The 57,671-nt window shown below is 73.4% G+C and carries 48 protein-coding genes and 1 pseudogene (2 of these 49 only partly in view); 22 read left to right on the top strand and 27 right to left on the bottom strand.

What is annotated here, in order from left to right; genetic code table 11:
• Both ACZ6W9_RS01770 and ahcY read right to left on the bottom strand, forming a co-directional pair.
• On the bottom strand, positions 1–654 hold the 5' portion of the coding sequence (locus ACZ6W9_RS01770; RefSeq protein WP_389958762.1) for an adenosylhomocysteinase. The gene continues 633 nt to the left of window position 1, outside the view; the window shows 654 of its 1,287 coding nt (coding positions 1–654); the start codon lies at positions 652–654; its stop codon lies beyond the left edge, outside the window.
• 181 nt (positions 655–835) lie between these two features.
• A complete protein-coding gene (gene ahcY, locus ACZ6W9_RS01765) occupies positions 836–2,263 on the bottom strand; it encodes an adenosylhomocysteinase (protein WP_389958759.1) in 1,428 nt (475 codons plus the stop codon).
• Between the two features lie 192 nt (positions 2,264–2,455).
• Between ahcY and ACZ6W9_RS01760 the strand changes: the two are divergent.
• Together ACZ6W9_RS01760 and ACZ6W9_RS01755 are read left to right on the top strand one after the other, a co-directional pair.
• A pseudogene (locus tag ACZ6W9_RS01760) lies at positions 2,456–2,785 on the top strand (MerR family DNA-binding transcriptional regulator); the annotation flags it as partial.
• 207 nt (positions 2,786–2,992) lie between these two features.
• Positions 2,993–4,468 carry a Fic family protein gene (locus ACZ6W9_RS01755; RefSeq protein ID WP_389958757.1) on the top strand — a complete coding sequence of 492 codons (1,476 nt, stop codon included), beginning with the start codon at positions 2,993–2,995 and terminating at the stop codon, positions 4,466–4,468.
• A gap of 214 nt (positions 4,469–4,682) precedes the next feature.
• Here ACZ6W9_RS01755 and ACZ6W9_RS01750 read toward each other — a convergent pair whose 3' ends face one another.
• The 5 genes from ACZ6W9_RS01750 to ACZ6W9_RS01730 are packed head-to-tail and all read right to left on the bottom strand — an operon-like array spanning position 4,683 to position 8,788.
• Entirely contained in the window at positions 4,683–5,687 is a 1,005-nt protein-coding gene (locus ACZ6W9_RS01750) for a cation diffusion facilitator family transporter (RefSeq protein WP_389958754.1), read from the bottom strand.
• 49 nt (positions 5,688–5,736) lie between these two features.
• A complete protein-coding gene (locus ACZ6W9_RS01745; RefSeq protein ID WP_470116552.1) occupies positions 5,737–6,843 on the bottom strand; it encodes an SIS domain-containing protein in 1,107 nt (368 codons plus the stop codon).
• A complete protein-coding gene (locus ACZ6W9_RS01740) occupies positions 6,840–7,013 on the bottom strand; it encodes a Trm112 family protein (protein WP_362929114.1) in 174 nt (57 codons plus the stop codon). The genes ACZ6W9_RS01745 and ACZ6W9_RS01740 overlap by 4 nt, the downstream gene beginning before the upstream one ends.
• 4 nt (positions 7,014–7,017) lie before the next feature.
• The gene (locus tag ACZ6W9_RS01735; protein WP_389958748.1) at positions 7,018–8,370 is read right to left on the bottom strand and encodes a phosphomannomutase/phosphoglucomutase; all 1,353 of its coding nucleotides are present in this window, start codon (positions 8,368–8,370) and stop codon (positions 7,018–7,020) included.
• 49 nt (positions 8,371–8,419) lie between these two features.
• The gene (locus ACZ6W9_RS01730; protein ID WP_179819439.1) at positions 8,420–8,788 is read right to left on the bottom strand and encodes a DUF3499 domain-containing protein; all 369 of its coding nucleotides are present in this window, start codon (positions 8,786–8,788) and stop codon (positions 8,420–8,422) included.
• Between the two features lie 402 nt (positions 8,789–9,190).
• On the opposite strand from ACZ6W9_RS01730, the gene ACZ6W9_RS01725 reads away from it, so the two are divergent.
• Entirely contained in the window at positions 9,191–9,586 is a 396-nt protein-coding gene (locus ACZ6W9_RS01725) for a metallopeptidase family protein (protein ID WP_389958745.1), read from the top strand.
• Positions 9,587–9,684: 98 nt separating this feature from the next.
• On the opposite strand, the gene ACZ6W9_RS01720 is transcribed toward ACZ6W9_RS01725, so the two are convergent.
• The 4 genes from ACZ6W9_RS01720 to ACZ6W9_RS01705 form a co-directional block, all read right to left on the bottom strand.
• Positions 9,685–11,109 (bottom strand): DUF5719 family protein, encoded by a 1,425-nt coding sequence (locus ACZ6W9_RS01720; protein WP_389958743.1) that lies wholly within the window; start codon positions 11,107–11,109, stop codon positions 9,685–9,687.
• The gene (locus ACZ6W9_RS01715) at positions 11,106–14,216 is read right to left on the bottom strand and encodes a glycosyltransferase (RefSeq protein WP_389958740.1); all 3,111 of its coding nucleotides are present in this window, start codon (positions 14,214–14,216) and stop codon (positions 11,106–11,108) included. The genes ACZ6W9_RS01720 and ACZ6W9_RS01715 overlap by 4 nt, the downstream gene beginning before the upstream one ends.
• Positions 14,217–14,624: 408 nt before the next feature.
• On the bottom strand, positions 14,625–14,885 hold the full coding sequence (locus ACZ6W9_RS01710) for a WhiB family transcriptional regulator (RefSeq protein ID WP_179819442.1): 261 nt from the start codon (positions 14,883–14,885) through the stop codon (positions 14,625–14,627).
• 229 nt (positions 14,886–15,114) lie between these two features.
• Positions 15,115–17,382 (bottom strand): hypothetical protein, encoded by a 2,268-nt coding sequence (locus tag ACZ6W9_RS01705; RefSeq protein ID WP_389958737.1) that lies wholly within the window; start codon positions 17,380–17,382, stop codon positions 15,115–15,117.
• 237 nt (positions 17,383–17,619) lie between these two features.
• Here ACZ6W9_RS01705 and cofD point away from each other — a divergent pair, with 237 nt between their 5' ends.
• The 5 genes from cofD to ACZ6W9_RS01680 all read left to right on the top strand — a co-directional run bounded on the left by cofD (position 17,620) and on the right by ACZ6W9_RS01680 (position 22,598).
• Entirely contained in the window at positions 17,620–18,678 is a 1,059-nt protein-coding gene (gene cofD, locus ACZ6W9_RS01700; RefSeq protein WP_389958734.1) for a 2-phospho-L-lactate transferase, read from the top strand.
• Entirely contained in the window at positions 18,675–19,997 is a 1,323-nt protein-coding gene (locus ACZ6W9_RS01695) for a coenzyme F420-0:L-glutamate ligase (RefSeq protein ID WP_389958731.1), read from the top strand. Before cofD ends, ACZ6W9_RS01695 begins: the two co-directional genes overlap by 4 nt.
• Positions 19,998–20,177: 180 nt before the next feature.
• Positions 20,178–21,008 (top strand): formate/nitrite transporter family protein, encoded by an 831-nt coding sequence (locus tag ACZ6W9_RS01690; protein ID WP_470116551.1) that lies wholly within the window; start codon positions 20,178–20,180, stop codon positions 21,006–21,008.
• 202 nt (positions 21,009–21,210) lie between these two features.
• Complete coding sequence (locus ACZ6W9_RS01685) at positions 21,211–21,840, top strand: ArsR/SmtB family transcription factor (protein WP_362929096.1); 630 nt, start codon at positions 21,211–21,213, stop codon at positions 21,838–21,840.
• Positions 21,840–22,598 (top strand): SRPBCC family protein, encoded by a 759-nt coding sequence (locus tag ACZ6W9_RS01680; RefSeq protein WP_470116550.1) that lies wholly within the window; start codon positions 21,840–21,842, stop codon positions 22,596–22,598. The genes ACZ6W9_RS01685 and ACZ6W9_RS01680 overlap by 1 nt, the downstream gene beginning before the upstream one ends.
• Positions 22,599–22,719: 121 nt before the next feature.
• On the opposite strand, the gene ACZ6W9_RS01675 is transcribed toward ACZ6W9_RS01680, so the two are convergent.
• Both ACZ6W9_RS01675 and ACZ6W9_RS01670 read right to left on the bottom strand, forming a co-directional pair.
• The gene (locus ACZ6W9_RS01675; protein ID WP_470116549.1) at positions 22,720–23,436 is read right to left on the bottom strand and encodes an RloB family protein; all 717 of its coding nucleotides are present in this window, start codon (positions 23,434–23,436) and stop codon (positions 22,720–22,722) included.
• 130 nt (positions 23,437–23,566) lie between these two features.
• Complete coding sequence (locus tag ACZ6W9_RS01670; RefSeq protein ID WP_470116548.1) at positions 23,567–24,841, bottom strand: AAA family ATPase; 1,275 nt, start codon at positions 24,839–24,841, stop codon at positions 23,567–23,569.
• Between the two features lie 152 nt (positions 24,842–24,993).
• On the opposite strand from ACZ6W9_RS01670, the gene ACZ6W9_RS01665 reads away from it, so the two are divergent.
• The 3 genes from ACZ6W9_RS01665 to ACZ6W9_RS01655 all read left to right on the top strand — a co-directional run bounded on the left by ACZ6W9_RS01665 (position 24,994) and on the right by ACZ6W9_RS01655 (position 26,641).
• Positions 24,994–25,137, top strand: coding sequence for a hypothetical protein (locus ACZ6W9_RS01665; RefSeq protein ID WP_470116547.1), 144 nt, complete (start codon positions 24,994–24,996; stop codon positions 25,135–25,137).
• Positions 25,138–25,232: 95 nt separating this feature from the next.
• Positions 25,233–25,775 (top strand): RNA polymerase sigma factor, encoded by a 543-nt coding sequence (locus ACZ6W9_RS01660; protein WP_470116546.1) that lies wholly within the window; start codon positions 25,233–25,235, stop codon positions 25,773–25,775.
• On the top strand, positions 25,772–26,641 hold the full coding sequence (locus ACZ6W9_RS01655) for a hypothetical protein (RefSeq protein WP_470116545.1): 870 nt from the start codon (positions 25,772–25,774) through the stop codon (positions 26,639–26,641). Before ACZ6W9_RS01660 ends, ACZ6W9_RS01655 begins: the two co-directional genes overlap by 4 nt.
• Before the next feature lie 89 nt (positions 26,642–26,730).
• Here the strand turns inward: ACZ6W9_RS01655 and ACZ6W9_RS01650 are convergent, their stop codons facing one another.
• The 6 genes from ACZ6W9_RS01650 to ACZ6W9_RS01625 form a co-directional block, all read right to left on the bottom strand.
• The gene (locus ACZ6W9_RS01650; protein ID WP_470116609.1) at positions 26,731–29,322 is read right to left on the bottom strand and encodes a bifunctional FO biosynthesis protein CofGH; all 2,592 of its coding nucleotides are present in this window, start codon (positions 29,320–29,322) and stop codon (positions 26,731–26,733) included.
• A 323-nt stretch (positions 29,323–29,645) separates the two neighbouring features.
• Positions 29,646–30,722 (bottom strand): DNA-3-methyladenine glycosylase family protein, encoded by a 1,077-nt coding sequence (locus tag ACZ6W9_RS01645; RefSeq protein ID WP_389958708.1) that lies wholly within the window; start codon positions 30,720–30,722, stop codon positions 29,646–29,648.
• Positions 30,723–30,752: 30 nt separating this feature from the next.
• Positions 30,753–31,847: a mannose-1-phosphate guanylyltransferase gene (gene manB / locus ACZ6W9_RS01640; protein WP_389958706.1), complete on the bottom strand. Its 1,095-nt coding sequence runs from the start codon at positions 31,845–31,847 to the stop codon at positions 30,753–30,755.
• A gap of 17 nt (positions 31,848–31,864) precedes the next feature.
• Positions 31,865–32,995 carry a glycosyltransferase family 4 protein gene (locus ACZ6W9_RS01635; protein ID WP_389958703.1) on the bottom strand — a complete coding sequence of 377 codons (1,131 nt, stop codon included), beginning with the start codon at positions 32,993–32,995 and terminating at the stop codon, positions 31,865–31,867.
• Between the two features lie 213 nt (positions 32,996–33,208).
• Positions 33,209–34,204, bottom strand: a complete 996-nt coding sequence (locus tag ACZ6W9_RS01630; protein ID WP_389958701.1) for a lysylphosphatidylglycerol synthase transmembrane domain-containing protein — start codon at positions 34,202–34,204, stop codon at positions 33,209–33,211.
• Between the two features lie 79 nt (positions 34,205–34,283).
• On the bottom strand, positions 34,284–35,171 hold the full coding sequence (locus tag ACZ6W9_RS01625; protein ID WP_470116544.1) for a class I SAM-dependent methyltransferase: 888 nt from the start codon (positions 35,169–35,171) through the stop codon (positions 34,284–34,286).
• 233 nt (positions 35,172–35,404) lie between these two features.
• On the opposite strand from ACZ6W9_RS01625, the gene ACZ6W9_RS01620 reads away from it, so the two are divergent.
• Positions 35,405–36,388, top strand: a complete 984-nt coding sequence (locus tag ACZ6W9_RS01620; protein WP_389958695.1) for a lysylphosphatidylglycerol synthase domain-containing protein — start codon at positions 35,405–35,407, stop codon at positions 36,386–36,388.
• Here the strand turns inward: ACZ6W9_RS01620 and ACZ6W9_RS01615 are convergent.
• The 5 genes from ACZ6W9_RS01615 to ACZ6W9_RS01595 all read right to left on the bottom strand — a co-directional run bounded on the left by ACZ6W9_RS01615 (position 36,343) and on the right by ACZ6W9_RS01595 (position 41,899).
• The gene (locus ACZ6W9_RS01615; protein WP_389958692.1) at positions 36,343–37,416 is read right to left on the bottom strand and encodes a glycosyltransferase family 4 protein; all 1,074 of its coding nucleotides are present in this window, start codon (positions 37,414–37,416) and stop codon (positions 36,343–36,345) included. The genes ACZ6W9_RS01620 and ACZ6W9_RS01615 overlap by 46 nt on opposite strands.
• Entirely contained in the window at positions 37,417–38,310 is an 894-nt protein-coding gene (locus ACZ6W9_RS01610; protein WP_389958689.1) for a glycosyltransferase family 2 protein, read from the bottom strand.
• A 202-nt stretch (positions 38,311–38,512) separates the two neighbouring features.
• Complete coding sequence (locus ACZ6W9_RS01605) at positions 38,513–38,749, bottom strand: type II toxin-antitoxin system Phd/YefM family antitoxin (protein WP_389958686.1); 237 nt, start codon at positions 38,747–38,749, stop codon at positions 38,513–38,515.
• Positions 38,750–38,801: 52 nt separating this feature from the next.
• Positions 38,802–39,635: a permease-like cell division protein FtsX gene (locus ACZ6W9_RS01600; protein WP_389958683.1), complete on the bottom strand. Its 834-nt coding sequence runs from the start codon at positions 39,633–39,635 to the stop codon at positions 38,802–38,804.
• Between the two features lie 68 nt (positions 39,636–39,703).
• Positions 39,704–41,899 carry a hypothetical protein gene (locus ACZ6W9_RS01595; RefSeq protein WP_470116543.1) on the bottom strand — a complete coding sequence of 732 codons (2,196 nt, stop codon included), beginning with the start codon at positions 41,897–41,899 and terminating at the stop codon, positions 39,704–39,706.
• Positions 41,900–42,235: 336 nt separating this feature from the next.
• Here ACZ6W9_RS01595 and ACZ6W9_RS01590 point away from each other — a divergent pair, with 336 nt between their 5' ends.
• From ACZ6W9_RS01590 to ACZ6W9_RS01570, 5 genes are all read left to right on the top strand, one after another.
• Positions 42,236–43,825, top strand: a complete 1,590-nt coding sequence (locus ACZ6W9_RS01590; protein ID WP_470116542.1) for a hypothetical protein — start codon at positions 42,236–42,238, stop codon at positions 43,823–43,825.
• A gap of 155 nt (positions 43,826–43,980) precedes the next feature.
• Positions 43,981–45,558, top strand: a complete 1,578-nt coding sequence (locus tag ACZ6W9_RS01585; protein ID WP_389958674.1) for an LCP family protein — start codon at positions 43,981–43,983, stop codon at positions 45,556–45,558.
• A gap of 420 nt (positions 45,559–45,978) precedes the next feature.
• The gene (locus tag ACZ6W9_RS01580) at positions 45,979–48,183 is read left to right on the top strand and encodes an acyltransferase family protein (RefSeq protein WP_470116541.1); all 2,205 of its coding nucleotides are present in this window, start codon (positions 45,979–45,981) and stop codon (positions 48,181–48,183) included.
• 49 nt (positions 48,184–48,232) lie between these two features.
• Complete coding sequence (locus tag ACZ6W9_RS01575; RefSeq protein ID WP_470116540.1) at positions 48,233–49,339, top strand: glycosyltransferase; 1,107 nt, start codon at positions 48,233–48,235, stop codon at positions 49,337–49,339.
• 261 nt (positions 49,340–49,600) lie between these two features.
• Positions 49,601–50,365, top strand: a complete 765-nt coding sequence (locus tag ACZ6W9_RS01570) for an acetoacetate decarboxylase family protein (protein WP_389958666.1) — start codon at positions 49,601–49,603, stop codon at positions 50,363–50,365.
• Here the strand turns inward: ACZ6W9_RS01570 and ACZ6W9_RS01565 are convergent.
• Positions 50,362–51,792, bottom strand: coding sequence for a hypothetical protein (locus ACZ6W9_RS01565; protein WP_389958664.1), 1,431 nt, complete (start codon positions 51,790–51,792; stop codon positions 50,362–50,364). The genes ACZ6W9_RS01570 and ACZ6W9_RS01565 overlap by 4 nt on opposite strands.
• Before the next feature lie 172 nt (positions 51,793–51,964).
• Between ACZ6W9_RS01565 and ACZ6W9_RS01560 the strand changes: the two genes are divergently transcribed.
• From ACZ6W9_RS01560 to ACZ6W9_RS01550, 3 genes are all read left to right on the top strand, one after another.
• The gene (locus tag ACZ6W9_RS01560; protein WP_362929395.1) at positions 51,965–52,621 is read left to right on the top strand and encodes a response regulator transcription factor; all 657 of its coding nucleotides are present in this window, start codon (positions 51,965–51,967) and stop codon (positions 52,619–52,621) included.
• 37 nt (positions 52,622–52,658) lie between these two features.
• Entirely contained in the window at positions 52,659–53,813 is a 1,155-nt protein-coding gene (locus tag ACZ6W9_RS01555) for a sensor histidine kinase (protein WP_389958661.1), read from the top strand.
• Between the two features lie 157 nt (positions 53,814–53,970).
• Positions 53,971–54,363 carry an RpnC/YadD family protein gene (locus ACZ6W9_RS01550; protein WP_470116539.1) on the top strand — a complete coding sequence of 131 codons (393 nt, stop codon included), beginning with the start codon at positions 53,971–53,973 and terminating at the stop codon, positions 54,361–54,363.
• 60 nt (positions 54,364–54,423) lie between these two features.
• On the opposite strand, the gene ACZ6W9_RS01545 is transcribed toward ACZ6W9_RS01550, so the two are convergent.
• Positions 54,424–55,299: a sugar kinase gene (locus ACZ6W9_RS01545; RefSeq protein ID WP_470116538.1), complete on the bottom strand. Its 876-nt coding sequence runs from the start codon at positions 55,297–55,299 to the stop codon at positions 54,424–54,426.
• A gap of 89 nt (positions 55,300–55,388) precedes the next feature.
• A complete protein-coding gene (locus ACZ6W9_RS01540; RefSeq protein ID WP_389958653.1) occupies positions 55,389–55,790 on the bottom strand; it encodes a VOC family protein in 402 nt (133 codons plus the stop codon).
• A gap of 113 nt (positions 55,791–55,903) precedes the next feature.
• Between ACZ6W9_RS01540 and ACZ6W9_RS01535 the strand changes: the two genes are divergently transcribed.
• Both ACZ6W9_RS01535 and ACZ6W9_RS01530 read left to right on the top strand, forming a co-directional pair.
• Positions 55,904–56,656 carry an SDR family NAD(P)-dependent oxidoreductase gene (locus tag ACZ6W9_RS01535; RefSeq protein ID WP_389958650.1) on the top strand — a complete coding sequence of 251 codons (753 nt, stop codon included), beginning with the start codon at positions 55,904–55,906 and terminating at the stop codon, positions 56,654–56,656.
• Between the two features lie 154 nt (positions 56,657–56,810).
• Positions 56,811–57,671 carry the 5' portion of a carboxylesterase/lipase family protein gene (locus tag ACZ6W9_RS01530; RefSeq protein WP_389958647.1) on the top strand. 690 nt of this gene lie beyond the right edge of the window, so 861 of the gene's 1,551 nt are visible here — the first part of the coding sequence; it begins with the start codon at positions 56,811–56,813; its stop codon lies off the right edge, out of view.

The following is a 57,671-nucleotide window of genomic DNA, read 5'->3' as shown; positions in this document are numbered from 1 at the left end:
GGTCTTGCCTGCCAGCAGGGTGTTGGTGGCGCGCATGATGCCGTCGATCGTGGACTGGCCGGTGCCGTAGCGGTTGTCGAACATCCGCTTGGTCCGGGTGTCGTTGACCGCGACGACGGGGAACCGCAGGGCCCCCTCGGCCGCCATCTGCCGCAGCCGGATGATCCCGGTGGTGGTCTCCTCGCAGCCCGCGGTGACCCCGTCGAGCAGTTCCGTCCGCTCGGTGTGCAGGATGTTGACCAGATCGCAGCCGTCGTCGAGGACGATGTCCGGGCCGATGTCGAGCGCCCGGTGGATGTGCCGGTAGTACGCCGCGCGGTCCACCCCGGCCAGCGCGTGCACGGCCACGTCGTATCCGGCCAGGGCGGCGGCGACGTCGTCCTGGGTGGACAGCGGGTTGGAGGCGGCCAGCGCGACCTCGGCCCCGCCCGCCCGCAGCGCGCCCATGAGCACCGCGGTCTCGGCGGTCACGTGCAGGCACGCGGCGATCCGCAGGCCGTCGAGGGGCCGCTCGGCGGCGAACCGCTCTCCGAGGGCGGTGAGCACCGGCATCGCCCGCGCCGCCCAGCCGATCCGCCGTTCTCCGGCGGCCACGAGCTCGCTGTCCACGTCTCTCCCCACCTGCCCGAAACCCCGTGCGTCCCGGAACCCCATGCGCCCTGGAGCCCCGTGTGCCTCGAAGCCCCACGCGCGCAGAGCCCTGTACGTCCGGATCCCCGTACGCCCGGAGCCCCATGTGCCCGAAGGCCCCCGCGGTTCGCCGCGGGGGCCGGAGGACCTGTCACCGGATCATCTCCGCCCGGCCCCGGGGGCCGGGGAGGGAGTCCCGGAAGTCCTAGTAGCGGTAGTGGTCGGGCTTGTAGGGGCCCTCGACGTTCACGCCGATGTAGTCGGCCTGGGACTTGGTGAGCGTGGTCAGCTTGACGCCGAGCGCGTCGAGGTGGAGGCGGGCGACCTTCTCGTCGAGGTGCTTGGGCAGCACGTAGACGCCGATCGGGTACTGCTCGGTCTTCGTGAACAGCTCGATCTGGGCGATCACCTGGTTGGTGAAGGAGTTCGACATCACGAACGAGGGGTGGCCGGTGGCGCAGCCGAGGTTCATCAGGCGGCCCTCGGCGAGCACGATGATGGCGTGGCCGTCGGGGAAGGTCCAGGTGTGGACCTGCGGCTTGACCTCGGTCTTGACGATGCCGGGGGTCTTCGCCAGCCCGGCCATGTCGATCTCGTTGTCGAAGTGGCCGATGTTGGACACGATCGCGTTGTGCTTCATCTTCGCCATGTGGGCGGCGGTGATGATGTTGAAGTTGCCCGTCGTGGTGACGAAGATGTCGGCGATCCCGACGACGTCGTCCAGCGTGGTGACCTGGAATCCGTCCATGGCCGCCTGCAGGGCGCAGATCGGGTCGATCTCGGTGACGATGACGCGGGCGCCCTGGCCGCGGAGGGCGTCGGCGCAGCCCTTGCCGACGTCGCCGTAGCCGCACACGACCGCGACCTTGCCGCCGATGAGGACGTCGGTGGCGCGGTTGAGGCCGTCGATGACGGAGTGGCGGCAGCCGTACTTGTTGTCGAACTTCGACTTGGTGACCGAGTCGTTGACGTTGATCGCCGGGAAGAGCAGCGTGCCGGCCTTGAACATCTCGTACAGGCGGTGGACGCCGGTCGTGGTCTCCTCGGTGACACCCTTGATCTGCGAGGCGATCTTCGTCCACCGCTTCTCGCCGGAGACGGTACGGCGGAGCAGGTCGAGGATGACCTGCCACTCCTCCGGGTCGTCCTCGGCGGCGCTGGGAACGGCGCCGGCCTTCTCGTACTCGGCGCCCTTGTGGACGAGCAGGGTGGCGTCGCCGCCGTCGTCGAGGATCATGTTGGGGCCGTCACCGCCGGGCCAGGCCAGCGCCTGCTCGGTGCACCACCAGTACTCCTCCAGGGTCTCGCCCTTCCAGGCGAAGACCGGGACGCCCTTGGGGTCGTCGACGGTGCCCTCGGGGCCCACGACGACGGCCGCGGCGGCGTGGTCCTGGGTGGAGAAGATGTTGCAGCTGACCCAGCGGACCTCGGCGCCGAGCGCGACCAGGGTCTCGATGAGCACGGCGGTCTGGATCGTCATGTGCAGCGAGCCCATGATCTTCGCACCCGCCAGGGGCTGGGCCTCGGCGTACTCCTTGCGGATCGCCATCAGGCCCGGCATCTCGTGCTCGGCGAGCTGGATCTCCCTGCGCCCGAAGGCGGCAAGGGAAAGGTCGGCGACCTTGAAGTCCATGTGTTACCCCTTTGATCAGTGGTCGCGTTCGTCCCGGGCCCCGCCGCGCCCGGCGGCCCCGCTTCGCTCGGGGGCCCGGCTCGCCACTCGGTCGGAAAGCCGTCGGTCCGAGTTTAGGCGGCCGATCCGGCCGGGCGCATCTTCCAAACGGGTAACCTGACAGAAGAATGTAAGAATCGGTGGGAGGCCGGGATGCGGATCACGGAAGCGGCCCGGCGGCTCGGGATGTCCCCCCGGATGCTCCGCTACCGCGAGGCCCTCGGGTTGCTGCCCCCGGTCAGGAGCCGCGGCTCGCACCGGCGGTTCGGCCCCGAGGAGCTCTCGGCGGTGGCCCAGGGGGTGGAGCTGGAGAGGCGGTTCGACGTCTCCCCCGCCGAACTGGCCTTCGGGCTGCGGGTGCTGAGCGACCCGGCGGTGGCGCAGGCCGTACGCGACCTCGGCCTGCGGATCGGCAGGCTGCAGGCCCCGCGCCGGGCACTGGACTTCGAGAAGGAGAAGGCACTGCGCCTGCTGCAGGGCCGCCCCCCTGGCGCGACGGAAGCCCCGCCCCGGAGCCGCCCCCCGGGTACGGCGGAAGCCCCGCCGACCTCCTCAGCGGCGCGGCGCGGCACGCGGGTCCCACCGGCGCGCCCACGCGGTTGACCAGGCCGCGCGGCGAAGCATCGGTCTGCCTTCCCCCGATGGGCCGAACCTCCGGTGAGGCATCATCCCGGGTCTTATCCTTGCCTCATGCGCTGGCAAGACGTCGAACCGCTCCCTGATCTCAATGGTGGGATCTCGGCGATCCTCGCCTCGGCCGACGCGCTGAAGGGTGCCTGGGAGGACTGGCTCGAACACATCGACGAGCAGGAGTTCCGCCGGACACGCCGGCGCAGCCTGCGCAGGCACGCCATCGAGACCGGCATCATCGAGCGTCTCTACGACGTCGACTGGGGCGTGACGCTCGCGTTGGTCGCCGAAGGCCTCACCCAGGAAGCGGCCGCCCGCGAGGGAGGCATCAGCGATGACACCCTGGCGGTGATCCGCTCACAGTACGACGCCCTGGAGTTCCTGGCCGACGCGGCCAGAGGAGGCAGGGACCTGAGCGTGCACTTCGTGCGTGAACTCCACCAGGCGATCACCCGACGCCAGCTCACCTACGGCGCCACCGACACCCTGGGACGCGTCTTCGAAGCCCCGATGCGGCACGGCGAGTGGAAGAGGCATCCCAACCACGTCGTCCGTCCGGACGGCACACTCTTGGAGTACACCCCGCCCGAGCACGTGCAGGCTCAGATGGACCAGCTGATCGCGATCTACCAGAAAACGGAGGCGGCGCATCCGATCACGCGAGCGGCGTGGCTGCACCACCGTTTCATCCGCATCCATCCCTTTGAGGATGGCAACGGCAGGGTGGCGCGCGCGTTGACGCTGCTGGTTCTCCTTCGTGACAACTACGCCCCGCTGGTCGTGGACCGCTCGCAACGGGCCCGGTACATCGACGCGCTCGACCAGGCGAATGCCGGTGACCTGGCCCCTCTGATCCGACTCTTCGCCCGCCTGGAGATCAGTGCGTTGCGGTTCGAGCTGGAAGCCCCCTCCGTCCTTCGGGAGACCGCCGGTGGAGCGGCCGAGGTGGCTCGTGCGCACGCCGACCGGCTACGCCTGAACCTCGTGGCGAAGGACTCCGCAGGTCGTTCGGGTCCCGCCGTCCGGCTGGCGGGCTCGCTGCAGACCAAGATCACCCACTACCTGCGCAAGCAGGGAGACGCTCTGCGCGACGCCTTCGCGACCATCGCCCCGGAGACGGTCGTCCACGTTCACCACGCCGAACCGCCGAGCCAGCGGTCCCTGCTTCACAGGGACCGCTTCCGGGCCATGGCCAACAGCGCCGGATTCCGTCCCAACCTGAACGAGGGCGTCTGGTGGGCCACTCTCTACATGGAGATCGTGGGATACGCGCTTCACTTCCACACGGCCATCATCAAGGCGGGTCCGCCGAACACAGGCGCACTCGTCTTCACCGTCTCGGCCGCCGTGTCACCACCGGGAGAGATCGAAAGCAACGACCTCCCGGTCCCTGTCTGGGCCTGTGATCCGACTCCGGACGACAGCGTGACGCTTGTCTTCAGCGACGCCCCTGACGCGCGCTGGCCCGAGATCACCGAGGTGATCGACCAGGTGCTGACCGCTGCCGTCGATCAGCTGGGCCAGCAACTCGGCTGATCACATCCGCCCGAGAGCAAGGAACCCGCGAGCAAGGAACAGGGTGTTCCCACGGCACAGGGAACCGGTGAGGGGCGACCCGGCGGCGTGACCTCCAGGACCTCGCGCTTCCTACGGTGGGACGAGCGGCTGGATCCGCCGGAAAGAGCACCCGGAGACGCCGAAGGGGCCCGGCGTGACGGCCGGGCCCCTTCCGGGACGAGCGCTGCGGACGTTACGGGCGGCTCAGCGACGGGTCGTCGGCCGGAGCAGGCGAGTCACCGGCCGGAGCCGACGAGCCGTCAGCCGGGGCCGGCGAGCCACCTGCCGCCGCCCGGTCGAGGTCCGGCTCCAGGTAGATGACGCGGGCCGTCGGCACGGCGGCGCGGATGCGCTGCTCGGCCTCGTCGATGCCGCGCGCCACCATCGCGGCCGTGTCGTCGTGGTCCACCGCGATCTTGGCGGCGACGAGGATCTCCTCGGGCCCCAGGTGCAGAGTCCGCATGTGGATGACCCGGGCGACCTCCGGCGTGCCCTCCAGGGCCGCGCAGATCTTCCGCTCGACCTCCGGACCGGCGCTCTCACCGATCAGCAGCGACTTGGTCTCGACCGCGAGGATCGCCGCGATGACGGCGAGCAGCACGCCGATCGCCATCGTGCCGACGCCGTCCCACACGCCGTTGCCGGTGATCACGGCCATCGTCACGCCGGCCAGCGCCAGCACCAGTCCGACCAGCGCGCCGAAGTCCTCCAGCACGATGACCGGCAGCTCCGGCGACTTGGAGCGGCGGATGAACTGCAGCCAGGACTGCTTGCCCCGGATCGGGTTCGACTCCTTGATGGCGGTGCGGAAGGAGAAGCCCTCCGCGATGATGGCGAAGATCAGCACGCCGAACGCCACGACCGGCGTCTCCACCGGGTGCGGGTCGGAGATCTTGTGCCAGCCCTCGTAGAGGGAGAACAGCGCGCCGATCGTGAACAGCACCACCGCCACGACGAAGGCGTAGAAGTAACGCTCGCGTCCGTAGCCGAACGGGTGCTCACGGGTGCGCTTGCGCTCGGCCTTCTTTCCGCCCACCAGCAGCAGCACCTGGTTGCCCGAGTCGGCCACGGAGTGGATGGACTCCGCGAGCATCGACGACGACGTCGTGATCAGGAAGGCCACGAACTTCGCCACCGCGATCGACAGGTTGGCGGCCAGCGCCGCGATGATCGCCTTGTTACCGCCGCCCGCGCTCACGCCGGCCTCCCTGCTGCTTCCACAATCGATCCCATTCGGTCCGTCCCGCCTACTGCGGGATCCTCGCCTTCAGCTCCGTGATCGCCCCCACCGGGGACGGGTCGATCCCGTACCCGAGAGCGAGGTACGTACTCGCGTAGTCTCCCAGCCCGATCAGAGAGGCGAGCCGCTCCAGGGGGTGCGTCCCCTCGGCGGAGACCTGCGTGACGGGCACCCCGCGGTCCTCCGCCAGCCGTACCGAGACCTCGCGGCGGCGCGCCGCCTGGGGGTGCTCCTCGGTGTCGCGCAGCACGACCAGCCGCAGCGACCGCGACTGCTCGTCGGCGAAGATGTCACGGGTGGCCAGCGGACCGTCGAGCGCCATCACCTGGTTGTGGCCGGCCTCGGGGATCTCACCCCAGACCGCCGGATACTTGGCGTTCTCGTTGAGCTGGCAGGCCCAGCGGTAGGCGGCGACCGCGGCGAGCGGCGACGACCCCCAGACCATCGGCACCGTCTCGGCCAGCTCCATGGCCAGCGACTTGCCGGGGTTGATGAACGACTCGCTGGCCGGACGGCACCGGTGGGCGATGTCCTCCAGCCGTGCGGCCACACCCTCGAACAGCTCGTCCGGCGCCTCGACCAGCCGCATCCGGGCGGCGGCGACGACGAGCGGCACCGACAGCGCCCAGACGGCGGCGCGCGGCTGTCCGCCGACGGTGACGGGCACGAACGGCGCGCCCGCCTGCCGGGCGACCGACGCGAGCGGCGAGTCGGGCGCGCCCACGGCGAGCAGGCGGCATCCGCGGCGGACGGCCTCCATCGCCGTCGCGAGCGTCTCCTCGGTACGGCCCGAGCAGGACACCGCGATCACCAGATCGGTCGCGCCGACCCAGCCGGGCAGCCGCAGGGACCGTACGGTCACGATGGGAAGCGGGACGCCGGGGCCGCACACCGCGCCCAGGATGTCACCGGCGATGCCGGATCCGCCCATGCCCACGACCACGACGGCCCGGGGCCTGCCGTCGTCGGCGAGCGACGACAGGTCGGCCTCGGCGGCGGCCCGGTGGTAGGTCCGGACCTGCGCGGCGGAGGAGGCCACCGCGGGCAGCATCCCCGAGGGGTCGCCCGCGGTCAGCCACTCCTGGTCGTCGAGCCGGTCCGGCTCCCAGCTCACGACTTCCGGGCCTCGTCGACGAGCAGCACCGGGATGTCGTCGCGGACCGGGTACACCAGGCCGCAGGACGGCGAGGTGCAGGAGAGCTCGTCGGCCTCCGGCTTGGCGCGCAGCGGTGACTTGCAGTTGGGGCAGGCCAGGATCTCAAGCAGCCAGTCGTCGATCTTCACTCGCTCAGCTCCTCACGACAGCGAGGACTTCGTCCCTGATCGCTGCCATCTGAATGTCGTCGGCCGCCTCGGCGTTCAGCCTGAGCAGCGGCTCGGTGTTGGACGGACGGAGGTTGAACCACCATCCGGGGCCGGACACGGTCAGGCCGTCCAGCTCGTCGAAGGTGACGCCGTCACGGGCGGCGAACCGCTCGCGGACCCGCTCGACGGCCGCTCCCTGGTCGGCGACCGTGCTGTTGATCTCGCCGGAGGCGGCGTAACGGGTGTAGGCGGCGAGCAGGTCCGACAGCGGACGGTCCTGCTCGCCCAGCGCGGCCAGCACGTGCAGCGCGGCGAGCATCCCGGTGTCGGCGGACCAGAAGTCCCCGAAGTAGTAGTGCGCGGAGTGCTCGCCGCCGAAGACCGCGCCGGTCCTGGCCATCTCGGCCTTGATGAACGAGTGGCCCACCCGGGTGCGGACCGGCTCGCCGCCGTGCTCGGCGACGATCTCCGGCACGCTCAGCGAGGTGATCAGGTTGTGGATGATCCGGGCGCCGGGCCGCTTGGCCAGCTCGCGCACCGCGACCAGCGCGGTGATCGCCGAGGGGGAGACCGACTCGCCGCGCTCGTCGACCACCCAGCAGCGGTCGGCGTCGCCGTCGAAGGCCAGGCCGATGTCGGCGCCGACGTCGAGGACGGCCTTCTGCAGGTCGCGGAGGTTCTCCGGCTCCAGGGGATTGGCCTCGTGGTTGGGGAAGGCGCCGTCCAGCTCGAAGTAGAGGGCGGTCAGCTCCAGCGGCAGCCCGTCGAACACCGTGGGGACGGTGTGGCCGCCCATGCCGTTGCCGGCGTCCACCACGACCCGCAGCGGCCGGATGCCGGACAGGTCGACCAGCGTGCGCAGATGGTCGGCGTACCCCCGCAGCAGGTCGCGCCGGGACACGCTCCCGCCGCCGGGCCCGCCGACCCCTCCGGCCAGCAGCTCGGCCGCCCGGTCGCGGATCACGGTGAGCCCGGTGTCGCCGCCGATCGGCACGGCTCCGGCCCGGCACATCTTCATGCCGTTGTAGCGGGCCGGGTTGTGGCTGGCGGTGAACATCACACCGGGCAGGCCGAGGCTGCCGCTGGCGTAGTACAGCATGTCGGTGGAGGCGAGGCCGATGTCGACCACGTCGGTCCCCCGCGAGGCGGCCCCGCGGGCGAACGCCGCGGCCAGCGGCTCGGAGGAGTCGCGCATGTCGCGGCCGACCACGGCGGTGCGGGCCCCGGTCACCTCCGCGAACGCCGCACCGACCGCCTCGGCGGTCTCCTCGTCGAACTCGTCCGGCACGACGCCGCGAACGTCGTACGCCTTGAAGATCCTGGCGAGGTCGCCCACTCCAGCTCCGCCCCTTTATGTCGTGTCTGCCGACCCCAGCCTAGTAGGGTCAGCGGTCACGCTGGGGCTGAGCCGATCGGAGCACCCTGAGATGACCGCGCCGCCCGACCTCGACCCCCTGGCCGACCGGCTCGGTGCCGCCGCCCGGGGCGGGCCTGGCGGCCTCGCGCACCGCGTTGGCCAGAGCCTCCAGGTCGTCCGTGCTCGGCGGAGCGCCCTCGCTGGGCAGGCGGACGACCTCCCAGCCGCGGGGCGCTGTCAGCCGCTCGGCGTGCTCGGCGCACAGGTCGTAACAGTGCGGCTCGGCGTACGTCGCCAAGGGCCCGAGGACGGCGGTCGAGTCGGCGTAGACGTACGTGAGCGTGAATACGGCAGGCTGACTGCACGCGGTGCGGGAACAGCGGCGGACGGGGCTCACGGTGGGACCGTATCCGGTAAGCGTCCGGGGCGCCACTACCTGAGCGCTCTTAACGAGCGTGTCGCCACAATTCGGACACGTGTCCCGGCTTTCACCCGCCTGTACGGCTTGCCCCCGGCCGCGGCGGGACCGGGGCGTCACGACGGGAGCGGGACAGGGGGCGAAGCGGACCTCGGGGGATACCGGGGACGGGATGGCACAGCGGGAGCGGGACAGGGGCCGGAGCGGACATCAGGGGGGACATCGGAGGCGGGATGGCACGACGGGAGCAAGACAGGGGCCGGAGCGGACATCGGGGGAACACCGGGGGAACGCCGGAGGAACACGGCCTAAGCTTGGCCCGTGAGCTCGGCACCCGGTAGACCCCGCCCTCCCCGCCGCCGCGACCGGCACGGACGCGGCATGCGCGGCCCGCTGGCGCCCTCTCACGTGCCGATCGCCAAGTCCCGCGGCGAGCGCTTCGACGACCTCGTCCTCGACGCCGTGGACCGGCTCAAGCCCCGCTGGGGCAAGCAGCTGGCCGCCGTGCGGTTCGCGGTCGAGGAGGTGCCCCCGGCGGCCGATCTGAGCGACGGCCCCGGGCTGCTCGACGGCGAGCCCATCCCGTTCGGCCGGTCCGAGCCGGCCTCGGGGAAACGGCCCGCCGTCGTCGTCGTCTACCGGCGCCCCCTGGAGGCCCGGGCCCGCGACCGCGAGCAGCTCGGCGCGCTGGTGCACGACACGGTGGTCGAGCAGGTCGCCGGGCTGCTGGGGTTGTCGCCGGAGACGGTGGACCCGGGCTACGAAGGCGAGGACTGAGGGGTCCCGCCTCCGACGGGTTCCCGGGGCGGGCCCCTAGCCTCAGGGCCTCAGGGACTCAGGGCCTCCCAGCCTCAGCGTCTCAGGACCTCGGCGTCTCAGGGCAGCACGGCCGCCGCGGACTCGGCCATCGGCGGCACCAGCGCCCAGACCCGGGCCGCGGCCAGCGGCTGCACGGTCAGCGCCCGCCCGTCCGCCAGGCGCTCGTCCATCACCCGCGCGCCGTACACCGGCCCCGACCCCGGCAGCGGCTCCGCGACCACCGCGAAGGCGCCCTCCACGTCGGGCAGCTCGACCTCCTTGGTGCGCGCGGCGGGGATCTCCACCTCGATCGGCTCTGGCGCCTTCCCCTTGCGCGGCAGCATCGTGACGCTCACCCTCCCGGCCGCCTCCGGCGCGCTGAACACCAGCCGGGAGCTCTTCTTGCCGCCCGTACGGTTGCCGGCGACCACGCTGCCCAGGTCGATCGGGGCGGCCCCGGCGGTGAAGCCCACATCGACCCGCTTGCCCGTCCCGGTGGCCGCCACCGCGGCCACGACCGGCACCGGGGAGGTGAGCAGGACCGCGGCGGGCCGGCCGTCCAGGCCGGCGGACAGGTCCATGACGGCGACCGACCCGGCGGGCACCTCGATCGCGTCGTGACCGTCCAGGGCGTAGGTGCCGTCGGGCGTGACGACCCGGACCTCGACGATCACGTCGGTCCCGGCGGGCGAGGCGACCAGCAGGTCGCGCCGGCCCCCGCCGCCGGGGACGCCGGGCACCACGACCCGGGTGGCCGGACCCGCGGAGAGCGGCAGCCAGTCGACGCCCCGCCCCCCGCTCATGACCGCGTGGGCCGCCGCGGTGACCCGGCCGAAGGCGGTGCTCACCTCGACGGCCATGACCAGCGGGGAGGGGGCGATGTCACGCAGCCTGATCGCGCGGCTCTCACCCGGCTCGATCATGATCGTGTCGCCGGAGCCGCCGGCCACCGGGCCCTCGCCGGAGTAGACCGTGATCTCCACGCCGGCCGGGGCGAGGTCGGCGTTGGCGAGGTGGAGCGTGACGTCGGCCGCGGCCGGGCCCGGTCCGACCAGCCAGGCGCTCGCGCCCGGTTCCACGCACCGCACCCCGGCCAGCCCCCGCTGCTCGCCCGAGGTCTCCCGGCGGGTCTGCGCCGCCTCCAGCCCGGCCGCCATGTTCCCGGAGGCCGTCGCGACGATCGGCGGCGATCCCGCCTTCTGTCTCTCCTGCCACAGGCCGCCCGGAACGGTCAGGGTGGCCAGCGTCCTCTCCCCCGCGACCAGCGCGGCGGCGCCCTGCCCGCCGCCGCCCGGCGGGGTGACGACGCCGACGTCGGAGCCGCCGGGGTCGGGGCAGACGACCGTCACGGAGGCCACCGGCACCTTCCGCGGCACGGGGGCGGGCGCGGCGGGGGTCCCGGGCCGGGTCGCGGCGGCGAAGCCGTACAGGACGGCCAGGCCCGAAAGGACGATCAGCACGAGCCGGGGCGGGCCGGAGCGGCGTTCGGCGGAGGCTCTCAACGGGCCACCGCCTTCCCGCCCGCCCGGGAGACGCCCCGGGAGGCGTCCCGTGAGCCTCCCCGGGCGGCGCCCCCGGGATCCCCCGGAGGCTCGCCCGCGGCGGGCTCGTCACGCGCCCCGGGCGCGGCCATGATCGCGACGGCCGCGGCCGTCACCGCCTGGACCCAGAGCCAGGGACCGTGCCACGGATCGTCCGGGGCCGCCGGAAGGGGGGTGACCGGGATCGTCACCTGCCACACGCCCACCCTGCGCGACAGGCTCATCCTGGCCAGCTCGGGCTGGGAGTCCAGCGCGCGGCTGACCCGCGGGTCCACCGGCGAGGCCACCGCGACGAACCGCACCCCGTGGGCGGCCAGCACCCGGACGTCGTCGCCGCCCCGGCCCGAGACCAGCCCGGCCGCGGCGACGGCGACGCGGTCGCGCGGCCCCGCGGGCACGGGGACGTCGGCCTCGCCGACCAGCGGGGTACGGCGGTGCAGCACGGTGAAGGCGAAGCCGCCGCCCCGGGCGCGCAGCAGCAGGGTCAGGTCGCGGTCGCCGGAGTTGACCGCGGCCAGCGCCGGCATCGCGTCCGGAACGTTCCCGCTGATCGGCCCGTCCGCGCCCCGGGCGACCCAGGTGACGGCGGCGAGCAGGGGCGCGGAGCAGGCGGCCGCCACGACGGCGAGCGCGGCGACCCGGCGCGCCCGGCCCGCCGTACCCGCCGTTCCCATCCGGTCCGCCGCGCTCGCCGTACCCGTCCGGCCCGCCGTGCCCGCCGTCAGGAACCTCGCGGCCCGGCGCGCGGCGAGGACAGCCACCGTCAGCATCCCGACGGCGGCGAAGGCGAGCGGCACGCCGGGCCAGGCGGGGCCCTGGACGTCGCCGTTCGGGGAGGCGACGGTGGTACGGCTGACCAGGATCGCGACCAGCAGGCCGAACAGCGCGACCCCCCAGCCGATCGCGGCGACCGGGCGGTCACGGCGCATGACCGTCGTGGCCGTCACGACGACGCAGGCGGCGACGAGCCCGCAGGTCACCCAGGCCGGCGGCACGCCCGGCCCGCCGGGGCCGAGCGCCAGCAGCGTCCCGGCGGGCAGCGCGGGATCGGCGAGGTCGGACCGGTACAGACCGGCTTCCAGCAGCAGCCGCCCCGGATTCGCGGCGATCCCGGCCAGCCAGGGAAGCAGCAGCGCCACGGGGACGCCGGACACGATCGCGACCGAGGCCGCGATGCCCCGGCGCGGGAAGGCCAGCGCGGCCAGCGCGCCGAGGACCAGCACGAGGGGGTAGAGCAGCGGGGCGAAGGCCGTGCCGACGGCCAGCAGGAGGCCGAGCGCCCACGCGGCCCGGCGGGCGCGGCCGTGCTCGCCCGCGAGCACGGTGACGGCCAGCGCCGCGCAGGCGGGCAGCAGCACGAAGACCACGGCGGTGCCGAGCCGTCCCGCGGCGATCGCGCCGGTGGCCACCGGCAGGAGCGCGTAGCAGGCGGCCGGCAGGGCCCGGGCCCACCGGCCGGGGACGAACGGGCGGGCCGCCGCGTAGGCGCACACCCCGGCCAGCGGCACGCAGCCGAGGAGCAGCAGCCAGACCGCGAGCCAGGTCTTGCCCAGCAGCACCGTGGAGACCGCGGCCAGCACCGCGACGTACGGCGGGGCCCACGCGTCGCCGCCCAGCGCCGCCGGACGGGGCCCGCCGGTGTAGAGGTCCCACAGGTCGGACGCCCCGCCGATCACCGGGACGAGCGCGCCCCCGCCCAGCCGGGCGCCGCCGAGCAGGGAGCGCTCGGCGGCCAGCGTGACCGCGGTCAGCGCCAGGAAGAGCAGAACGCCGGGGTTGCCGAGGAACCGCTGCATCCCCCCGGCGTCGGCGAGCAGCTCGTCGCCCTCCTCGGGTGTGGACACCGCGTGGTGGCGGCCCGCGGACTCCGGGATCCCGGCGCCCGACAGGCGGCTCTCCAGCCGCTCGGCCATCCGCCGGTAGCCCGCCCCCGGCGGGGTGAGCAGCCGGGCGACCGCCCGGTGGGACCGCCGCCGCCCCGCGGCGCGGGCCCGCCGGGCCTCCGCCAGCCGGGCGGGGCGGGCGAGCACCGAGCCGAGCGCGGCGATCTCGTCCAGCGCGGCGGCGGGCCGCTTGCCCAGCAGGAGCAGCAGGGCGCGGCAGACGGAGTCGGCGAGGTTGCGGGCCAGCGCCCACGGCAGCGACCGGGACGGCAGGTTCGCCATGACCACGAACACGGCGTTGCGCCGGTCCAGGCGGCGGAGTCGGCCGCCCCTGCCCGGACCGGTGCCGGAGCCTCTGGTGAAGCCGGAACCGAAGCCGATGCCTCCTCTGGTGTCTCCTCCGGTGTCTCCGCCGAACCCGGAGCCGGAGCCGGAACCGGAACCGGAACCGACGCTGACGCGGCGAAGGCGCCGGGTGGCCGCCTCGGCGTGCCAGGCGACGGCGCCGGAGACGTTCCGGACCCGGTACCCGGCGGACCATACCCGCCAGCACAGGTCGAGGTCGTCGCGGAACAACGGCAGGAAGGGGTCGAGCCCGCCCACCTCCTCCCAGACGTCGCGGCGGACGAGCATCCCGGCGGTGGAGACCGACAGCACGTCGCGGTCGGCGTCGTGCTGGCCCTGGTCGTACTCGCGGGGGTCCAGCCCGGTGTCCCTGCGTCCCGTCAGGTCCACGGTGACGCCGATCTCCAGCAGGACCCTCCGGTCCGCCCAGTCGAGGAGCTTGGGGCCGAGCACCGCGATCTCCGGGTCGTCGCCGGCCGCCCGCAGCAGGGCCCGCAGCGCGCCGGGGTCGGGTGCGCAGTCGTCGTGCAGCAGCCAGAGCCACTCCCGCCCGTCCGCCGGGCCGAGCCGGTCGAGCACCGCGGCGACGGCCTCGCCGAAACCGGTCCGGCGGGGCAGGGGAAGCACGGCGTTCGGGCCGAGGACGCCCCTCATCAGCGCGGCGGCGCCGTCGCGGCTGCCGGTGTCCACCCCGACGACGCGGTCCACCGCGCGGGTCTGCCCGAGCAGCGCGTCGAGGGTCTCCCCCAGCCATCGCGCGCCGTCGTGGCAGACGATGATCGCGGTCACGGTGTCGGGGGGCGAGGGTGCGTCGGTGACGGACATGCGTCTCGCGTCCATGAGGGGGTGATGATCGGCGACAACGATACGACACGGCCGTCAGGCCATGTCAGGGGCGGAGAAAAGGTCATGCCCGCCGGGGAAGGATCATGTGCCCGGAAAGGAACACCGGCCTCCCGCACACGACGGCGGGCCGTACGGCGGACGGTCAGGGGGCCCGCGGACGGCGGAGCGCCGTATGGGCGGGCAGGACGAGGACGGGGGCGGAGACGACGCGGACACACGCGGACATGAGCGGAGAGGACGTGAGCGTGGGCGCGGGCCTGAGAGGAGATGACGTGAGCGGGCAGGACGCGGGCGCGAAAAAGGGCCACGCGCCCCCCACGGTCACGTGACCCTTCGTCATGTCACCGGACGCCCTTTCCGGACGCCCTCGTCGTCTGCCGGAACCCTCAGACCGCCTCGCGCTCAGACCGCCTCACGCTTGATCCGGCGGCGCTCGCGCTCCGAGAGCCCTCCCCAGATGCCGAACCGCTCGTCATGCTCCAGCGCGTACTCCAGGCACTCGGCACGCACCTCACATGAGCGGCAGACCTTCTTGGCCTCCCGGGTGGAGCCCCCCTTCTCCGGGAAGAACGCCTCCGGGTCGGTCTGCGCGCACAGCGCGCGTTCCTGCCAGCCGAGCTGCTCCTCGGCGATGCCGTCTTGTGCGATGACCAGGTCGGCCACTGCACACCTCCCTGCCGCCCGCCCGCGAATCCGAGCCCCCCTATGAACGCCTCCCTCCTACCCAGCAGGCGGAAGGCGTAACAACACGTGTGTAATTACACGCGCGTGGCCTGTGTGACGTCAAGCGGCATGCCGATGTCCGGGGAAAGACCCGCTCTCCCCGGTCGGCGTGTCACGGCTCCTCGCCACGAGGGCGAGCGGCAGGCGATCATGACGATCGCCTGGTCGTTCAGTGCTCCCGGCGGTCGGAACCGTACCAGGACATGTTCTGCTCCTGACCGGGGCCCACCCTTTCTCTATCCGTGTTTTCCTCCCCCGTGACCTGCCCCGAGCGCTCCGGCTTGTAGATCGCGGTCGGGTCGATGGTCGGGCGGGAGTCCCACGGCCTGATCCCGGGGTCGGGATCGTTCAGCGGGTCTCCCCGGTAGGCGCCGGAGCCGAGGCGCATCGTCGACTCCTCCTGCGCGTCCCACTGCTCGCCGCCCTGCTGCTGGTACGGCTGCTGCCCCTGCTGCTGGTACGGCTGCGCCGCGGGCGGCGTCTGGTGGGTCTGCGGGTGCCCGAAGGGGTCGTCGTAGCCGCCGGTCTGCGGGCCCGGGGAGCCGGGAGAGGAGCTGTACTCCGGGACGCGCAGCTGCGGCTCGGTCCCCTGCGCCTGCTGGGCGTAGCTCTCCGCCTGCTGGTATGCCTGGGCGATCTGCTGGGAACGGGGGTCCACCGGGGCGGGCGCCTGGTAGGGCGTGCCCTGCTGCTCGGCCTGTCGGGCGAACTCGCCGCCGGAGTATCCGGTGAGCGGCTGGCCGTAGTTCTCCGGCGGCTGCGGGAAGGACTGCTGCGGCCGGCCGTCGAAGGCGGTGTGCGCCCCGGCCTCGGCCGGCGGGGAGTAACTCTCCTGCGGGGGCGTGTAGAACGGCGTCTGCTGCTCGGCCTGCGGAGCGTGGCCGCCGCCCGTCCCGCCCTCGGCCTGTTGCCGGTCGTAGCCGGGCAGCCCGCCGTCGGCCGGGCGGTCGTAGCCGGGGAACCGCTGCTCGCCGTGGGCCGGGAGCCGGCCGTGGTCGGCCTGGACGGCGTAGGGGGCGGGCTGCTCGTACGGCGCGGCCGTGTGCTGGACGTCGGCCGCCACGTACGGACCGGGTGCGTACGGCTGCTCGGCCGGGGCGGCGGAGGCCTGCGGGGGCAGGGAGGGCTGCGTCGGGGCCGGGTTGTAGACCGGAGGCTGCGCGCCGTACCCCTGGTCGCCGGTCGGCGGCGCGTAGGCGGCCGGGGCGTGGCCGTCGCCGGAGGGGGCCCCGTAGGAGGAGGCGTAACCCTCACCGCCCTGCGACGCGTAGGCCGGGGCGTGCCCGTCGCCGGACGGCGACGCGTAGGAGGGGGCGTGTCCCTCACCGGCCTGCGGGTAGGCCGACGCGTGTCCCTCGCCCGGCTGCGCCGGGTAGGCGGTGGTCGCGGCGGACCGGAGATGCTCCTCGGACCCGTGACCGCCGCCGTGCCCCTCGGAGGCCATCGGGTTCTGGGCGTCCTGGGAGCCCTGGGTGCTCTGCGCGGGCGGGAGGGCCGGCAGGCCCCGGAGGTGCTGGGGCTGGACGTGGGGGCCGGGCTGGGCCTCCTGCGGGCGGAAGCCCTGCTGCGTGCCCTGGTCCGGGAAGCCCTGGTCCGGGAGGCCGTGCTGGGCGGCGGACATCTGCTCGGCGGGACCCTGCGGAACCCCCGGCCCCTGGAAGCCCTGCCGGCCCTGGGGGAAGCCCTGCTGACCCTGGTGCCCCTGGCCCTGGTGCCCCTGCTGGCCCTGGAAGGCGGCCTCCTGCGGCTGGAAACCCTGCTGGGGGGCCTGCGGGAAGCCCTGCTGGGGGGCCTGCGGCGAGCCGGGCTGCTGGGCCGGGTTCTGCGGGAAGCCCGGCGGGAACGGCTGGTCCTGCTGGACCCCCGCGTGCCCGGCCTGCGGAGGCGCCGGGAAGGACTGCTCCTGCGGGCGCTGTTCCTGCATGCCGCCCAGGCCGCCGACGGCGCCGAGGCCGTTCCCCTCGGTGAACCCGGCGGGCCGGGTCCTGGGAGCGGCGGCGGTCATCCGGGGCAGCAGGTGGAGCAGCCCGACGGCGGCGAGCGCCAGCGCCGGAACGCTGAGGAGGAGGAACTCCAGCAGGCCCATCACGCTGTCACCGGCGAACAGCCCGCCGATCAGGCCGATCGCGCCGAACAGCGTCATCAGGCCGAGGGCGGCCACGGCCACCTGGGTCATGAGCTTCAGCCGTGCGACCGGCGGGCCGAAGTGGCTTCCGAGCAGGACGCCGCCGACGAGGAGCGCGACGAGCACCGGGGAGGTGAGGCCGCTCAGGACCGCCTGCGCACGGACGGCGAAGGTCGCCTCGCTGGAGCCGGAGAATCCGAACAACAGCCGTATGACGCCGAAAAGGACGCTCAGGGCCGCCGTGGCGACCATGAGCCACGCGGCCGGTCCGCGGAGCCGGTCAGCCTCGACGTTGTTCACAACTACCCCCACCGGGTCGTCAGGTAAATCCGAGCCAGTTTTGCACATGGCCGACTTACGTGTCGGAACTCTCCGCAACCTCGCCAGCCCCACAAGCCAACCATTAAGGACACTGTCATATATTTCGGACAGCCATATCGGCCCTCCCGCCTGCGCGGACGGCCCTCGCAACGATCACGACAAGGCGGCCGCCGCCCCGCGCAGATTTTGCCGGACCGGCGGCCACGAGGCAGTGGAAGACTGGACGTCATGCGCATCGTGTCCCTCGCCGGCGGTATCGGCGGCGCCCGCTTCCTGCGCGGCCTGCGCGCCGCGGCCCCCGACTCGGAGATAACGGTCATCGGCAACACCGGTGACGACATCGTCCTGTACGGCCTCCAGGTCTGCCCCGACCTGGACACCGTGATGTACACCCTCGGCGACGGCATCGACGAGGAGCAGGGCTGGGGCCGGCGTGACGAGTCGCACGCCGTCAAGGAGGAGCTGGCCGCCTACGGCGTCGAGCCCCAGTGGTTCGGTCTGGGCGACCGCGACTTCGCCACCCACATCGTGCGCACCCAGATGCTGCGGGCCGGGTATCCGCTGTCCGCGGTCACCGAGGCCCTGTGCGCCCGCTGGGAGCCGGGCGTGCGGCTGATCCCGATGACCGACGACCGCGTCGAGACCCACGTGGTCGTCTCCGACGAGCAGGGCCGCCGGGCGATCCACTTCCAGGAGTGGTGGGTGCGGATGCGCGCGTCCGTCCCGGCCGAGCGGATCGTCCTGGTCGGCGCCGACGAGGCCCGGCCCGCCCCCGGTGTGCTGGAGGCCGTCGCCGAGGCCGACGCGGTGATCCTGCCGCCGTCCAACCCGGTGGTCAGCATCGGCACGATCCTGCAGATCAAGGGCATCCGGGAGGCTCTTGAGGGCAAGACGGTGGTCGGTGTCTCCCCCATCGTCGGCGGCGCCCCGGTCCGCGGCATGGCCGACGCCTGCCTCACCGCGATCGGCGTGGAGACCACCGCCCAGGCCGTCCTGGAACTGTACGGCTCGCCGCTGCTGGACGGCTGGCTGGTCGCCGAGGAGGACGCCGGGGTCCGGCTCGACGGCGTCCGCGTCGAGGCCCGTCCCCTGATCATGCACGACATCGAGGCGGCGGCCGCGATCGCCCGCGCCGCGCTCGACATGGTCACCGGCCTCGCGGCCTCCCGCGGCCAGGCCGCCGGAGCACCGGACGACGCCGGGACACGAGACGAAGTCGCCGGAGCACCGGACGACGCCGGGGCACGGAGTGAGGCCGCCGGGACGCGATACGAAGAGGAAAGATGAGCAGGACCCGCCGCAAGCAGGACGAACAGCCCGTCGAGACCAGGTTGGAGATCTTCCCCGTCCCCGGGCTGCCCGAGGTGCGGGAGGGGGACGACGTCGGCGCGCTGATCGCCGCGGCCATGCCCGACCTCCGTGACGGCGACATCCTCGTGGTCACCTCCAAGATCTCCAGCAAGGCCGAGGGCCGGGTCCGCCGCGGTGTCGGCCGGTCGGAGGCCATCGCCGACGAGACCCGGCGGGTCGTCGCCCGGCGGGGCGAGACGGTGATCGCCGAGACTTCGCACGGGTTCGTGATGGCCGCCGCCGGGGTGGACGCCTCCAACTCCGAGCCCGGCACCGTCGTGCTCCTCCCGGTCGACCCCGACGCCTCCGCCGTGGCCGTCCGCAGGAGCGTCCGGGAGCGGCTCGGCGTTTCGGTCGCGGTGATCGTCTCCGACACCTTCGGCCGCCCCTGGCGCAACGGCCAGACCGACATGGCCGTGGGCGTGGCCGGGATGCCCGCCGTACTCGACTACCGGGGCCTGTCCGACGACTACGGCAACCCGCTGGAGGTGACCCTGACCGCGATCGCCGACGAGTTCGCCGCCGCCGGCGACCTGGTCAAGGGCAAGATCGCGCAGACCCCGGTGGCGGTGATCCGCGGCATGGCGGAGTACACCACCGAGGAGGACGGGCCGGGCGTGCGGGAGCTGGTCCGCCAGTCCGAGGACGACATGTTCCGGTACGGCTCGCGCGACGTGGTCTTCGCCCGCCGTACCGTCCGCGGGTTCGCGGCCGAGCCGGTGGACGGCGCCAAGGTCCGCCGGGCGGTGGAGGCGGCGATCGCCGCCCCGGCGCCGCACCACACGACGCCCTGGCGGTTCGTGCTGCTGGAGTCGGCCGGGGCCCGCCTGCGGCTGCTCGACGCCATGCGGGAGGCGTGGATCTCCGACCTGCGGGGCGACGGCTTCTCCGAGGCGTCGATCGAGCGGCGGATCAGGCGCGGGGACGTCCTGCGGGCCGCGCCGTACCTCGCGGTGCCCTGCCTGGTCATGGACGGCTCGCACACCTACCCCGACCCGCGCCGCGCGGCGGCCGAGCGGGAGATGTTCGTGGTCGCAGCGGGCGCGGGGGTGCAGAATTTCCTGGTCCAGCTCGCGGTGGAGGGCCTGGGGTCGGCCTGGGTGTCGTCCACCATGTTCTGCCGCGACGTGGTCCGCGAGGTGCTGGACCTGCCCGCGACGTGGGATCCGATGGGCGCCGTGGCGATCGGCCGCCCGGCCGCGCCGCCGCGCGAGCGGGCGCCGAGGAAGGCGGACGACTTCATCGCGGTCCGCTAGGTTCCGTGGATCTTCGCCACGGCGAGGAGGTCCGCGGAACAGAGCCTCGACGAGCAGGTCCGGCGCCCCCCGTGGCGCCCGTGGCCCGCACGGACTCGGATCCACCCGCCTGGACGGCGCACCGTGCGCCACTCATCGCACACGAGGAGTAGCGGCCGCCGCAGGGGGCATGACGTCTCGGTGAGTGAGTCCCCGGAGTCCGGCTACCGCCATGGTGACGGGCTGACGCAGCCCCCGGTGGAGCCGGAGCCCGAGCTTGAGGACGCCTTCGACCGCCTGGTCGACGAGGGTTCGGGGCGGCTGGCGCGGCCGTGGTCGACGCTGGTGGTGACCGGCCTGCTCGGCGGGATCGACATCGGCACCGGGGTGCTGGCGTACCTGCTGGTCGAGGAGGCGACCGGGTCCACGATTGTGGCCGGGCTGGCGTTCAGCATCGGTTTCGTCGCGCTGGTGCTGGCCCGTAGCGAGTTGTTCACCGAGAACTTCCTGGTACCGGTGGCCGCGGTCGCGGCCCGGCACGGATCTCTGGGCGGACTGGCCAGATTGTGGGCGGTGTCGCTGGTGGCCAACCTGGCCGGTGGGTGGGGAATCGCCTGGTTGATCATGCAGGCCTTTCCCCGGCTGCATCTGACCGCCGTGAAGGCCGGCACCCACTTCGCGGAGCTGGGGGTGAACCTGCGTTCGTTCTCTCTCGCGGTGCTGGCCGGCATGGTGATCACGCTGATGACCCGGATGCAGCACGCCACCGACGACATCGGGGTCCGGTTGGTGCCCGCCGTGCTGTTCGGCGCCCTGCTGGCCGGCGGTCAGCTGTTCCACAGCGTGCTGGACTCGATCCTGATGTTCGCCGCCCTGATCACCGGCCGGGCTCCGTTCGGCTACCTGGACTGGCTGGCGGCGTTGGGCTGGGCCATCCTGGGCAACCTCGTCGGCGGCGTCGGGCTGGTGACCTTCCTGCGGCTGGCGCGGGTGCCGCACCGCCTCGCCGAGGAACGCGGCCACCAGCGCTGACGACGCGCCGCGGCAGGGCCCGTGGCACGGGGCCCCGGGCCGGGAGCCCGGGCCGAGAGCCCGGAGCCGGGGCACGGGACACGGACCGGCCAGCGGAGCCCGTACTCCGGACCCGGACCCGGAACCCGGAACCCGGAACCCGGAACCCGGAACCGGGAATCCCGCCCTTCCGACAAGAAAGATTGTCGGATACAGTGGTGGCATGCTTGATGTGGCGGTGATCGACGACCCGGCCGCGGCCGAGGTCTCCCTGGACCCGATCCGGGTCCGGCTGCTGGCCGAGCTGGCCGAGCCGGCCTCGGCCACCATGCTGGCCGCCAAGGTCGGCCTGCCCCGCCAGAAGGTCAACTACCACCTGAAGACCCTGGAGCAGCACGGCCTGGTGGAGCTCGTCGAGGAGCGCAGGAAGGGCAACGTCACCGAACGGGTGATGCGCGCCACCGCCTCCTCCTACGTCATCTCCCCGGTCGCGCTGGCCTCGGTGGCGCCCGACCCGTCGCGCGCGCCCGACCGGCTGTCGGCCCGCTGGCTGCTGGCCGTCGCCTCCCGGCTGGTGCGCGACGTGGGCGAGCTGATCAGTGGCGCGACCAGGGCGAACAAGCGGGTGGCGACGTTCGCCATCGACGGTGAGGTGCGCTTCGCCTCCGCGGCCGACCGCGCCGCCTTCGCCGAGGAACTGTCCGGCGCGGTCACCGCGCTGGTCGCCAAATACCACGACGAGACCGCCGAGGGCGGGCGGCCCCACCGCCTCATCGTCGCGATTCATCCGCGCGTCGACCCAGAATCGGTGCAGACTCGGACCACCGGGTCCGACGGCACCGAGGAGAGTTGATGCTGCACGAGTTCGATCTGCACAAGGAGATCACCCTTCCCGCCACCCCCGAGGAGGTCTGGGAGGCCATCGCGACCGGTCCCGGCATCGACTCGTGGTTCATGGGACGCAACGAGGTCCTCGGGGGTGAGGGCGGCAGCACACGGCTGACCGTCGGCGGCATGACCGAGGGCTCGACCATCACCGCCTGGGAGCCGGGCAAGCGGTTCGCCCACCGCGGCGAGGAGGCCCCCGACGGCAGGTTCATGGCCTTCGAGTACCTCATCGAGGGACGCGACGGCGGCAGCACCGTGCTGCGACTGGCGCAGAGCGGCTTCCTCGGCGACGACTGGGAGGCCGAGTACGAGGCCATGCAGGAGGGCTGGGACATGTACCTCCACACCCTGGCCGCCTACCTGCTCCACTTCCCCGGCCGCACCGCCACGGCCGTCGTCTCCGCCTTCCGCCCGGGCTCCGCCGACCAGGACCGCGCCTGGTCGCTGCTCACCGGCGCGCTCGGCCTGCCCGGCGACCCCGCCGCCGGCGACCCGGCCCGCGTCATGGTGGACGGGCTCGCCCCGGTCGAGGGCGTGGTCGACTACGCCGCCGGACCGTCCCTGCTGGGCGTGCGCACCGCCGACGGCCTCTACCGGTTCATCCACTCCGGCCCGACGCGGGGCGACGCGATGGTCCTGGGCCACCACCTGTTCGCCCCCGACGCCGACGCCGCCAAGGCCGAACGCGCCTGGCAGGACTGGCTCACCGCCCTGTTCTCCTGATCACCGGCCTGTCCCACCCGGAAGCCGGCCCATCCGCCGCTGGGTCCTCTCCCGCGAGAGGGCTCGCGGCGGATGCGTATCACGGTCGCCTATCCGTGTCGCGATCTGGACGGGCGTGGAGTCACCCGTTTTCGTCCCTGGACGCGTCCGCTTCCCGCTCACCGATGCCCAGCGCGACCAGTAGACGCCACACGTCGGTGGACGGATCACGATGGAGGATCGGGCAGTCCGGGGCGTGCCCGGAACGGGCCGTCCACATCCGTGGTGACCACGGCCCGGCATCGCGGCCGACCGGCTCGAACCGCGCGCCATCGGGATCACAGTCTCCCCGGGCACAGGAGCCGACCAGGCTCCGGGCGTGTTTCACCGCTTTCCCCTCCTTCGAATTCAGGGCGTCACGCCGGGCTCCTCTGACATTCTTGTCGCCTCTCCTGTCGTAGTCCTTGAAGGCGTCGGCGCCCTTCGCCCGCCGTAGCTTCTCGACCACGAGTCCGCTGCTGCCGCTCTGTGCCCCGGCGAACGGCTGGAAGTGAAGCAGAAGCCACAGATCGAACGACGGATGCGAGAACGCAACCTCGACTTTCGACTCGGCCGCGACTCTGATCGCCTGTGGGATGTCATCCCACTGATCGCGGTCGAAAAGCGCCCATGCCTCGTCCTCACGGGCGACCTTCCGGGCGGCCTCGACGACCCCAGAAGGGGTCATCCCGTTCTTACGGAAGACCGGCTGGATCTTGAAAGACCGCCTCTTCCGGTCGTCGCCGTCTCCGAACCGCTCGTTCAGGTACTCCAGGTAGTCCGGCTCCGTGGACTCACCCTCGCAGGCCACATACAGCACTCGTACCCCGCGCGAGCGCGAACCGGATCTCGGAGCCAGTGACCGCTCGTCCTCCAGGCGTCCACGCCTTCTCCGTGCCGTCCGCCTCTCGCCCTTCCCCATCGGTCCGCTCACGTCCCCATCGGTCCGCTCACACCGTCGCCTTCGTCTCACGCCCGGACAGCCCGCGGACGATCTTCCCGGCGGTGACCCGGGGTACTCCGCCGTAACGACCGCGCAGATAACCTCGCTCCAGGTTCTCCTCCTTGCGGGGCTTGGCCTCCGTAAGTGGGTAGATCTCCGTCTCCCCCGAGCCCCGCTTCGCTGTGATCCACACCTGGTCACGGTTGAGCGGCCGGTCGAGCACCTCACTGCCTAGCAGGGTCGCGTCATGCGTCGTGAAGATGAGCTGGGCTCCGTGCGGGTTGGATGCGGGATCCTGGAAGACCCGCACGACCTCGGCCGCGAGCGCCGGATGAAGGCTGGAGTCCAGTTCGTCCACCAGCAGGACCGATCCCTGGTCGAGCGCGGTGAGCATGGGCCCCAGGAAGGCGAACCAGGCATGGGTTCCCATGGACTCCTCCGCGTGGAAGTCCAACGGCGTCTCCCCGCCGTCCGGAGTACGGTGCCACAACCTGACCTCGCCGGTCTCGGGGTCCGTGTCGAGGCGGGTGATTCCCAGATCTGCCGCTTGCAGCAGCTCCGCGATCCGTTGACGGTGGTCTCCCTCCTGGCTCGGGTGAGCCAGGCGCCATCTGGTCCAGCGCAGCCGGGTCTCGATGTCTCTGCCCGGAGACACCGGCCACAGATGGCTCAGAAACCACCCGTGCACCGCCGACAGCTGGGGATCGTTGAGAGTCGCGCCAACCGACAGAAACAGGGCGTTCGGACGGGTCAGCCGGACCAAGGCGTCCCGCTCTCCCCTGAAACCCTCCCCTCGGAAGACGAACTCCCCGCCCTCCGCCTCCGGGCGGCCCGCCTCCCGGTCGAACCAGACATTGCGGCGGCCGTGCGGGTACGCGTGCAACCATTCCGCCTCCACCCGCTCGTCCGACAGTTCGAAGCCGTAGGTGTAACGGACGGGGTCCCGGCCCATCACGAGATCGATCTCGAACAGCGTCGTCTCCCTGCGGGAGGCGGGATCGAGTTTGAAAGGCTGGCGGGGAACCGCCTCCGGGATCTTGGCCCAGTCGGCGAAAGAGTCGCGCACAGCGTCACGCATGAGCTGGAAGCCGCTGAGCAGGTTGGACTTTCCCGACGCGTTGGCCCCGAACACGCCTACCACCGGCTGCACCGAGACGTCCCGCCCCCGGTACTTGAGACCGGTCTTCCGAGCCGAGCCCTCGTCGAACTCCGTGGCGATCAAGGACAGTTCGTGCTCGTCGCGGACGGACCGGTGGTTAGCCAGCCTGAAGCGGATCAGCACCGTTGAACCTCCCTACCAGAACAGGGAATTCCGTCCCGTCATCTACCCTCTAACGCAGAAAACCTGCACAGGAAATCATATGGCAGCTACTTATCGGATGTCAGCGAGTGACTCGCGGTCGCTAAGGTCCCGTGGCGCCGTACCATCATCCGGTGCCGAGCTCTCACCGGTTCATCCACTCCGGCCCGACGCGGGGCGACGCGATGGTCCTGGGCCACCACCTGTTCGCCCCCGACGCCGACGCCGCCAAGGCCGAACGCGCCTGGCAGGACTGGCTCACCGCCCTGTTCTCCTGATCGGCCGGGGGTCTCCTCCTCATCACTCCCGACCCTGTAATAGATCCGGAAATCCGGACATGGGTGGGTGTTGACCACTCAAGTGAGGAGACCGGATGGGAAGGGATCCCGAGCGCCGGTTCGTGGAGATCTACGAGTCCGCCTACGCCTCCATCCTCGGATACGCCCTGCGCCGTTGCCCCGACCCCGACGACGCCGCCGACGTGGTGGCCGAGACGTTCACGGTCGCGTGGCGGCGGATCGACGAGGTGCCCCAGGGGGAGGAGGCCAGGCTGTGGCTGTTCGGCGTGGCCCGGCGGGTGCTGGCCAACCACCGGCGCGGTGAACGGCGGCACGAGCAGCGGACGGCGGTGCTGCGCGGGCAGCTCGCCGCCTCACCGGTGCTCGATGAGCCGTCCGTCGAGGACTACTCGCGGGTCGGGAACGTCCTGCGCGGCCTGTCGGACGGCGACAGGGAGCTGCTGACCCTCGTCGCGTGGGAGAACCTCGACACGCGGGAGATCGCCCGCGTCCTCGGCGTCTCCCGCAACGCCGCGGCCGTCAGGCTCTACCGCGCCCGCAGGCGCTTCGCACGCGACCTGGCCAAGGCCGGGATCGACCACCCGGGCCTCATCGCCGTCGAAGGGAGACCGCTGTGAACATCGCCGACCTCGCACGGGTGCGGAACGACGACCTGGCCCGGGATCCGGCAGGGCAGGCCACGGGCGCCGGGGCGCGTGCGCTGATGGAATCGATCATTTCGGAGGAGCGGGCGCCGGCCGGGCGGCCGCGCCGGAGCCCGCCGATCCGGCGCGGCCTGACGCTGGGCGCCGCCGCCGGGCTGGCGGCCGCGCTGGTCGTCGGAGTCGGGCTGCCCTGGGGCGGCCCCGCCACGGAGTACGCCAACGCGGCCGTCTCACTGAAGCGGACCGACAGGTATCTCACCGTCTCCGTCACCGACCCCGACGCCGACGCGGCGGCCTTCGCGGAGGCGTTCAAGGCCGTCGGGCTGGACGCCACCGTGGAGAAGATCCCGGTGCCGCCCCGGATGGTGGGCAAGATGTTCGGCCCCGACCTGGTCGGGGACCTCCCGCCGGGCACAGGGGTGACCTACGAGCCGGAGGGACCCTGCGGATCCGCGTGGTGCGGAAAGGTGACCTTCCCCGCGGACTACACCGGGAAGATCTCCGTGAGCATCGGCCGCCCGGCCGCGCCCGGCGAGCCCTACGCGGGCCTGTCCACCGTCAACGAGGCCGTCGACACCGCGTCCGTGGACGGCTATCCGGTGAAGGGCAGGACGGTCGCGGAGGTCAGGGCCGAACTGGCCCGGCGCGGGCTGAAGATCCGGTACTTCCTGATGGAGAACAACGCCGACGGCAGCGGCGTCAGCTCCCCCGTCGGCCCGGACCGGATCAAGGACGACTACATCGTCGCGATGGCCACGCCGTACAGCTCCGACACCGTGGAGCTGCACGCCGGCCCGGACTCCAACCCGTTCCTACGCGATCTTCGCCGCGGGGACTGAGCCGGTCGGGCCGGGCGCCCCATGCCGAGCCGGTCGGGCCGGGCGCCCGGTGCCGATCCGGGCGTCCGGCACCGAGCCGAGCGTCCGGATCAGCGCGTCTCCAGCGGGAGCGGGGACCGTACGCTGCGGCAGACGCCGTCGCTCGCCGCGGCGGCGGCCAGCCGTTCCGCGTCCGGCACGCCGTAGGAGGTGGTGCGCTGGCGGACCGGGCGGCCGGTGGGGGCGACCATCGCCGCGATCTCGGTGATCGTCTTGAAGGAGCCGTTCTCGGAGCCGGCCATGCGGCTGATCGTCTCCTCCATCAGCGTGCCGCCGAGGTCGTTGACGCCGCCCTGGAGCACCTGGCGGCACAGGTCGTCGCGGAGCTTGACCCAGGAGCACTGGACGTTGGCGATCGCGCCGTGCAGCAGGACGCGGGCCAGCGCGTGCACGGCCCGGTTCTCCCGCGCCGTCGGGCCGGGCCTGGCGATCCCGGCGAGGTAGATGGGGGCGCTGGTGTGGACGAACGGCAGCGGCACGAACTCGGTGAAGCCGCCGGTCTCCTCCTGGATGTGGCGGATCAGCCGGATGTGCCGCACCCAGTGGGCGTGGGTGTCCACGTGGCCGTACATCATCGTGGCCGTCGTCGGGATGCCGAGCCGGTGGGCGGTGGTGATCACCTCGACCCACTCGGCGGCGGGCAGCTTGCCCTTGGTCAGCACCCACCGCACGTCGTCGTCGAGAATCTCGGCGGCGGTCCCCGGCAGGGAGTCCACGCCCGCCTCCCTGGCCCCGGCGAGCCACTCCTCGACGGACACGTTCAGCCGGCTCGCGCCGTTGACGACCTCCATCGGCGAGAAGGCGTGCAGGTGCATGTCCGGCACCCGGGCCTTGACCGCGCGGGCGAGGTCGAAGTAGGCGTCGCCCGGCATGTCGGGGTGGATGCCGCCCTGCATGCACACCTCGGTCGCCCCGGCCTCCCAGCCCTCCCAGGCGCGGTCGGCGACCTGCTCCAGGCTGAGCGTGTAGGCGTCGGCGTCGGTACGGCGCTGCGCGAAGGCGCAGAACCGGCAGCCGGTGTAGCAGACGTTGGTGAAGTTGACGTTCCGGTTGACGACGTAGGTCACGTCGTCCCCGGCGGCCTGGCGGCGCAGGTCGTCGGCGATCCGGCACAGCTCGTCGAGAGCGGCGTCGTCCGCGCCCGCGCCGTCGGCGTCGCCGGCGGTGTCGAGGAGGACGAGCGCCTGCTCCTCGGTCAGCCCGGCGGGGTCGGACGCGGCCCGCCGCAGCGCCTCCGACACCTCCCCCAGCAGCGCCGCGGGCGCCCGCCCGGCGCGGCCCCCGGACGGCGGGCCCGCGGGCAGGCGGTCCCTCAGGGCGTCCCAGTCGCCGTAGACGTGGTCGAAGTCGTCGCGGCGGTCGCGGCTGCGCCCCTCGGTGTCCACGGCCGTGTGCAGGTCGGTACGGCCCGCCGCGGCGAACCCGCCGTCCGGCTCCTGCCAGGGGCGGCCCGCCGGCGTCACACCCTCGCGGGCCAGGCCGGTCTCCGGGTCGGCGAGGGCGGCCACGTGCCCGGCGAGCCGGGGGTCGAGCCACGGCTCGCCGGCCAGCACGTACTCGGGGTAGATCGTCAGCCGCTCGCGCAGGGCGAACCCGGCGGCGGCGGTGCGGGCGGCGAGGTCGTCGATCTGCGGCCAGGGGCGTTCGGGGTTGACGTGGTCGGGCGTCAGCGGGGAGACGCCGCCCCAGTCGTCGATGCCGGCCCGGATCATCAGGGCGTGCTCGCCGTCCACCAGGTTGGGCGGGGCCTGCAGCCGCACGCGCGGCCCGAGCACCAGCCGGGCCACCGCGATCGTGGCGGCGAGTTCCCGCAGGTCGGCGTCGGGCATGCCGCGCATCGCCGTGTCGGGCTTGGCGCGGAAGTTCTGGACGATGACCTCCTGGAGCCCGCCGTACTCGCGGGCCACGGCGCGCAGCGCGAACAGCGACTCGGCGCGCTCGGCGACGGTCTCGCCGATGCCGATGAGGACGCCGCTGGTGAACGGCACGTTCGTGCGCCCGGCGTCCTCCAGGACGCGCAGCCGTACCGCGGGGTCCTTGTCGGGCGAGCCGTAGTGGGGGCCGCCCTTCTCCTCGAACAGCCGCCGCGAGACGGTCTCCAGCATCATGCCCATCGACGGCGCGACCGGCTTGAGCCGCTGCAGGTCGCGCCAGGACAGCACGCCCGGGTTCAGGTGCGGCAGCAGCCCGGTCTCCTCCAGGACCCGGATCGCCATGGCGCGGACGTAGGAGAGGGTGTCGTCGTAGCCGTGGGCGTGCAGCCACTCGCGGGCCTGGGGCCAGCGGTCCTCGGGCCGGTCGCCGAGGGTGAACAGCGCCTCCTTGCAGCCCAGCTCCGCGCCCCGCCGGGCGATGTCCAGCACCTCGTCGGGGCCGAGGTACATGCTCTCCAGCCGGTGCGGGGCGACGGCGAACGTGCAGTAGCCGCACCGGTCGCGGCAGAGCCGGGTCAGCGGGATGAAGACCTTGCGGCTGTAGGTGACGACCCCCGGCCGCCCGGCGGCGGCGAGGCCCGCGTCGCGGACCCGCCCGGCGTGCTCCAGCAGGGCGTCGAGGTGCTCTCCGGTCGCGTGCAGCAGGACGGTGGCCTCGGTGACGTCGAGGGTCTTGCCGTCCCGGGCACGGGCCAGGGCTCGCCGCATCGCGGTGTCGGTGGGGTTCACGCTCATGGGGGCACATTACGGCCCGGCCCCCGGCCCGCCCGCCGCGGGTCCGGATCACCCCCTCGACTCTTCAGCAAAGCTGAATCGTCAAGCCAAGGAACTCTCGATAGACGTAAATGCATGCGTAAACATATATTGGAGGAGTTCCCCCGGAGATCCCCCACAGGAGTCGATGATGATCTGGTTTCTTCTCGCCCTCGGCCTCGTCGCCGTCCTCGGCCCGCTGGCCGGAGCCGACTCGCGCGACGGCCGTGACTGGCAGCCCACCACGGCCTTCGCGGACCGCCTCCCGGCCAGAACGCTCAGAACGAGCGGAAGTCGCGCGCGGCGAGCCGCGGCCCGCGAGCGGGCGGCCGCTCACCGCACAGCGCCAGCAGCCGGCTGACCCGGTGCCGGTGGCCCCGGTAGGGGGCCAGCAGCCGCAGCATCCCCGCGTCGTCGGTCCGCTCCCGCGCCAGCGACCAGCCGACCAGCGACGGCAGGTGGAAGTCGCCCACCGACACCGCGTCCGCGTCACCGTGCGAGCGCTGCCGCACCTCCGCGGACGTCCACACCCCCACCCCGGGCAGCGCCCGCAGCAGCCGGTCGGCCCCGGCACTGTCCGAGACCGCCTCCAGCTTGGCGGCGTGCCACGCGGCGTTCGCGATCGTCCGCGCCCGTACGGCCTCGGCCCCCGCCCGGTGCCAGTCCCACGAGGGGATCGACCGCCACACCTCGGGGGCGGGGAAGACCCGCATCCCCTCGGGCGCGGGGCCCGGGGCGGGCTCGCCGTACCGGTGCAGCAGCCACCGCCACGCCCGCCACGCCTCGGCCGTCACGACCTTCTGCTCCAGTACGGCGGGCACCAGCGCCTCCAGCACCCGGAACGTGCGCCCGATCCGCAGTCCCGCGTGCCGTCCGGCGGCGACGCGGACCACCTCGTGCGCCGGGACGAGCCCCTCGGGGTCGTCGCCGTCGCCGAGCAGCGCCGGCAGGGTCGAAAGCAGCCATCCGGCCCCCGCTCCCCACGCGGCGCCGCTGACCCGGCCGTGCCGCAGCGAGACCCGGAGGGTGCCGGGCCCGTCGGGGGTACGGGACGTCCGCCAGACCGCCCCGTCGGGGGTCATCCGCCAGGCGGGGTCACCGGCGCCCCGCCGGTGCGGCGCCAGGGTCAGCTCCAGGTCCAGCGGCCGGTCCAGCGGCCACTCACGCCGCTTCGGCCCGCCGCCCGCCGCCGGCCCGGTCCGGACCGGAGCCCCGGTCCCGGAGGGCCGGAGCGCGTCGCCGGCCGGGGCGGGCACCTCGCCAGGAGCCTCCACTGGCCGGACGGCCGCCCCGGAGCCGCCCGCGCCGCGCGGCGGCCAGGCCGAGCCGGGACCCCTGCGGAAACGCCCTCCCATGCCGCTTCCCGCCGCTGCCCGTGGACCGGGTCAGACGTCGCTGGAGAAGCGGACGGCGCACTCCGGCAGCACCACGCCCGGCCAGAGGCGGCTGCCCGTCAGAAGCTCGTTGCCGGGGCCGACCACCGCGCCGTCGCCGATCACCGCTCCCCGCAGGACCGCGCCCGGGAAGATCTCGGCGCCGATCCCGATCACCGAGTCGACCACCGTCGCCCCCTCGTGGACCACGCACTCGTCGCTCAGCACGCTGCCGGAAACCTGCGCGCCGGACTCCACGACCGCGCGGGCGCCCACCGTCGAGCCGCCCTCGACCTTCGCCTCGGGCGAGATCACCGCGCCGGGCAGGGCGAGGAACTCACCGGTGGGACCGGGCAGGGCCGGCGAGTGGAGGCGGCCGAGGACCAGGTCGCGTGAGCCCTTGACGAACGCGGCGGGCGTGCCCACGTCGAGCCAGTAGGAGGCGTCGGCGTACCCGAGCACCGGAGCGCCCGACTCGATCATCGAGGGGAAGGTCTCCCGCTCGACCGAGACGACCTCGCCGGCCGGAATCGTGTCGATCACCGACCGGGTGAAGACGTAGCAGCCGGCGTTGATCCGGTTGGTGACCGGGTTGGGGGTCTTCTCCAGGAAGGCGGTCACCCGGCCCTCGTCGTCGGTCGGCACACACCCGAAGCGCGTCGGGTCGTCCACCTCGGTCAGGTGCAGGGTGACGGCGGCCTGCCGCTCAACGTGCAGGGCGACCTGCGCGCCGATGTCGTGGCCGGACAGGATGTCGCCGTTGAGCACCAGCACCGGCGCGTCGGGGCCGCAGGTCAGCGCCTCGGCGGCGTTGCGGATCGCGCCGCCGGTGCCGAGCGGCGTCTCCTCGGTCATGTACTCCAGTGAGAGGCCGAACGCCGAACCGTCCCCGAACGCCTCGGAGAACATCTCCGCCCGGTAGGAGGTGGCGAACACGATGCGCCGCACGCCGAACGACCGGGCCCGCGAGAGCTGGTGCGCGAGAAAGGGAACCCCCGCCGTGGGCAGCAGCGGCTTGGGCGTGCCGAGGGTCAGCGGACGGAGGCGCGTGCCCTGTCCACCGACAAGGAGGATCGCCTCAAGATCCGGCAAAGGGGTTTCCATCATCCCGCGAGGTTAGCTCACTATTCGGCCGCGCGCCGATACGACACGACATGCGCCTCGGCGGAGGCCTCCCAGGTGAACTCCCTGGCACGGGCCGGTCCGGCCGCCGAGAGCGCCCGGCGGCGCTCCCCGGAGGCCAGCAGCGCGCGCAGCGCCTCGCCGATGCTGACGTCGTCCGGCTCCGTGTAGGCTACCGCGTCGCCTCCCACCTCCGGCAGCGAGGTGCGGTGCGTGGTGAGCACCGGGGCGCCGCAGGCCATCGCCTCCAGCACCGGCAGGCCGAAGCCCTCGCCCCGGGAGGGGAAGGCCGCCACCGCCGCCCCGCCGAAGAAGCCGCACAGGTCGGTGAAGGCGAGATACCCCGGCATCAGCACCCGCAGGCGCGACGGCGCCTCGCGCACCGCGTCCTCCACGCCGGAGTCGCGGGCGCCGGCCGCGCCCCCGGCCAGCACCAGCGCGGGGGGCGAGGGCAGGTCGCCGACGGCGCGGACGAAGCCGCGGACGAGGTTCGGGACGTTCTTGCGCGGCTCCAGCGGGCCGAGGAAGGCCACGTAGGGGGTGCCGTGCAGGCCGAGCCGGTCGGCGGCGTGCCTGACCTCCCGTGCGGACGGCGGGTGGAAGAGGGCGGGGTCCACGCCGTGGTAGGCGACGTCGATCCGGGTCGGGTCGGCCGCCAGCACCCGGACCAGCTCGTCCCTCGTCGCCTTGGAGGGCACGATCACCCGCGCGGCGTGCCGTACGGCCGTGCGGGTCGCCGAGCGGAAGAAGGACGCCTTGAACGGGTCGTGCTGGGCGGGCTCGGTGAAGCAGGTGACGTCGTGGACGGTCACCACGGTCGGCAGGCCCGAGCGCAGCGGCATCGAGTAGTAAGGAGCGTGGATCACCGTGGCGCCGACCTGCCGGGCCAGGAACGGCAGCCCGGTCTGCTCCCACGCCAGCCTGGCCGCGCGGTTGGCGATCCGCAGCGGGCCGGTGAGGATCCGCGCCGACGGGGCGAGCGCGGCGTACCGCTCGCCGTCGGCGCGCTGGCAGACGATCGCGAGGTCCGCGCCGCCCCGGTCGAGCGCCGCGACCAGCCCGTCGACGTATCTGATCAGTGCGCCGCGATCCGCAGGGACCGCGGCCGCGTCCACAAGCACCCGGAACGTCACCGAGGATCACTCCCCCCAACGGGTTCGGTGGGATGCGCGCGGAAGGGCCGCCCCTCTCCAGTCCCTCACTCTATTGCCAGAGCCTCGGGAAACGTGCGACGAATCACACGAGTCCTCCCCGTGCGGCTCACCCGGATCCTCCCGTACGGCCCACCCGCGCTCACCCGGCTCGGACGGTTCCTCCCTGCCCGGCCCACCCGGGTCCCATACGGCTCAGGCGGGTTCTTCCCGGGCGGCGTCGTGCGGGGAGGGCACCTCGCGCCGCGCCGCCAGCCCCGCCGCCCCCGCGCAGACGAGGTCGCCGATGATGATCACGACCCGGGAGCAGAGCGCCACCGCGATGGCCGACCCCCGGTCCAGGACCGGCGCCATGACGGCCACCATCGCCACCTCGCGCACCCCCGCGCCGGCCGGGACCACGAACGTCATGATGCCCAGGCACCACGACAGCGCGAACGCCCCGATGGAGAACAGCACCGCCGGGATCCCGGAGGGGCCGAGCTGCGTCACGAGCACCGCCAGGTGCAGGCCGTAGGCGACCCAGCCGAGCGTCGCCCAGCCCAGCGCGGTGAGCATGCCCCGGCGGGTGAGCGGGCGCTCCAGCGGCCCGCGGCCCAGCTTGCGCAGCCCGAACCCGAGGACCGCGTTGACCACGCGCGGCTCGAACGCCACCGCCAGCACCGGCACCAGCAGGAACACCCAGGCGTACGGCATCGCCGCCCCCGGCAGGGCGACCAGCAGCGTCACCGCCGAGACGACCAGCCCGCTGGCCAGTTGCACCGGCAGCGTCAGGAAGAACGCCGCCGCGCTGCGCGGCCGGGGCACGCCCAGCTCCCGGCCCATCTCCATCTGCGCGAGCACCGGCCACAGCGAGCCGGGGATGTACTTGCCGAGCTGACCGACGAAGAAGACCTTCGCCCCGGCGCGCACCGGCAGCGGCGAGCCGAGGTCGGCCAGCAGCGCCCGCCACGTCATCATGCCGCCGCCCAGCGCCGCGACCACCGCGACCAGCGACAGCACGAGCGACGGCCAGGACAGGCGCGCGAAGCCGGCGCTGATCTCCGTCCACTGCTTCGCCACCGCCCACGCCCCGAACCCCAGGGCGACGAGCAGGAACGCGACGCGGACCAGCCTGCGCAGCGGCCTGGCCCGCCCGGCGGGCCTGACGGCGTCCTCTTCCCCGCGGCCCTCGGGCCTCTCCGTCGGCATGCGGCCTCCCCCGGCCGTCACGGCCCGGCCACGGGACTCGCAGGGTCCCCCGTGGGACTCACGGGGTTTCCCATGGGGCTCACCGGGTGGCCACCGGGTCGGGCGGCTGGGGCAGCGACGGCCCGGCCGGGCGGCGGCCGCCCTTGGTCGCCACCCACAGGTAGGTCGGCACCACCGGCAGCAGCGCCCGCAGGACGGGGCGGGGCAGCCGGGACAGCACGGCGGTGGCCGCGCGGCCCGCGACGCCCGGGAACAGCTCCGACCCGGCGAAGGCGGCGGGGGTGGCGAGCACCGGGAAGGTGTAGTCCCACACCGTGAACCCCCGGACCATCCTCCGCAGGCCGCGGCGGGTGCGGTAGCGCTCGTAGTAGCTGTCGGCCCGGCCGGAGAGGCGCACGTAGCGGTCGGCCAGCGCCGGCGGCAGGTAGGACAGGAACGGCAGCTTGTAGTGCGGCTCCATCACCCCGAGCCGGTTGCCCAGCCCGAGGTACAGGACGCCGCCGTCGGCCAGCACCCGGTGCATCTCGGCCATGATCGCGTCAGGGTCGACGACGTGCTCGTAGATGTGGTTGAACACCAGCACGTCGACCGAGGAGTCGGGGAACGGCAGCGCGGTGCCGTCGGCGCACACGAACCGGACCCGGTCGCCGAACCGCTGCGCCGCCCGGCGCAGGCCGGGCACGTCGATGTCGACGCCGAAGGTGCGGCGCGCGCCCGCGGAGGCCAGCTCATCGGCGATGAACCCGGCGGAGCAGCCGATGTCGGCGACGGTCAGCCCTTCGAGGACCTCCTTGTCGCGGCCGAGGAAGTGGCCCAGCACCGCCACGATCTTCGCGGCCTTGCGGCGGCGCTTCTCCTCATCCAGCATCGCCGCCTGGAACTCGGAGTACTCGAGCTGGGCCTGACGCTCCCCGCTCGCCCCGCCTCCCGGCCTCCCGCTCGCCTCTCCGCTCACAGAGTCGTCCACCGCTTCCCACTCGCCCCGCGCCGTCACCCGGCGCGCCCGGCCCGTCGTCCGTCGGCGTCCGTCGCCTTCAGCCGCCCGGCGGCGCGTCCGACTCCTCGTCCGTCCCCGCCCGCCGGCGGCCGTCGTCTCCGGTCGCCCGGCGGCGCGTTCTCGTCCGCGCCGCCATGCCGCCCAAGCGTACCGGCGCGCCCACTGCCTACCGCCCGGTACGGTCCCGGCCGTACTGTGTGCGCATGCTCCACCGAATCCGGACAAGCCGCCTGCTGCGGGTCCTTCTCGCCCTCGTCGCCGTCGGTTTCCTCGGCTACGGCCTGGCCCGGAACTGGGACGACACCCGCCGCGCGCTGACGGAGCTGTCGTGGTGGTCGGTCGCCGGGGCCTGGGCGTCGGTGATGGCCGGGGCGGGCTGCATGCTCGTCGCCTGGCAGCGGGTGGTCGCCGGGCTCGGCTCGCCGCTGCCGATGCGCGTGGCCGCGCGCGTGCTGTTCGTGGGGCAGCTCGGCAAGTACGTCCCCGGGTCCGTCTGGGCCTACGCGGCGATGATGGAGCTGGGCCGCGACCACGGCTGCCCGCCCCGGCGCACCTTCAGCGCCACCTCGATGGCCCTGCTGGTCTCGCTGGGCTGCGCGGTCGGCCTCGCCGCCGCCACGCTGCCGTTCACCGCCCGGTCGATGGCCGGGCGGACGTGGTATCTCGTCCTGATCATCCCGGTGATCGCGGTCTGCCTGCACCCGAAGGTCCTCACCTGGGGGCTGAACCTCGCGCTGCGGATCGCCCGCCGGGAGCCGGTCGAGCGGGTCCTGCCCGGCCGCGCCCTGCTCTCGGCCCTCGGCTGGACCCTCCTCGGCTGGCTGCTGTACGGCCTGCACGCCTGGCTCGTCCTGGGCGACCTGACCGGCGACTTCTCCCTCTACGCGCTCGGAGCCGGGGCCTACGCCGCCGCCTGGGCCACCGGACTGCTGATCGCGGTCGTCCCGGCGGGGGTGGGCGTGCGCGAGGCCGCGATGGCCGCGGCCCTCATGTCGGGGCTGAGCCAGGACACAGGCGGCCTGACGTCGGCGCGGACGGTCGCCGTCGTCGCCGTCGTCGCCCTCGTCTCCCGGCTGGCCTTCACCCTCACCGACCTGGCCTGGGCCGGGATCGGCTGGCTGCTCGGCCGCCGGGCGCGGGCTCAGGCCCCGGCGGAGACCAGCGCGTCGGCGTACGCCGCCCAGTAGGGATCGGGGTCGACGGCCTTGACCCCGGCGCGCAGCCGCTCGGGCTCGCCCGGCCGGTAGAACCTCTCCAGCGCCGCGCGCAGCGCCTCCACCGACCCCGGCTCGACGAGCAGGCCGTCCACACCGTCGGTGACGTGGTCGGCGAGCGTGCCGACCCGGGTGGCGATCACCGGCACCCCCAGCTCGTGGCCGAGCCACACCTGCTGGCTGGCCGTACCGCCGCGGTAGGGCAGGACCAGCGCGTCCACGTCGGCGAACAGCGCCGGGAGGTCCTCGTCGGCGACGTAACCGGGCCGCAGCTCCACCCGGGTGGTCAGCCCCAGCTCGCTGACGAGCGCCTCGATCTTCTCGCGGACCCCCCAGAACTCCCCGGCCACCCGCAGCGACACGCCCTCGGGCAGCGCGCGGATCAGCAGGTCGAGCCCCTTGTACGGCCGGACCAGGCCGAAGAAAAGCAACCGGTTCGAGACACCCTCGACGTGGCCGCTCTCACGAAGCCCCCGCGGCAGGTGCGGCGCCATCTCGGCGACCTTCACCGGGGCGGACGTCAGCCCGCGGGCCAGCCCGGCCTGCTTCTCCGAGTGCGTCAGCACGCCGTCCACCCGGCGCAGCAGCGCCCGCACCAGCGGCTCGTCGTACGGCTTGCGCTCGTGCGGCAGCACGTTGTGGCACAGCGCCACCACCCGGGTGCGCCGCCGCAGGCCGGACAGGATGCCGAGGTAGGGCGGCACCTGCACCGAGCTGAGCAGCACCAGGATCACCAGGTCGGCGCCCGCGAGGCGGCGTCCGGCGCGGAACCAGCCGTCGGGCCGCCGCCAGTCGAGGTCGCGGCGGACGTTCGGGAACGGCCGCTCGTCCGGGGTGTCCACGGTCTGCTGCCCGGGGTAGAGGAACGACGGGTACTGCGCCCGCCACGTCTCGACCACCACGTCGTGCCCGGCGTCGCGCAGCCGGTGCGCCAGCTCGGCGGTGTGCGCGGCGCCGCCGCCCTTGTACGGGTGGACCGGCCCGACGATCGCGATGCGCATCTACTCGCTCCTGGACCGAACGATGAGGTCCGCCAGCAGCGCCAGCGAGCCGATGAGCAACCCGGAGATGAAGATCACGATGGTGTTGCTGGCGAGGTAGAAGGGGTGAAGGACGTTGTCGTAGATCCCCTTGACGATACCGATGCAGACCAGCCAGATGGCCGGCGGCATCAGGACCTTCAGCGGGTTGAAGTACATCACCATCCGCAGCACCTGCAGGATGTAGCGGTAGGCGTCGGAGATGAAACTGAACTTCGACTTCCCGGCCCGCTTGCTGTACTCGATCGGCAGGTAGTAGACGTCGTGCTGGTTCGACAGGAACGACAGCGTGATCGTGGTGACGCAGGAGAACCCGGGCGGCAGCAGCCGCAGGTAGGGCCTGGCGACCGACTTGCGGAACGCCCGCAACCCCGAGTTGAGGTCGGGGATCCGCTGCCCCGCCAGCCGCTCGGCCACCTTGCGGATGAACCACTTGGCCGGCACCCGCAGGAACTTGTGCGAGCCCTCCTCGGTGGTCCGGGCGCCCACGACCTGGTCGATCGTGGGGTCCTTCTCCAGGAGCTGGACCAGCTCGGGGATCCGCTCGTTGGGGTAGGTCATGTCGGCGTCGGTCCACACGACGATCTCGCCGCGGGCCTCCTGGGTGCCGATCCTGCGGACCGTGCCCGACCCGCCGTTGCGGTGGAACGCCCTGATCCGCATGTTCGGGAACCGCGGCGCGGCCTCCTGGAGCCTGGCCAGGGTCTGGTCGGTGGAGCAGTCGTCGACGGCCACGAGCTCGTAGGTGTAACCGCTGGCGTCCATGGCGGCGCAGATGCGCTCGACCTCGTCGATGACGTGGTCCTGCTCGTTGTAACAGGGCAGAACGATCGTCACGTACGGCGTTGCGTCCACGGCTGGTCCACTCTCGGAGGTCGTCTCGGGCGTACTCACGTCCGGCGAGGATACTCAGCCTAGCCGAGCCCCGTGGCACATCACCCGACCCGGGCACCTCCCGAAGGGACCGCCCCCGGGCCTCCGGGGGAGGTCACACCGCGGATGACGGGCGAGGACACCCACTCCGCCGAGCGATCCGGCCACGCGGAAACGCCGCTCGTCAGCCTTGCGGCTCCTCGTCGGCGTGGGACGCCCAGGCGGGATCCCCGCTGGAGACGTATCCCACGGCGGGCACGGCCGCCTTCACACCCGCGAGAGGAAGGATCACGGCGATCGGTTCGCCGTGATCGATGATGGTCAGCGCTTCCCCGGCTTTCACCCGTGCGAGAAGCCGACCGGCCCCTTGGATGAGATCACCCGCTTCGACGGGGTGATCCGCAGGCCGGGGTTCGCTCATGCGAGGACTGTACGCCTCGGACGGTCACGGAAGCAGGCGAACGCTCCGGCGCTCAGCCGTTGTCCGTCGGTTCGGCCTTGAGGACGCCCGGCAGTTTCCCGATCGTCTCCGCCAGCGCTTCAGCGCCGCGCGGATCGGTGAGCTTGACGTAGTACTGCTCGGAGAATCCCGCCGGGTCCAACCGCCTGCCGGGCCGCAGGAAGCCGGTCAGGGCGAACGACGTGACCCGCGCGGCGTGCTCGGCGTCCTCCAGGTAGAGGCGTTCGACTCCCCTGGCGCCCGCCGCCTCGGCCTCGATCATCCTTCTCTCCTCTGGGGTGGCCGGGCCGCGGCCCTCGCAGGCCTCCGTGTCCCCCACGGGACCGCAGAGGTCGATACGGAGATCGGCCTTGTCCTCCCAGAAGTCGCGCCCCCGGACGACGACGTTGCTCGTCCCCGCCTGCGGTTTCCTCTGGAACGCGGACTTGAACGGCATGATGTCGGCCCGGCGCCGCAACGTGCCCCCGAACGACTCGGGCATGTCCTCGACCCTGATCGCGGAGAGCAGGGTCTCGTTGTCGGCGTTCACCCTGCGGAACAGCTCCCACGCCTCCCGCCGGGACTCGAACCGCACCGTCGCCACCCCGGGCATGGCCTTCAGCCTCGCCCGCAGCGCGCGTTTCTGCTTCCCCGTGGTCGCCCGCTTGTGGCAGCTGGCGAAGACGCTGTCGTCCTCGCACAGGAAGACGGTGAACTCCCCGCCCTCGGGCCAGGGGCCGTCCGGCGGCGGGAGCACGTTCACCGCCGCGGGCCGGGGGCCGTCCCCCGGGAGAGGAGCCGCGGCCCCCGCCGTACCGAGCATCGTCGCGACGGCCACCGCGACCAGCGGCAGGGAGTGTGAGCGCATGGAGCCGACTATGACGATCTTCACGGATCCGGTCAATCCGTTTGGTCCCACCGGTCGGGGCCGAGGGTTCAGGGCTCGGCGGGAGGGTTCTCGGCGGGGACGGTCATCCAGGCGTCGATGGCGGTGGACCAGGTGCCGTCCGGGGGGCTGACGAGGGAGCGCTCGTCCTGGCGGGTGCGCAACGCCATCACCTGGACGGGCGTGCCGCCGTACCGGGTGAGCTGGCTCTCCTTGACGGCGAGCAGGACGGGGACGCGGCCGGCGGCGCGGATCCGGGCGGCCAGGCGCAGCGCGTCGGCCTTCCCGGCGACGTCGGAGCCCCACAGCGGGGCGACCCGCCCTGTCGGGACGCCGCAGGTCCCCCGGACCACCTGGGTCAGCCGTTCGGCGGTGACCCGCTCGACGATCAGCACCGAGGCCCGTCCGGGCAGGGCCGCGCACATCGCCTCGACGGCCGCGCGCTCACCCCGCTCGATCGGGGTGAAGGCCGTGCCGATCGAGGTGACGGCGGCGGGGACGACGAGCAGCGCCATGCCCACGGCGGTCAGGTTCCGCTGCGCGGCCGGGCCGTAGCCCATCCGGCGGATCTTGTCGCGCGTCCAGCGCAGGCCCCACACGGCGAGCAGGATCAGGCCGGGCACGACGACTGGGACCAGCCGCCGGGAGGCCCAGGGGTGGTCGGGGGTGATGGCCGGGCGGTAGAGGGTCGTGACGGTGGTCCAGCCGATCACGGCCAGCGGCAGCAGCCAGCCGAACCCGGTGCCGCGGGCGAGCCTGCGGGCCAGGACGGCCGCGGCCAGCGTGGCGAGCACCACGGCGGGCACCCCGATGTACCACATCACCCAGTGCAGGGAGTCCTCGTAGTACAGGCGGGTGCCGTCCACCGGCAGGCCGTTGGCCCGCTGGGTGGTCCTGATGAACAGGGCGTTCAGCCGGTCGGCCTGCGTGGTCGGCACCCGGGTGACCTGCTGCAGCCAGGGCCGGGCGGCGAAGGCCGCCATCACCGCGACCACCAGGCCGGCGACGATCTCCGGCAGCCACCGCAGCGCCGCGACCCGGCGCAACGCGGCGGCGAGCGGCCGGGCCAGCAGCGCGGCCACGACGGTGAGGGCCACGACCGCGCCGCAGATGAGCAGCAGCGGCGTGAGCGAGCTGGACAGGTATCTCAGGTACGGCCGCGACAGCAGGTAGCCGGCGGCGACCCCCAGCCCGGTGCCCACGACGAGCCCACCGAGCAGCGGGAGGCCGAGCCGTCCCTCGTCGCGCAGGCCGGTCCGGCCCATGGCGATGAGCAGCCCGGCGTAGACGAGCACCGGCAGCACGTCGCGCAGTCCGTCGATCCTGACCAGGACCGCCAGCCCGAACACCAAGCCGGCCAGGGCCGCCCCGATCAGCGCGGCGCGCGGCTGGGCCTCCCGGACCGCTCCGGGCCGCTCGGCGGAGGGCGTGGCGGGCAGGTAGCCGATGCCGGTGACCCCGGCGCGGAGCCTGGTCCGGGCGTCGTGCAGCAGGACGAGGCCGCCGAAGATCAGGATGAGGGACGGGATCTCGCTGAACGTGGTGCGTGCGGTGTAGAGGAAGGGGAGGCTCACCGCGAGCAGCAGCGCCGCGACCGGCGCCCAGCGCCCGCCCGCCAGCCGGGCGGTCAGCCCGGCGACGACCAGCACCGCCAGCGCCCCCAGGACGGGCGGCGCGAGGAGGATCCCGGTCAGGCCGCCCAGCCAGTGGCCGAACGCGTACAGCAGCGGCGGCCCCGGCATGAACTGCGGCACGACCGCGCCGCCCGAGCTGTAGAAGCCCGCGCTGTCGAACAGGAGCGCCGGATCGGGGCCGCCGAGGGCCGCGGCGTCCCGTGGGATCGGCAGCGAGCCGTGGCGGGCCAGCCAGACCGTGGTCTGCGCGTAGGTGGCGGGGTCGCGGCGGACGACGAGCTGCTCGCTGTGGAAGACGGCGTTGAAGACCGCGGAGCCCAGGGCCACCGCGATGACCGCGCCGGTCTGCCGGGCCGTCGCCTCGACCGTCTCGGGCAGGCGTCGCAGGCCGTACCCGCACAGGACGACGGCGGCGAACAGGCCCAGCGGCACCGCGGCGAGCGGCCGGAACCAGCCGAGCAGCAGCAGCGGCAGCCCGGCCAGCAGCCAGCCCGCCAGCACGAGCGCGGGCGCGGCCGACAGCACGGCGAGCACGGTGCCCGCCGAGGGCCGGTGCGCGCGGTCTCGCGGGCCGGCGTCGGCGACCGGCGTCGAGAGTGGTGACGGGCTCATGGCTGGACCCGAGCGTAGTGGCGGCCGGAACCGGCGGCGACGGGCCGCCGGGCCGGGCGTCGTATCCCGAGCCGGGGCGGGCGTCGCGTCCGGTGTCACACCGGCCGCCGGCCCGGGGGTCGCGTCCGGCGTGACACCGGACACGGGGCCGGGTGTCGCGCCGGGCGCGGGGCCCGGGTCGGAGCCGGTAGCGTACGCAGCGCGCGAAGGGGGCTGGACGTGGGCGGGCGGGTGCGGCGATACCGGCGTTTCCTGCGGGAGGCGGGCGGGTGGGCGCGTGGACGGCTCCCGCGCGGCGTGACCCGAGGGGTGCGGCGTCACCGGTGGTTTCTGGGCGTGCTGGGCCTCGGGACCGCCCTGCGGGTGGTCACCGTGCTGGGATACCGGCCCGCGCTGTGGTTCCCCGACTCCTACACCTACGTCGTCACCGCCCTGCGGCCCCGGCCCGACCTGGTCCGGCCGGCCGGATACTCCATGTTCCTGCGGCTGTTCGAGCCCTTCCACAGCTTCGCCCTCGTCGCGTCGGTCCAGCACCTGCTGGGTCTCCTGGTCGGCGTGCTCGTCTACCTCACCGCCCGGCGGCTGGGCGCCCCGGGCTGGGCGGCGGTGCTCGCGTCGGTTCCTCCGCTCCTGGACGCCTACCAGATCGAGCTGGAGCACCTGCTCGTCTCAGACACATTGTTCGCCACTCTGGTCATGTCGGCCGTATGCCTCGCCGTGTCCCGGGCGACCGGACCGGTTCCGTCTGGTTCGTCCGACCTAGGCCGGGGCCCGTCCGGTGCGCGGAGCCGTACGGCGGGCGGGTCCGGCGTGCCGGGGATCCGGGCGGGAGGGCTGGTGGCGGCGGGCGGGATCGGCCTGCTGGTGGCGGCGGCGACGCTGACCAGGACGGTCGGCCTGCCGCTGGTCGCGCTCTTCGCGGCCTGGCTGATCTACCGGGCGCGGGGCCGGGTGCTCACCGCCGGGGTGATGGTCGCCGCGGCGCTGGTGCCGATCGCCGGGTACGGCCTCTGGTTCCACGCCACCTACCAGCGGTTCGGCCTGGTGGGCGCGAACGGCGTCTTCCTGTACGGCAAGACGATGACCTTCGCCGACTGCGCGGTGATGAGGCCGCCGGCCGACCTGGCGGTGCTGTGCGACCCGCGCCCGCCCGCGGAGCGGCCCCCGGCCCAGGAGTACGTCTGGAGCAAGGACTCGCCGCTGGTCAGGCTGCCCGGAATCACCTTCACCGAGGAGAACGAGGCGCTGGCCGGGCGGTTCGCGTCGCTGGCCATCGCCCGCCAGCCGCTCGACTACCTCGGCTCGGTGCTGTCGGAGCTGGCCCGCTCCTTCACCCCGGGCCGCCCGGTCTACCCCGACGCGGAGGTCTACGGCTACTACGAGTTCCCCGCGACGCCGCCCCCGCCCCCGGGCCGTTACCCGGCCACGGTGGGCGCCGAGTTCGCCCGGCGCTACGAGCGGGGGCCGATCGACGTCCGGATCGCCGAGCCGTACGCGGGCTGGATGCGCGCCTACCAGCGCGTCGCCCGGCTGCCCGGCACGGCGGTGCTGGTGATCGTCCTCGTCCCGCCGGTGACGGCGGCGGCGCGGTGGCTGCGGCGGAGGCCGCGGGGCGGTGCGACGGATCCGGGGAGCCCGGCCGGGGGCCGTACCGGGGGGTCGTGGCGGCTGCGACGGGGTCCGGCGGGGCGCTCGTGGCGGCTGCGGCGGGGACCCGTGAAGGCGGCTGGGGAGGCGGCCGGGGCCGGGTCGGCGGTGTGGCCGCTGCCGTGGGCGACGGCGGTGTCGTTGCTGGTCATGCCCCCCGCGGTGGCGGAGTTCGACTACCGCTACGTGCTGCCCGCCGTACCGGCGGCCTGCCTTGCCGCCGCTTTTGTGGCCTCTAAACCTTCGTTACATAACATTCCAAGAAATGTCCGTATCTGAGTATGCTGTCCGCGGATCATTCACGGGGGCTGTCAGGGCTGTCATGACCAAGTTCACATCATCATGTCGTCCGGCACTCGTCTCGTGACCTACTCTTTGGGCGCAATGAGCGAGCTGAGACAGCACCGGACGTTGCCGCCAGGCGAGGAGATCGCATGAGCGACCATCGGCAAGTCGCTGTGAAGGACCGCAGGGCCGAGCCCACCGGGCCCGGCCGCAGGGCCGCGCGGCGGTCGGGCGGCGACGACCGGCCTCCGCCCGAGGAGCCCCCGGCGTCCCGCCGCTCGTCCGGAAGGTCACCGCGGCGCGGCGGGCTGGGCCTGAGCCGCTGGATCGGCATCGGGGTGACCGGCCTGCTGGTCGCCGGGTCCCTGGGCGGCTACAAGGTTTATCACGACATCGAGGGCAAGTTTCAGAAGCAGAACATCGACGACGAGCTCGGCAACAACCGCCCTCCGGAGACCGGCGCGCTCAACGTGCTCATCGTCGGCTCCGACTCCCGCGAGGGCGCCGGCAACAAGAGGTACGGCCAGCACATGCAGGGCCTGGGCGAGCGGACCGACACGATCATGCTGCTCCACATCTCCCCGGACCGCGACAGGGCGACCCTGCTCAGCTTCCCCCGGGACTCCATGGTCCAGGTCCCGCAGTGCCGCAGCCCCCAGACCAAGGCGCTCATTCCCCCCGGTCTCAAAATGATCAACGCGACGTTCAACGAGGGCGGCATCGCCTGCACGTGGCGGACGATCGAGTCGCTGACCCAGATCCACATCGACCACTTCGTCAAGGTCGACTTCTCCGGGTTCAAGAACATCGTGGACGCGCTGGACGGCGTGCCGATCTGTGTCTCCAAGGACGTGGTGGATCCCAAGGCCAAGCTGAACCTCAAGGCCGGCACCCACGTCGTGAAGGGCGAGACCGCCCTCGCCTACGTCCGGGCCCGCTACCAGATGGGCGACGGCAGCGACCTCAGCCGGATCAAGCGGCAGCAGGTCTTCCTCAACCAGGTGATGAAGAAGGCCACCAGCTCCGACCTGCTGACCGACCCGATCAAGCTGAACTCCTTCCTGCAGGCCGCGGCCGGCTCGCTCACCATGGACAGTCACCTCAACGTCAACCGCATGATGGAGATCGCCCAGAGCGCGAAGAAGCTCACCGCCAAGGGCCTGCAGGCCATCACCGTCCCGTGGATGCCCGACCCGGCCGACAAGAACCGGGTCGTCTGGAAGCCCGAGGCCGCCACCCTGTTCGAGGCGATCCGCGCCGACACCGAGGTGACCCCGCCGGCCAAGGACGCCGCCAAACCGAAGGTGAAGAACGAGCAGGTCCGGGTCCAGGTGCTGAACGGCACCGGCAGGTTCGGTGTGGCCAGCGAGGTCGCCACCAAGCTGGTCGCCCAGGGCTTCGTGGTGACCCAGGTCGGCAACGCCGGCCCGGCCACCGGGGTCCCCACCACCTCGGTCCGCTACGCCAAGGCCGAGACCGAGGGCCCCGCGTACGGCGACGCGCTGGCCCTGCGGCTCTCCGGCGACAAGCTCACCCCCGTCGCGGGCAAGATGCGGGGTACCAACGTGCAGAACTACGCGCCGACCATCCCGGTCACCGCGCCGCCCAAGGGCCCGATCATCCAGCTGGTCATCGGCGCCGACTGGAAGGGCGTCCGCGTCCCCGCCAAGATCCCCGACTCTCTCAAGGGCAACGTCGTCGACAGCAAGACCGACCCCTGCCAGTGACCCGTGGAACCCGCCTCCGGCGCGCGGGACGGCGCCGGAGGCGTGCCGCGCCGTGCCCGGCGCACCGTCGCCCGCGTCCGGTGCGCGGCACGGCGCCCCGTCGCGGGCGCCGCCCCGGACGCCGGGCTCCGGCCCGCGCCGGGCCGGACGCACGAGGCCACGCCGGGCGACGCGGACCGGGTCACGACGAGCTGGGCACCAGGTCACGTTTTCCGGAGAACCCTGTGTCCACCGGGGCCGTTGTGCGACATCGGCCGCGTTCCCGGTCTAGGGTTGTCGGGTCGGCGAGGCGGATCCCACTCTGCCGCATCCCTCGGCGATCCCCGGGCGTCCCGCCGGCACGACCCACCGCTCCCGCTTCAGAGAGACGATCGAGCCCACCGTCCGCCTTCCTCCGAGAGATAGCCGAGCGTTTGCCCCGTGAGTGATCCCCGATTCCCCTTCCAGGTACCGGCTCCCCGAGACGACGGCCCCGGCGGGTCCGGCGGCGGGCAGGACCGGGCGTCCGGCCGGCGGCCGGCGTCCGAGACGCCCCAGCCCTCCTGGCCGGAGCCGCCGGACGGGGGCGGCAGGGGCCGCCGTGGCGGCGGCCGGGGTCACCACGGAGACGGCCGGGACCCTCTCGGGGACGACCGGGACAACCGGAACAACCGGGGGGACGAGCGGGACGAGGAGGCCGGCGAGGTCACCATGTGGGGCTACCCGCCCTACCGTGAGCCCGCCCAGGAGCCGGACGCCCCCTCCTGGGGCTCCCCGGCGCCCGACTCCCCCCGGAACCCCTCCGGGTCCGCCTCCTCGTGGGGCTCCCCGGGCTCCGCGGCGCCCGGCCCGCACGAGGCTCCGGGCCGGCACGCCCACGGGGCGCACGAGTCCCCGCGCGGGGAGGCCCACGGCCTCCATGAGACCCCGGCCCGGGAGGCTCACGGCTTCCACGAGGCCCCGGGCCGGCACGCTCCGGCGTCCGGCCGCGGCGAGGCCCCCGGCTGGGGGACCGAGTCGCCCACTCCGCGGGACGGCTGGGCTCCGTCCGGGGCCGGGGAGCCCTGGGCGCCGTCCGGGGTGGAGGAGCCGTGGGCGCCGGCCGGCGTCGAGGAGCCGTGGGACCCGCCGCGGGCGCGGACGCCGTATCCCGGCCGGACGGCCCAGGACCCCTGGACGCCGGACGCCGCCCCCCGGGGCGGTCTCCAGGACGGCCGAGGCGGTGTCCCGGATTCCCGGCGCGGTCTCCCGGACCCTCTGGGCGGTGTCCCGGACCCCCGGGGCGCGCAGAGCACGCGGAGCGCCCCCGCCGGGCGGACGCCGGACCCGCTGGACCCGGCCTGGACGCCGGCGTCCGCGGGCGCGCACATCCCGGCGTGGGCGTCGGCGGCCTCCGCCCCGGCACCGCCGGAGACCGGAGCCGGCGAGCGGCCGTTCTCCTACTGGGACAAACCGCAGACCCGGCTGTCGCACTGGGGCCACTACCCCGAGGCGGACGAGGAGCCCCGGCCCGTGGAGGAGCCTCCCGCCCCTCCGGCGAAGAAGAAGCGCGAGCCGTACCTCGACAACGTCAAGTTCGTCCTGATCGCCCTGGTGGTGACCGGCCACTCGCTGGTGCCCACCCTGGCGGCGCACTCGTCCAAGGCCGCGTACCTCTTCATCTACACGTTCCACATGCCCGCGTTCGTGCTGGTCAGCGGCTATCTCGGGCGCAACTTCTGGAACTCCAACGCCAAGATCAACAAGCTGGTCGACACCATGCTGGTGCCGTACGCGGTCGTGGAGCTGGGGTACGCGCTGCTGCGCTTCGCGGTCGGCCAGAAGTGGTCCCTGACGATCATCGACCCGGCGTGGCTGAACTGGTATCTGCTCGCCCTGGTGCTGTGGCGGATCTCCACGCCCATCTGGAACCGCATGCGGCAGCCGGTGCTCGTCGCACTCGTCATCTCCATGGTCGCCGGCTTCTCGGAGATCTCCGGTGACTTCAGCATCGACCGCTTCTTCGGCCTGCTCCCCTTCTACGTGATCGGCCTGGTGCTCAAGCCGGAGCACTTCGACCTGCTCAAGCCGCTGTGGGTGCGGATCACCGGCGGGATCGTGCTGGCCGGAGGCGCCGCGGGGGCGATCCTCATCGCCCCGCACGTCAGCCTCAAGCCGGTCTACTACCGCTACAGCTTCAAGTCCATGGACATGAGCTGGTGGCTCGGGCTCGGCGTGCGCGGCGCGATGCTGCTGGCCGGGCTGGCGCTGTCGGTGGCGCTGCTGGCGGTGGTGCCGCGGCGGCGGACGTGGTTCTCCGACCTCGGCACCCGCACCCTCTACGCCTACCTGCTGCACGGCGTCGTCGTACTCGTCGCCAAGGACCAGAAGTGGCTGAGCTTCCCCTGGCTGTACGGCCCGCTGGGCGTGATCGCGATCGCCTCCAGCGCGCTGGTGCTGGCGATCATCCTCTGCCTGCCGGTGACCCGCACGGTCTTCAAGTGGCTGCTGGAGCCGCGTCTGGTGTGGCTCTACCGGCGCCCGGCCGGGCAGCCGACGTCCCCGCCCCCGACGGTGCCCGCCGCGGACATGCCCGCCGCCGCGACGCCCGCCGACCCGGCCGCCGGGCCCGCCCGCGGGGAGAGTTCAGCCCGGCTTCCCCGGTGATTAACCCGGCACACCCGCCGACGACCGAAGCTCCATCCAGCATCGGCATATGAGGGTATGTGTCGGGACGATCATCCACCATCCCGAGGACGCCCGGATCATGCACAGGCAGATCCGGGCCCTCCTCGACGCGGGGCACGAGATCACCTATGTCGCCCCCTTCACCGACTGCAACGTCACCCCGATCCCCGGGATCCGCGCGATCGACGTCCCGCGCGCGCTCGGCGCCCACCGCGGCCGGGCGCTGCGGGCGGTGCGCGGAGCGCTGCGGCGCGGGGCCGAGGACGCCGACCTGCTCCTCGTCTGCGACCTCGCGTCGCTGCTCCGGTTGCCCCGCCGCCGCCCCGTCACCGTCTGGGACGTCCGCGACGACGCCGCCGGTCCTCGGGCGGCGGGCCCGTTCCCCGGGCTCCCGCACCCGCTGCTCCGCCTCGCCGAGTCCCGCGCCGAGCGCCGCGTCCACCTGATCCTGGCCGACGACTCCCTGCGGGAGCGGTTCGAGCTGTCCCACCCCGTGGTCCCCGGCGCCGCCCGCGTGCCCGGCCGGCCGCCCCGGCCGCCCGCCGGCGCACGGGTCGTCCACCTGGGCCGGCTCCGCGCGGACGGCGGCGTGGCCGAGCTGGTCGAGCTGGCCCGGCGGCTGGCGCCGTACGGGATCAGGACGGACCTGATCGGCGAGGCCGACCCGGAGGTACGCCCGGCGGTCCGCGACGCGCAGCGGGCGGGCCTGCTCGACTGGTACGGCCACGTGCCCGACCGGCACGCGACGCGGATGGCCGAGGGCGCCCTGGCCGGGCTCTCGCTCCCGCGCGACCTGCCCGGCGCCGGGCGGGCCATGCCCGTCGAGGTCGTCGAGTACATGGCCCGGGGGCTCCCGGTGATCACCACCCCCGCCCCGGCCGCCGCCGCGGCGGTCGAGCGGACCGGCTGCGGCGTGGTGGTGCCCTTCGGCGACGTGGACGCCGCGCTGCGCGCCGTGCTGACGCTTCGGGACGACCCCGGCCGGGCGGCGGACATGGGCGCGCGCGGGTACCGGGAGGCGCTGCACCGCCACGACTGGGCCGACCACTCGGGCGGGTTCGTCGAGCTGCTGGAGGGCTGGGCCGCGGCGGGCGCCGCCCCGGCGCCCGCCCGTCCCCACCCCCTGCCCGCCTGACCGCGTCCCCGCCCGCCTGACCGCCAATCCCCGCGCCTCCGCCCCGCCTGACCGCCCGCCCTCCGACCGCGCCGCCCCTGACCGCGTCCCCGCCCGCCTGACCGCCCGCCCCCTGCTCGTCTGACCGCTTGCCCCCGCGCCCCCGCCCGTCCGGTCGTCCGACCGTCCGCGGAGTTCGTCCCCCGACGCGTGCATGCCGCGTTCTTCGCGGGTATGCCAAACGGAAGCGACGGGAGAATCGAGGATTGGTCTAGTGGAGCCATGGCACGCCATCTGATCCAGGGCCGCGAGGTCGCCACACCGGTCCGCGTCCAGGACGCCATGGCCTGCACGGCTTCCTACCTGGTCCGTGCCGACGCGGCCCGCGCCGTGATCGCCTACTCGGGGCTCGACGTCGTCGAGGTGCTTCCCGGCAAGGCGCTGTGCACGCTGGCGTTCCTGGACTACACCGAGGGGGACCTGGGGGCCTACCACGAGTTCGGGATGACCTTCCTGATCCGGCCGCCGGAGGCGGGCCCGATGCCCCGCCGCCGTGGCCTGCGTCACGGCCTACGTCACGGCCTGCGTCACGGCCTTTCGGAACCGCTGCGGGCCGGGGCGGGGCTGTTCGTCCACTGGCTCCCCGTCGACCAGGGGTTCACCCTGGAGGCCGGCCGTACGATCTGGGGTTTCCCCAAGGAGCTGGCCGACATCGACCTGCGCGTGTCGTCCCCCTACAAACGGTGCGTCGTCCGCCAGGACGGCCGCCTGGTGCTGGACCTCCTGCTGCGTCCCGGCGTCCCGGTGCCCGCGCCCGCCCTGACCGCCTCCACCGACGCCTACACCCACCAGGACGGCGTCACCCGCCGCGTTCCCTGGTCGGTGACGCCGCGCGGCGGACGGGTACGGCCGGCGGGCGCCCTCATCCGCCTGGGCAACCACCCCGTCGCCAGGGAGCTGAGCGAGCTGGGCCTGCCCGGCGGCGCCCTCCTGACCGCCACGGCCGCACACGTGACCATGCGCTTCGAGGAGGCCAAGACCCTCTAGGTCTCGGGGAGGGACCGGCGGCGGCCGAAGCGGGTGCGCCACAGGCCGGCCGCGCCCAGGGCCGCGGCGGCGCACGCCACCGGGATCGCGGGCAGCATGTAGCGGTGGTCGAAGTCGAGCGCGGCGATCGGCCCGAGGAACAGGAACATCGCCACGGCCCACGGCAGCAGGGCGGCACGCCGCCGTCCGATCGCACCAAGCCCGCCGAGCAGCAGCAGCACCGCGAACAGCGGGCCGTGCAGGACCTCCGGGTAGCGGTACGCCGCGAGGAACGCGTCGTACGGCGCGACGGACGACATCCCCCGGATGGCGGGATCGTACTCACCCCGGACATGATCGATCAGCGGGAACGACGGCAGCGGCCAGGAACCGGCCGGGAACGTCAGGGCCGGGACGATCCGCTTCGGGTGGCGCACCGGCGTCCACGCGAACGCGAGCGACGCGTCGGCGGCGACCTCGCGCAGGTAGTCGAACGGCTGGGCGGCGATGGCGCGCAGCGCGAACGACCTGGCCAGATCGTTGTGGGAGAACCGGTCCCCCGGCAGCCGGTTGAGCGAGGCGCCCGCGGCCCACACGTACTCCGAGGCCGCGTCGACGACGGTGCCGTTCGGGCAGAGGCGCGCCTCGGCGGCCGGCGGCCTGATCTCCGAGCAGTCGGCGAACGTCATGGTGCGCGCCCACAGCGCCACGCCGTCCGAGCCGCTGAGCGCGAAGCGCCCGTGGTGCTGCCGGTACCAGCCCGCGTAGGCGGCGAGCGGCAGCGTTCCCGCGAGCACCAGCGCGACCACCCGCCGCCACCCGGCCCGCCGCAGCACCAGGTGGAGCGCGAACAGGGCGAGCAGCGGCACCGCGGCCGTCCGGGTGAGCCCGGCCGCCGCCAGCAGCGCCCCGGCCGCGGCGGCCGACCGCAGCGAGGGCTTCTCCCGCCACATGACGACCGTCAGCGCGGCGATGACCAGGAACGTGACCTGGGTGTCGGAGAGCACGGCGTGTTCGAGCCGGAGGAACGCCGGGTTGAACAGCACGGGCAGCGTGGCCAGGGTCGCGCCCCACGCGGGCAGCGAGCGGCGGCGCAGCAGGAGATAGATCATCAGGCCCATGCCGAGCCCCAGGACGTGTTGCACGCCCGCCACCAGCGCGACGCTGTGGAACGGCCGGAGCAGCCACAGGAGCACCGGATAGCCGGCGGGGTGGAACGCGCCGCCGGGCTTCAGGTGGACGGCCGTGTCCAGGTAGGTGAACGAGTCGTACCAGTAGAGCTGGGCGGTGTCGTAGCCGAGCATGACGACCGCGCGCAGTGCCGCCGCCGAAGCGATCACGACGGCGAACAGGCCGTGCCCTGTGTCGAGCACCCGGCGCAGGCGGTGCCGCGCGCCGCCCGGGGAGATGACGGGTTCGATCCGGACGCCGGCCGTTGAGGTGAGCATGGAAGGTCCCCCGGTTCGGAGCCGGGCGGTTCCCGGCTTCGAAGGAGAACTGAAACGATCGATCGATAAACTCGTCGTCACCTGATCCGGTTATGTCCGCGTTATGGCGTTGCTGGCATGGTGGCGCGATCTGACGGCATCGCACGACGTCGATGGCATGGGGGGCAGCACGTTGCGGGTACTGGTCGCCGAGGACGAGCGGATGCTCGCCGACTCGATCGCGGAGGGGCTGCGCGGGGAGGCGCTCGCCGTGGACGTCGCCTACGACGGCGAGGCGGCGCTGGAGCGCGTGCGGGTCCACGACTACGACGTGCTGATCCTGGACCGGGACCTGCCGGGCCTGCACGGCGACGAGGTGTGCCGGGCCGTGGTGGCCGACGCCGCGGCCGTGCGGGTCCTCATGCTCACCGCGTCGGGGGACGTGCGCTCCAGGGTGGCGGGGCTGTCGCTCGGCGCGGACGACTACCTGCCCAAGCCGTTCGCGTTCGAGGAGCTGGTGGCGCGGGTCCACGCGCTGGGCCGGCGGGTCCGCGCGGCCGACCCGCCGATCCTGGAGCGGGCGGGCGTACGCCTGGACTGGGCGCACCGGCAGGTGTTCCGGGACGGCCGCTACGTGCCGCTGGCGCGGAAGGAGTTCGGCGTGCTGGCCGAGCTGCTGCGCGCCCGCGGGGCGGTCGTCTCCGCCGAGACGCTGCTGGAGAAGGTGTGGGACGAGCACATCGACCCGTTCACCAACACGGTTCGCACGACGATGATGAAACTGCGCCGCAAGCTCGGCGACCCGCCGGTCATCGAGACCGTCACCGGGGCGGGGTACCGGATCCCGTGACCTCCCCCAGGGCGGAGCCCCCACACCGGAGGAGCCCATGAAGAGCAGTGTCAGGCTTCGGTTCGCCCTCGCCTGCGGCGGAGTGTTCGTCCTCGTCGGGATCGTCCTGGTCGCCGCGCTCGCCCTCGTCGTACGGCAGAGCCTGGAGCCGCGTGACGGGCTCCGGCAGCCCGAGTGGATCCGCGTCGCGGGGAAGACCCACTGGCCCGGCAGCGAGGAGTACTACATCGCCGGTCAGCGGGCCGCGCAGATCAGGCGCGTCTACCAGGACAACACGATCAAGAACGTGCTGACCTGGGGCGGTGCCGCGGTCCTCGCGGGCGGCGGGCTGGCCGCGGCGGCCGGCTGGCGGGCGGGCGGCTGGGCGCTGCGCCCCGTCCGGACGGTCACGGCGAGCGCGCTGCGCGTCTCCCAGAGCCACGACCTCGCCGAACGCATCGCGCACGAGGGACCGGCCGACGAGATCAAGGAGCTCGCCGACACCGTCGACCTCGTCCTGGCCCGGCTGTCCCGCTCCTTCGACGGGCAGCGGCGGTTCATCGCCAACGCCTCGCACGAGCTGCGCACACCGCTCACCATCAACCGCACCCTGGTGGACGTGGCGGTCCGGCGTCCCGACGCGAGCGAGGACGTCAAACGGCTCGGCGAGTCCCTGCTGGTGGTCAACACCCGGCACGAGCGGCTGATCAACGGTCTGCTCGCCCTGGCCGAGGGCGAGCGCGCCGTGCTGGACCGGCGTCCCTTCGACCTGGCCGACGTGGCCGAGCACGTGCTCGACCTGGCCGCCGGTGAGGCGAAGGAGCAGGGGGTGACCGTCCACCGGCTGCTCGACCCGGCGCCCACGGCGGGCGAGGCGGTGCTGGTCGAACGGCTCGTCCAGAACCTGGTGGAGAACGCGGTACGGCACAACCACGCGGGCGGGCAGGTGTGGGTGTCCACCCGGCGGCGGACCGACCGGGTCGAGCTGGTGGTGTCCAACACCGGGCTGCCCGTGCCGCCGTACGAGGTAGAAACGATCTTCGAGCCGTTCCGGCGGCTGCACGGGGACCGGCTGCGCTCCGACCGGGGCAGCGGTCTCGGGCTGTCCATCGTCCGGGTGGTCGCCGAGGCGCACGGCGGCACCGTGGCCGCCGAGCCCCGCGAGGAGGGCGGGCTCACGGTGGCCGTCGAGCTGCCGCAGGTGAACGTCTGACACCCGCGCCGCGGCGGCTCGGCCGCCCCGTTCAGCCGGCCTGGTCCAGCAGGCCGCCATCACCGACCCCCACCAAGCCCGTGCGAACCCCCACCTGGCCGTCCTGTCGGCTCTCAGCCACGGCGACACCACCACCGGCGACAAGATCTTCGCCGCCATGCTCGACGCCCTCGACCACATCGAGTTGGAGCAGGCGCAAGGTTATATTGACGAAGTGCTGGCCATGCTTCCCACAGCGGCCCGGCAGATCCTGGAGGCGATGATGAGCACCGGAACCCGCGAGTACAAAAGCCGATACGCCCGCCACTACTACGGCCAGGGCAAAGCGGAAGGGAAGGCGGAGGGGAAGGCGGAAGGCATCGCGGAAGGCATCGCGGAAGGCGAAGTCCGAGGCGAGGCCAAGATGCTGCTGCTCATCCTGACCGCCCGGGGCATCGAGGTGCCCCAGGACGCCCGGGAGCTCATCCTGGCGTGCACCGACCTGGAACGGATCGAAGCCTGGGGACGCCGCGCGGGCACCGTCGCCTCCATCGACGAACTACTCGGCTGAAGGGGTTCTTCCGAATTCGGTCGTCAACGGATCTCGATCCGAGTCCTCTCGACACCCATGTCAGCCGCCGAGGTCCAGCAGGGGGAGCTCGGCCCGGGTGGGCAGGCCCTGCCAGTCGCTGGGGCCGGAGGCCGCGAAGGCCGCGAGCAGCGTGCCCCGGCGCAGCCGGTCGGCCGGGTGCAGGTTCTCCAGGAGGGCGCTGAGGTATCCCGCCGTGAAGGCCTCCGCCGAGCCGCCCGGGTCGACCACGGGAGCGGTGCGGCCCGGGGCGTCGTGGCGCACGCCGTCCACCCGGACGCTGGCGCCCCGCGCGCCCCGCATCACGATGACCTCCCGGTCGCCGGTGAGCGCGGATTTGACCAGGTCCAGCTCGGCCTGGTGGACGAACAGCACGTCGGCCGACAGGGCGAGCGCGCCGAGGACCTCCTCGGCCTCCCGCAGGTCCGGCCAGAGCCGCTCGCGGTAGTCGACGGCCACCGAGACAGTGACGCCGGAGAGCCGGGCGGCGCGCACCGCGACGTGCAGGGCGTCCCGCGCGTTCAGGGCGGCCGTGATCCCGCTGACGTGCAGGACGCGGGAGGCGGCGATCCGGTCCAGCGGGACGTTGCCCTGCGCGAGCCGGGTGCCCGTCAGGTAGTGGGTGACCCGGGCCGCCTGCCCGGGACGGCACTCCCGTGTCAGCATCGCGGTCGCGAGCCCCTCGTCGGCCCGGACGCCCGAGACGTCCACGCCCTCCCCGCGCAGCGCGGTGACGATCCGCGCGCCGAACTCGTCGGCGCCCACCTTGCCCAGCCACGCCACCTCGTGCCCGAGCCTGGCCAGTCCGACCGCGACGGTGAACTCGGCCCCCGTCACGTCCAGCCTGGCCTCGTGCTCGTGCCGGATCCGGCCGCTGGTGACGACGCCGAAGGCCTCGCCGAGGGTGTAGACGTCCACGTGGAACCTTTCGCGGCGCCGGACGACGCCGATGGGCCATCGTTTCCCGGCCCGGAGGGGCGCTCCGGAGAACGACCGGGACCCGAACTCTAGCGGGGCCGGGCCGGGCCGAGCAGGTCCCACCGGTTGCCGGAGATGTCACGGAACACTGCGACGTGCCCGTACGGCTCGGCACGCGGCGGCGTGACGAACTCGACCCCGGCGGCGGTCATGCGCTCGTAGGCGGCGTCGAAGTCGTCCGTCCGCAGGAAGAACCCGACCCGGCCGGCCGCCTGGTCGCCTACCGCGGCGAACTGCCGTTCCCCGTCGGCGCGGGCGAGCAGGATCCCGGTCCGGGCGCCGGGCGGCCGCACGACGACCCACCGCTTGGGGCGCCCGTCGTTCGTCAGCGACGGAGAGTCCTCCACCAGGTCGAAGCCGAGGACGCCGGTGAAGAACTCGATCGCCGGGTCGTACTCCTCGACGATGATCGTGAAAAGGTCGATGTGCACCCCGGGAGCCTAGAGGGGATCACGTGTGCCATCATAAAGTAACGATCAGTCCAAAACATGGGGTGTACGGCGGAGCCGCCGCGTCCCCGGTGTCCAGGAGAGGTGCGCGGGAGATGAGATTCACCGACAGGGTCGTGCTGGTGACCGGCGGAGGGTCCGGCATCGGGCGGGCCGTCGCCCTGGGATTCGCGCGGGAGGGCGCGGCCGTGGCGGTGGCCGGTCGCCGCCGGGAGTCCCTGGAGCGGACCGTCGAGCTGGCCGAGGCCGAGGGCGGCAGGGCCGCCGCGTTCACCGCCGACCTGACCCGCGAGGCGGACGTGGCCGCGCTCGTCGACGGGATCACCGGCCGGTTCGGCGGCCTGGACGTCGCGGTCAACAACGCCGGGACCTTCACCGCCGCCCCGGTCGCGGAGACCTCGGAGGAGGAGTGGACCCGGGTCCTCACCGTGAACGCGACCGGCGTCTTCCTCGCGATGAAGCACGAGATCGGGGCGATGCGCGCCCGGGGCGGCGGCGTGATCGTCAACATCGCCTCCAACATCGGCGCCCACCACAGGATCCCCGGACTCGGCGCCTACGCGGCGTCCAAGGCCGCGGTCAGCGCGCTGACCAGGACCGCGGCCCTGGAATGCGTCGGCGAGGGCATCCGCGTCAACGCGGTCAGCCCCGGCCCGTTCGACACCCCGATGTCGATGCGGCCCGGCGAGGCCGAGGCCGACCGGGCCGCCCGGATGAAGGAGCAGTCGCCGATCGGCCGGGTCGGCGCCCTGGAGGAGATCACCGGCACCGTGCTCTGGCTCGCCTCCGACGAGGCCGGCTACGCCGTGGGGCTCGACCTCGTCCTCGACGGCGGTGCCAGCGCCTGAAGCCGGGCCGGGCCTCCCGGGACGTCCGGGACCTCCGGCCCGGGGCCGCTCGGGGCCGCTCACCGGCGGGCGGCCCGGAGGCGGTACTTCTGTCCTGGTCGATCCCGGATCGACGGACCTTCCCGCCCCGGCGGGCGTCCGGGAGCGTGGACGCATGCGAACTCTTCTCACCGCAGCGCTGCTGCTGGCGGCCAGCGTACCGCCCGCCGGGGGTCCCTGGCGGGCACCGGCGGGCCGGCCGGACCCCGCGGTCGTCCGGGTCGAGACGGGAGCCGTGCGCGGCGCGGTGACCGACGAGCACCGGGTCTTCCAGGGCATCCCCTACGCCTTCGCGGAACGCTGGCGGTCGCCCGGCCCCGCGAGGCGCTGGGACGGCGTCCGGGACGCGACGGAACCCGGCCCGATGTGCCCGCAGGTCGGCTCCGACTACGCCGACACGGCGAGCACGAACGAGGACTGCCTGGTCCTCAACGTCACCACCCCCCGCGCCCACGCCACCGGCCGCCCGGTCATGGTGTGGATCCACGGCGACGGCGCGCTCGGCGCGGGCCACTTCTCCGACGCGCGCGCCCTCGCCTCGCGGGGCGTGGTGGTCGTCACGATCAACTACCGGCTGGGCGTGTTCGGCGCGTTCGGCTACCCGGGACTCGCGAACTCCGGCACCTACGGCCTCCAGGACCAGCAGGCGGCGCTGCGCTGGGTCCGGCGCAACATCTCCTCCTTCGGCGGCGACCCGTCGAACGTCACGGTGTTCGGCGTCTCCTACGGCGCCCTGTCCATCGGCGGCCAGCTCACCTCGCCCGGAGCCCGGGGACTGTTCCGGCGGGCCATCATGCAGAGCGGCGAGACCATGATGGACATGCCCGCCGGCAGCATGTTCCCCGGCCTGCCCGCCGCGCCCTCGTTCGCCTGGCGCGGCACCGCGGAGGTCGAGGCGCTGGGCCGCGTGTACGCGGAGAAGCTCGGCTGCCGGGACCTCGCGTGCCTGCGCGCGCTGCCCGTGGAGGACATCCTC

Source organism: Streptosporangium sp. NPDC053982 (assembly GCF_055585205.1).
This window is presented reverse-complemented; position numbering and strand designations above follow the sequence as displayed.

Excerpts from the sequence above, each read along its gene's own strand:
- ahcY (WP_389958759.1), bottom strand. The coding sequence starts at position 2,263 with ATGGACTTCAAGGTCGCCGACCTTTCCCTTGCCGCCTTCGGGCGCAGG.
- ACZ6W9_RS01755 (WP_389958757.1), top strand. The coding sequence starts at position 2,993 with ATGCGCTGGCAAGACGTCGAACCGCTCCCTGATCTCAATGGTGGGATC.
- ACZ6W9_RS01725 (WP_389958745.1), top strand. The coding sequence starts at position 9,191 with ATGCGCGGCCCGCTGGCGCCCTCTCACGTGCCGATCGCCAAGTCCCGC.
- ACZ6W9_RS01715 (WP_389958740.1), bottom strand. The coding sequence starts at position 14,216 with ATGGACGCGAGACGCATGTCCGTCACCGACGCACCCTCGCCCCCCGAC.
- cofD (WP_389958734.1), top strand. The coding sequence starts at position 17,620 with ATGCGCATCGTGTCCCTCGCCGGCGGTATCGGCGGCGCCCGCTTCCTG.
- ACZ6W9_RS01695 (WP_389958731.1), top strand. The coding sequence starts at position 18,675 with ATGAGCAGGACCCGCCGCAAGCAGGACGAACAGCCCGTCGAGACCAGG.
- ACZ6W9_RS01685 (WP_362929096.1), top strand. The coding sequence starts at position 21,211 with ATGCTTGATGTGGCGGTGATCGACGACCCGGCCGCGGCCGAGGTCTCC.
- ACZ6W9_RS01680 (WP_470116550.1), top strand. The coding sequence starts at position 21,840 with ATGCTGCACGAGTTCGATCTGCACAAGGAGATCACCCTTCCCGCCACC.
- ACZ6W9_RS01660 (WP_470116546.1), top strand. The coding sequence starts at position 25,233 with ATGGGAAGGGATCCCGAGCGCCGGTTCGTGGAGATCTACGAGTCCGCC.
- ACZ6W9_RS01650 (WP_470116609.1), bottom strand. The coding sequence starts at position 29,322 with ATGCGGCGAGCCCTGGCCCGTGCCCGGGACGGCAAGACCCTCGACGTC.
- ACZ6W9_RS01645 (WP_389958708.1), bottom strand. The coding sequence starts at position 30,722 with ATGGGAGGGCGTTTCCGCAGGGGTCCCGGCTCGGCCTGGCCGCCGCGC.
- manB (WP_389958706.1), bottom strand. The coding sequence starts at position 31,847 with ATGATGGAAACCCCTTTGCCGGATCTTGAGGCGATCCTCCTTGTCGGT.
- ACZ6W9_RS01630 (WP_389958701.1), bottom strand. The coding sequence starts at position 34,204 with ATGCCGACGGAGAGGCCCGAGGGCCGCGGGGAAGAGGACGCCGTCAGG.
- ACZ6W9_RS01620 (WP_389958695.1), top strand. The coding sequence starts at position 35,405 with ATGCTCCACCGAATCCGGACAAGCCGCCTGCTGCGGGTCCTTCTCGCC.
- ACZ6W9_RS01615 (WP_389958692.1), bottom strand. The coding sequence starts at position 37,416 with ATGCGCATCGCGATCGTCGGGCCGGTCCACCCGTACAAGGGCGGCGGC.
- ACZ6W9_RS01605 (WP_389958686.1), bottom strand. The coding sequence starts at position 38,749 with ATGAGCGAACCCCGGCCTGCGGATCACCCCGTCGAAGCGGGTGATCTC.
- ACZ6W9_RS01600 (WP_389958683.1), bottom strand. The coding sequence starts at position 39,635 with ATGCGCTCACACTCCCTGCCGCTGGTCGCGGTGGCCGTCGCGACGATG.
- ACZ6W9_RS01595 (WP_470116543.1), bottom strand. The coding sequence starts at position 41,899 with ATGAGCCCGTCACCACTCTCGACGCCGGTCGCCGACGCCGGCCCGCGA.
- ACZ6W9_RS01585 (WP_389958674.1), top strand. The coding sequence starts at position 43,981 with ATGAGCGACCATCGGCAAGTCGCTGTGAAGGACCGCAGGGCCGAGCCC.
- ACZ6W9_RS01575 (WP_470116540.1), top strand. The coding sequence starts at position 48,233 with ATGAGGGTATGTGTCGGGACGATCATCCACCATCCCGAGGACGCCCGG.
- ACZ6W9_RS01570 (WP_389958666.1), top strand. The coding sequence starts at position 49,601 with ATGGCACGCCATCTGATCCAGGGCCGCGAGGTCGCCACACCGGTCCGC.
- ACZ6W9_RS01565 (WP_389958664.1), bottom strand. The coding sequence starts at position 51,792 with ATGCTCACCTCAACGGCCGGCGTCCGGATCGAACCCGTCATCTCCCCG.
- ACZ6W9_RS01555 (WP_389958661.1), top strand. The coding sequence starts at position 52,659 with ATGAAGAGCAGTGTCAGGCTTCGGTTCGCCCTCGCCTGCGGCGGAGTG.
- ACZ6W9_RS01550 (WP_470116539.1), top strand. The coding sequence starts at position 53,971 with ATGCTCGACGCCCTCGACCACATCGAGTTGGAGCAGGCGCAAGGTTAT.
- ACZ6W9_RS01535 (WP_389958650.1), top strand. The coding sequence starts at position 55,904 with ATGAGATTCACCGACAGGGTCGTGCTGGTGACCGGCGGAGGGTCCGGC.